Origin of the sequence: Ketobacter sp., assembly GCF_003671495.1 — a bacterium.
Classification (GTDB): domain Bacteria; phylum Pseudomonadota; class Gammaproteobacteria; order Pseudomonadales; family Ketobacteraceae; genus Ketobacter.
In genome coordinates, this window is the sequence record NZ_RCHN01000044.1 from 1 (window position 1) to 54077 (window position 54077).

50 protein-coding genes are annotated in these 54077 nt (G+C 55.0%); 24 read left to right on the forward strand and 26 right to left on the reverse strand.

Translation table 11 applies throughout. From position 1 onward, the window contains the following. Positions 1-58: 58 nt before the first annotated feature. Positions 59-1159, forward strand: a complete 1101-nt coding sequence (locus D9N14_RS20055) for a hypothetical protein (protein ID WP_290583121.1) — start codon at positions 59-61, stop codon at positions 1157-1159. Between the two features lie 161 nt (positions 1160-1320). Beyond that, positions 1321-2031, forward strand: coding sequence for a GIY-YIG nuclease family protein (locus D9N14_RS20060; protein ID WP_290583123.1), 711 nt, complete (start codon positions 1321-1323; stop codon positions 2029-2031). Positions 2032-2533: 502 nt separating this feature from the next. Here D9N14_RS20060 and D9N14_RS20065 read toward each other — a convergent pair. Both D9N14_RS20065 and D9N14_RS20070 read right to left on the reverse strand, forming a co-directional pair. Next, on the reverse strand, positions 2534-2830 hold the full coding sequence (locus tag D9N14_RS20065; RefSeq protein ID WP_290583125.1) for a type II toxin-antitoxin system RelE family toxin: 297 nt from the start codon (positions 2828-2830) through the stop codon (positions 2534-2536). Then, complete coding sequence (locus D9N14_RS20070) at positions 2820-3068, reverse strand: type II toxin-antitoxin system Phd/YefM family antitoxin (RefSeq protein ID WP_290583127.1); 249 nt, start codon at positions 3066-3068, stop codon at positions 2820-2822. Before D9N14_RS20070 ends, D9N14_RS20065 begins: the two co-directional genes overlap by 11 nt. Positions 3069-3241: 173 nt before the next feature. Between D9N14_RS20070 and D9N14_RS20075 the strand changes: the two genes are divergently transcribed. The 9 genes from D9N14_RS20075 (at position 3242) to D9N14_RS20115 (ending at position 10551) form a co-directional block, all read left to right on the forward strand. Next, positions 3242-3703: an ankyrin repeat domain-containing protein gene (locus D9N14_RS20075; RefSeq protein ID WP_290583129.1), complete on the forward strand. Its 462-nt coding sequence runs from the start codon at positions 3242-3244 to the stop codon at positions 3701-3703. Between the two features lie 23 nt (positions 3704-3726). Continuing rightward, the gene (locus D9N14_RS20080; protein WP_290583131.1) at positions 3727-4404 is read left to right on the forward strand and encodes a penicillin-insensitive murein endopeptidase; all 678 of its coding nucleotides are present in this window, start codon (positions 3727-3729) and stop codon (positions 4402-4404) included. A gap of 143 nt (positions 4405-4547) precedes the next feature. Beyond that, positions 4548-6740 (forward strand): PQQ-binding-like beta-propeller repeat protein, encoded by a 2193-nt coding sequence (locus D9N14_RS20085; protein ID WP_290583133.1) that lies wholly within the window; start codon positions 4548-4550, stop codon positions 6738-6740. A gap of 227 nt (positions 6741-6967) precedes the next feature. Next, on the forward strand, positions 6968-7276 hold the full coding sequence (locus D9N14_RS20090) for a DUF1272 domain-containing protein (RefSeq protein ID WP_290583135.1): 309 nt from the start codon (positions 6968-6970) through the stop codon (positions 7274-7276). Positions 7277-7673: 397 nt separating this feature from the next. Next, on the forward strand, positions 7674-8078 hold the full coding sequence (locus D9N14_RS20095) for a hypothetical protein (protein WP_290583137.1): 405 nt from the start codon (positions 7674-7676) through the stop codon (positions 8076-8078). A 107-nt stretch (positions 8079-8185) separates the two neighbouring features. Then, positions 8186-9265, forward strand: coding sequence for a saccharopine dehydrogenase family protein (locus tag D9N14_RS20100; protein WP_290583139.1), 1080 nt, complete (start codon positions 8186-8188; stop codon positions 9263-9265). A gap of 152 nt (positions 9266-9417) precedes the next feature. Then, positions 9418-9762, forward strand: a complete 345-nt coding sequence (locus D9N14_RS20105; RefSeq protein WP_290583140.1) for a hypothetical protein — start codon at positions 9418-9420, stop codon at positions 9760-9762. A 40-nt stretch (positions 9763-9802) separates the two neighbouring features. Then, positions 9803-10075 carry a PepSY domain-containing protein gene (locus D9N14_RS20110; RefSeq protein ID WP_290583142.1) on the forward strand — a complete coding sequence of 91 codons (273 nt, stop codon included), beginning with the start codon at positions 9803-9805 and terminating at the stop codon, positions 10073-10075. A 20-nt stretch (positions 10076-10095) separates the two neighbouring features. After that, positions 10096-10551, forward strand: coding sequence for a hypothetical protein (locus tag D9N14_RS20115; protein ID WP_290583144.1), 456 nt, complete (start codon positions 10096-10098; stop codon positions 10549-10551). Positions 10552-10596: 45 nt separating this feature from the next. Here D9N14_RS20115 and D9N14_RS20120 read toward each other — a convergent pair whose 3' ends face one another. The 9 genes from D9N14_RS20120 to D9N14_RS20160 all read right to left on the reverse strand — a co-directional run bounded on the left by D9N14_RS20120 (position 10597) and on the right by D9N14_RS20160 (position 20625). After that, positions 10597-11019 (reverse strand): chemotaxis protein CheW, encoded by a 423-nt coding sequence (locus D9N14_RS20120; RefSeq protein WP_290583146.1) that lies wholly within the window; start codon positions 11017-11019, stop codon positions 10597-10599. Between the two features lie 16 nt (positions 11020-11035). After that, positions 11036-11419, reverse strand: coding sequence for a hypothetical protein (locus D9N14_RS20125; protein ID WP_290583148.1), 384 nt, complete (start codon positions 11417-11419; stop codon positions 11036-11038). Further along, positions 11416-14766, reverse strand: coding sequence for a hybrid sensor histidine kinase/response regulator (locus D9N14_RS20130; RefSeq protein ID WP_290583150.1), 3351 nt, complete (start codon positions 14764-14766; stop codon positions 11416-11418). Before D9N14_RS20130 ends, D9N14_RS20125 begins: the two co-directional genes overlap by 4 nt. A gap of 22 nt (positions 14767-14788) precedes the next feature. After that, positions 14789-16630 (reverse strand): methyl-accepting chemotaxis protein, encoded by a 1842-nt coding sequence (locus D9N14_RS20135; protein WP_290583152.1) that lies wholly within the window; start codon positions 16628-16630, stop codon positions 14789-14791. Between the two features lie 15 nt (positions 16631-16645). Continuing rightward, positions 16646-17878, reverse strand: coding sequence for an ABC transporter substrate-binding protein (locus D9N14_RS20140; protein ID WP_290583154.1), 1233 nt, complete (start codon positions 17876-17878; stop codon positions 16646-16648). Positions 17879-17905: 27 nt separating this feature from the next. After that, a complete protein-coding gene (locus D9N14_RS20145) occupies positions 17906-18442 on the reverse strand; it encodes a chemotaxis protein CheW (RefSeq protein WP_290583156.1) in 537 nt (178 codons plus the stop codon). A gap of 38 nt (positions 18443-18480) precedes the next feature. After that, positions 18481-18840: a PleD family two-component system response regulator gene (locus D9N14_RS20150; RefSeq protein ID WP_290583158.1), complete on the reverse strand. Its 360-nt coding sequence runs from the start codon at positions 18838-18840 to the stop codon at positions 18481-18483. Between the two features lie 15 nt (positions 18841-18855). Further along, a complete protein-coding gene (locus tag D9N14_RS20155; protein ID WP_290583160.1) occupies positions 18856-19590 on the reverse strand; it encodes a response regulator transcription factor in 735 nt (244 codons plus the stop codon). Between the two features lie 237 nt (positions 19591-19827). Beyond that, a complete protein-coding gene (locus D9N14_RS20160; RefSeq protein WP_290583162.1) occupies positions 19828-20625 on the reverse strand; it encodes a hypothetical protein in 798 nt (265 codons plus the stop codon). Between the two features lie 129 nt (positions 20626-20754). Between D9N14_RS20160 and D9N14_RS20165 the strand changes: the two genes are divergently transcribed. Next, on the forward strand, positions 20755-23007 hold the full coding sequence (locus tag D9N14_RS20165) for a WD40 repeat domain-containing protein (RefSeq protein ID WP_290583164.1): 2253 nt from the start codon (positions 20755-20757) through the stop codon (positions 23005-23007). Positions 23008-23014: 7 nt separating this feature from the next. Here D9N14_RS20165 and D9N14_RS20170 read toward each other — a convergent pair whose 3' ends face one another. The 7 genes from D9N14_RS20170 to D9N14_RS20200 all read right to left on the reverse strand — a co-directional run bounded on the left by D9N14_RS20170 (position 23015) and on the right by D9N14_RS20200 (position 30096). Beyond that, a complete protein-coding gene (locus D9N14_RS20170) occupies positions 23015-25495 on the reverse strand; it encodes a hybrid sensor histidine kinase/response regulator (protein WP_290583166.1) in 2481 nt (826 codons plus the stop codon). Positions 25496-25631: 136 nt separating this feature from the next. Further along, complete coding sequence (locus D9N14_RS20175; protein WP_290583168.1) at positions 25632-26210, reverse strand: TetR/AcrR family transcriptional regulator; 579 nt, start codon at positions 26208-26210, stop codon at positions 25632-25634. Between the two features lie 51 nt (positions 26211-26261). Beyond that, entirely contained in the window at positions 26262-26681 is a 420-nt protein-coding gene (locus D9N14_RS20180) for a hypothetical protein (protein ID WP_290583170.1), read from the reverse strand. Between the two features lie 22 nt (positions 26682-26703). Continuing rightward, positions 26704-27402 (reverse strand): hypothetical protein, encoded by a 699-nt coding sequence (locus D9N14_RS20185; protein ID WP_290583172.1) that lies wholly within the window; start codon positions 27400-27402, stop codon positions 26704-26706. A 13-nt stretch (positions 27403-27415) separates the two neighbouring features. Continuing rightward, a complete protein-coding gene (locus D9N14_RS20190; protein ID WP_290583174.1) occupies positions 27416-27625 on the reverse strand; it encodes a hypothetical protein in 210 nt (69 codons plus the stop codon). A 31-nt stretch (positions 27626-27656) separates the two neighbouring features. Continuing rightward, on the reverse strand, positions 27657-28499 hold the full coding sequence (locus tag D9N14_RS20195) for an AAA family ATPase (RefSeq protein WP_290583176.1): 843 nt from the start codon (positions 28497-28499) through the stop codon (positions 27657-27659). Positions 28500-28521: 22 nt separating this feature from the next. Continuing rightward, positions 28522-30096 (reverse strand): nitric oxide reductase activation protein NorD, encoded by a 1575-nt coding sequence (locus D9N14_RS20200; RefSeq protein ID WP_290583178.1) that lies wholly within the window; start codon positions 30094-30096, stop codon positions 28522-28524. 486 nt (positions 30097-30582) lie between these two features. Between D9N14_RS20200 and D9N14_RS20205 the strand changes: the two genes are divergently transcribed. Continuing rightward, complete coding sequence (locus D9N14_RS20205; protein WP_290583180.1) at positions 30583-30912, forward strand: hypothetical protein; 330 nt, start codon at positions 30583-30585, stop codon at positions 30910-30912. Positions 30913-30975: 63 nt separating this feature from the next. On the opposite strand, the gene D9N14_RS20210 is transcribed toward D9N14_RS20205, so the two are convergent. Further along, on the reverse strand, positions 30976-31656 hold the full coding sequence (locus D9N14_RS20210; protein WP_290583182.1) for a hypothetical protein: 681 nt from the start codon (positions 31654-31656) through the stop codon (positions 30976-30978). Between the two features lie 96 nt (positions 31657-31752). Further along, positions 31753-32118, reverse strand: a complete 366-nt coding sequence (locus tag D9N14_RS20215; protein ID WP_317622653.1) for a YkgJ family cysteine cluster protein — start codon at positions 32116-32118, stop codon at positions 31753-31755. Positions 32119-32452: 334 nt separating this feature from the next. On the opposite strand from D9N14_RS20215, the gene D9N14_RS20220 reads away from it, so the two are divergent. Genes D9N14_RS20220 through D9N14_RS20230 form a run of 3 tightly spaced genes read left to right on the forward strand, consistent with a single transcriptional unit; the run spans position 32453 to position 38032 of the window. Next, a complete protein-coding gene (locus D9N14_RS20220) occupies positions 32453-37033 on the forward strand; it encodes a M4 family metallopeptidase (protein ID WP_290583186.1) in 4581 nt (1526 codons plus the stop codon). A gap of 22 nt (positions 37034-37055) precedes the next feature. Continuing rightward, the gene (locus tag D9N14_RS20225) at positions 37056-37499 is read left to right on the forward strand and encodes an acyl-CoA thioesterase (protein ID WP_290583188.1); all 444 of its coding nucleotides are present in this window, start codon (positions 37056-37058) and stop codon (positions 37497-37499) included. A gap of 2 nt (positions 37500-37501) precedes the next feature. Beyond that, positions 37502-38032, forward strand: coding sequence for an MgtC/SapB family protein (locus tag D9N14_RS20230; protein ID WP_290583190.1), 531 nt, complete (start codon positions 37502-37504; stop codon positions 38030-38032). A gap of 20 nt (positions 38033-38052) precedes the next feature. Here the strand turns inward: D9N14_RS20230 and D9N14_RS20235 are convergent, their stop codons facing one another. Next, a complete protein-coding gene (locus D9N14_RS20235; RefSeq protein WP_290583192.1) occupies positions 38053-40431 on the reverse strand; it encodes an aldehyde dehydrogenase family protein in 2379 nt (792 codons plus the stop codon). 275 nt (positions 40432-40706) lie between these two features. Here D9N14_RS20235 and D9N14_RS20240 point away from each other — a divergent pair, with 275 nt between their 5' ends. The 6 genes from D9N14_RS20240 to D9N14_RS20265 all read left to right on the forward strand — a co-directional run bounded on the left by D9N14_RS20240 (position 40707) and on the right by D9N14_RS20265 (position 47758). Beyond that, positions 40707-42092 carry a di-heme oxidoredictase family protein gene (locus D9N14_RS20240; protein WP_290583194.1) on the forward strand — a complete coding sequence of 462 codons (1386 nt, stop codon included), beginning with the start codon at positions 40707-40709 and terminating at the stop codon, positions 42090-42092. A gap of 122 nt (positions 42093-42214) precedes the next feature. Then, on the forward strand, positions 42215-43534 hold the full coding sequence (locus D9N14_RS20245; protein WP_290583196.1) for a VWA domain-containing protein: 1320 nt from the start codon (positions 42215-42217) through the stop codon (positions 43532-43534). A gap of 60 nt (positions 43535-43594) precedes the next feature. Then, complete coding sequence (locus D9N14_RS20250) at positions 43595-44179, forward strand: hypothetical protein (RefSeq protein ID WP_290583198.1); 585 nt, start codon at positions 43595-43597, stop codon at positions 44177-44179. A gap of 16 nt (positions 44180-44195) precedes the next feature. Next, positions 44196-44996: an SDR family NAD(P)-dependent oxidoreductase gene (locus D9N14_RS20255; protein WP_290583200.1), complete on the forward strand. Its 801-nt coding sequence runs from the start codon at positions 44196-44198 to the stop codon at positions 44994-44996. Positions 44997-45124: 128 nt separating this feature from the next. Further along, positions 45125-46642 (forward strand): adenylate/guanylate cyclase domain-containing protein, encoded by a 1518-nt coding sequence (locus tag D9N14_RS20260; protein WP_290583202.1) that lies wholly within the window; start codon positions 45125-45127, stop codon positions 46640-46642. Between the two features lie 33 nt (positions 46643-46675). Beyond that, on the forward strand, positions 46676-47758 hold the full coding sequence (locus D9N14_RS20265) for a hypothetical protein (RefSeq protein WP_290583204.1): 1083 nt from the start codon (positions 46676-46678) through the stop codon (positions 47756-47758). Positions 47759-47785: 27 nt separating this feature from the next. Here the strand turns inward: D9N14_RS20265 and D9N14_RS20270 are convergent, their stop codons facing one another. Genes D9N14_RS20270 through D9N14_RS20280 form a run of 3 tightly spaced genes read right to left on the reverse strand, consistent with a single transcriptional unit; the run spans position 47786 to position 52118 of the window. Further along, positions 47786-49018 (reverse strand): efflux RND transporter periplasmic adaptor subunit, encoded by a 1233-nt coding sequence (locus D9N14_RS20270; protein ID WP_290583206.1) that lies wholly within the window; start codon positions 49016-49018, stop codon positions 47786-47788. A gap of 8 nt (positions 49019-49026) precedes the next feature. Then, positions 49027-51393, reverse strand: a complete 2367-nt coding sequence (locus D9N14_RS20275) for an ABC transporter permease (RefSeq protein ID WP_290583208.1) — start codon at positions 51391-51393, stop codon at positions 49027-49029. Positions 51394-51398: 5 nt separating this feature from the next. Beyond that, positions 51399-52118, reverse strand: coding sequence for an ABC transporter ATP-binding protein (locus tag D9N14_RS20280; protein ID WP_290583210.1), 720 nt, complete (start codon positions 52116-52118; stop codon positions 51399-51401). Positions 52119-52440: 322 nt separating this feature from the next. Here D9N14_RS20280 and D9N14_RS20285 point away from each other — a divergent pair, with 322 nt between their 5' ends. Both D9N14_RS20285 and D9N14_RS22725 read left to right on the forward strand, forming a co-directional pair. Next, a complete protein-coding gene (locus D9N14_RS20285) occupies positions 52441-52629 on the forward strand; it encodes a hypothetical protein (RefSeq protein ID WP_290583212.1) in 189 nt (62 codons plus the stop codon). Then, the gene (locus D9N14_RS22725) at positions 52623-52772 is read left to right on the forward strand and encodes a type II toxin-antitoxin system RelE/ParE family toxin (RefSeq protein ID WP_411267963.1); all 150 of its coding nucleotides are present in this window, start codon (positions 52623-52625) and stop codon (positions 52770-52772) included. Before D9N14_RS20285 ends, D9N14_RS22725 begins: the two co-directional genes overlap by 7 nt. Positions 52773-52863: 91 nt before the next feature. Here the strand turns inward: D9N14_RS22725 and D9N14_RS20290 are convergent, their stop codons facing one another. Further along, positions 52864-53475: a hypothetical protein gene (locus tag D9N14_RS20290; RefSeq protein ID WP_290583214.1), complete on the reverse strand. Its 612-nt coding sequence runs from the start codon at positions 53473-53475 to the stop codon at positions 52864-52866. After that, positions 53462-53824, reverse strand: a complete 363-nt coding sequence (locus tag D9N14_RS20295) for an ArsR family transcriptional regulator (protein WP_290583216.1) — start codon at positions 53822-53824, stop codon at positions 53462-53464. The genes D9N14_RS20290 and D9N14_RS20295 overlap by 14 nt, the downstream gene beginning before the upstream one ends. Between the last annotated feature and the right edge of the window lie 253 nt (positions 53825-54077).

The following is a 54077-nucleotide window of genomic DNA, read 5'->3' on the forward strand; positions in this document are numbered from 1 at the left end:
GCGGGTCTTACGCTTCTTGTGATTGTATTCTGCCTCTGAGAAACTGAGTTGATCCATATTGTCCACCATTCATGTGATTCCTGGATTATGCCATACGGGTGGACTTAATCAGAGCATCCCTAAGCGAGATAGCATTATTGAACGCGCACCTGAAAAAGACGTGGTTTATTTAAAAGGCATTCTCAAAGAATTATTTCCACTTCTCGAAGATTCTAGTTATTCGATGTATGGTTCCGATTATGATCAGTGTGGTCGAGTTGCGTCAGAGAAAAGGCTTTATATCGCACTTCATTATCAGATCCCAACGGGATTCGCATCAGATACCGAGATAGTTTCTTTTTTATACGGATCAATCAATCGCGAGGAGTATTTGAGAAGAGCGATTTCCGAAGGTTTCGTAGAGCGGTTATTTGAACTTTTGCACCATAACATTGAGAAGGCTAACCAAGAGAATGCTGCTCTCTCATTAAAGGCTTTATATACAGTCTTCTTAGATTCGCCGTACTTAAAGAGCTTTGAAGATGCTGTTCACGGTTTCTTTGGGTTTGAGCCATATCGAAATATCATGTGGTTGACGTTTGCTTTTATTAAGGACTTGGATGAAAAGGAGCAATTTCTCTTTGATTTGCTCCAAAACCCCAGATTTCTACCAATTACAGCTGACATAAGTCGTCGACTATTAGTTCAGCTAGGAAGGATAGAGACCGATGATCCGAGATTAAAAGAAGAGCGGTGGCTATCCCAAGAAAAAGGAGAAGAGTACCTTGAAACTTGGTCCGACATGGTTGCGAGTGAGTTACTAGATGGTGGGCTCGCTGACTCTATTCACGCATCACACATTTATTTTGTATTCTATCGTGTGTCTAAGGAAAAAACGAAGCAAGTTTTCAGTAAGTGGATAAATGAGGAGCTAGGCATAGAAAAGATAGCTAAGGTTGTGGGTCGATGCGGAAGTGATTCTACTAACGGGCCATACGCAGAAATATCTGAGGATTCATTATCTGAACTATTGGATTATCAGCGTCTTAAGAAACTTGCTGACGAGGAATTAAACAATACTAACCAACCGCTTTCGAATTACTTGAAGGCCATTTACTTAAGCATTCTGACTGGTGAAAAATATTATCTTAATGATGCCACCAAAGGCGAAAAATTCTAAATTATTCTGCAAATATGGAGTCACAACAAGCGGCTCCAGCGGATACTATTACGCTTATGATCGTTTTTGAGTAGTCGCTGAGCTCCATTTTACACAAAAACGCTCTCCGTAGTATGTGCCGGTGAGCAAAGCGTTGAGCGCTAAGAGGGTTCAAGTTCTACATGCAAAATACGATCTACATAGCGGAACCTATTTTTTCGGAAAAGTTACAAAAATTTGACAATGAAGCTGCCTTCCCACCAATTAAGAAAATTGGAGTTACGACTGATCTACCAGATCGTAGAGAGAAGGAATTATTGGGCACCATAAGTCCGGTAAAAATATCAATTGTCAAAGCTTGGACAGATGTAGATGCTCGTAAAATCGAGTCTATGCTCCACACGATATTGGACAATTCCAGACTTGATGGCGAGTATTTCTGGGATGGTAATGAAACCTTAGTAGATGCAGTAACCGATTTTATTGAGGCTTATCACCCTGAAGCCAAAGAAGTGGGAGTATCTGATGAGGCTGATGTGGTGGCCGCTACAGATGCTGTGCAAAAGAAAAACTCTCAAAGGATCTATACAGAGGTTATCCCTAGACTTGATGAGCTGTCAATTAAGTACAATATTACTAAGAATGGAAATGGTGTGCGATTTAAGCTTGGTGAATATTCTTTGCATTTGGGCGGTAAAACGTCCGCTCGATATACACTAACCATCTGGTCAAAAACCAAAAATACAGAAAATGCATTGTCTGACTTTGAGCACTCTCAAGAGCTATCAGCAAATGGCTCTGAAGATAGTAATCGTAGGGCGAGAATTCCTATGAGCAATTTGCAAACAATATTAGAATCAATTTCAAAATATGTTCATCAACACGGCACTTAGAAAGTGCGCAGCAGTGGGACGTCTGGCTGCGCGCCTATGCTTAGTGTTATGAGCTGTCAGATTTAGTAGCACTATCTCGAGATTAAAAATGAAGTTGAGAGAGCATCTTAAGAAACTGTACAGGTGGGAACGTGGTCGCCAGGAGACCGGATACGATAAGATGCTACTTGGCGTGGCATTTTGGCCGTTACCGATGGATATATACCTATTGAGATTTAATGAAGGAAGTGAAATCCCTCCGCACAGAGACAGTGTCGAAAAAGGCGATCACTTCAGATTGAATCTGGTGCTCAAAGCAGCAAAGCTTGGTGGCGAGTTCAATTGCGTAGATCCAATATTTGAAACACAAAGGATAAAGTTCTTTCGCCCAGATGTGTCAGAGCATTCTGTTAGCAAGGTTGTGAAGGGTAATAGGTATCTGCTAAGTGTTGGCTGGGTCTTGGCTCATAACAAATTGCAGCAAGGGACCCGATAAATGCGCCACTGATTTATGCGTTATAGCTCATTCATCCTGCTGAATTCTCGATAGCGCGATGTCATAAACTTCATTTCGATTTCTTTTACCAACTGCTACCACTGTTACAGTAACTATTTCATCTTCGACTGAGTAAACCAGGCGATAGCCAAGCTGGCGAAGCTTAATTTTGTATAGGTTAGTTGCTCCAGATAATGCTGAAGCGGGAACGTGAGGATTTTCTAAGCGTTCTTCGAGTTTCTTCTTAAATTGATCTCGTACTGTGTGTCCAAGCTTTTTCCATTCTTTTAATGCTGTTCTCTTGAATTCAAGGCTATAGGTCATCAAGAGTTACCTTAACGGACTCCTCATCCATTCGCTCTTTAACTAATTTGAGCAATTCGGCATCATCAATGAGTTCCATAAGAGCTTCATAGGCTTGAGCCGGGACACAATAGAATGCGGGTTCATTCCGATTAAGCACAGCGATTGGCATTCCGTTGCCGCTAGCAACAACCTTCATTGGGTTAGCTTTGAGCTCAGATATGCTAGCTGCGATATCTGTAAGCACTTGATATGGCATGATATTTTCCTATTTAAGACCTTTTAATAGGTCTCATTATAGGTCTTCTAAATGGTTTGGTAAATATGCTATAACAAATCGTTGCACCGGACATGAGACCCCACCCAATTGTGGTTCGCTGGGCCCCTGTGCAAGGCAGTACACAAGCGCGTTACCCACAATCAGGAAATATCATGAGAACCAAGTGCTTTTTATTTCTGTTGTTGATGGTGTCAGGGAATCTCTTGGCGAGTGAAGCCAGCTTGAAGGCGGTCGGTCTCGAGTCCACGGATGAGAGTGGATGCTACTTAACAGATGGCAAGAGCATCTTTCCAACCATCCCTACTATGGTTGCGGCCTACGATGACGCCCGTGTCGATAAAAACATTGTACTTAAGGTGATTGATGTGGCTGTGTCTGCGGGTTGCGATATTAATGCACCGGACAATCAGGGGCTCTCCGCTCTGAATGCAGCCGTACTGTTCAATAATCCCAAACTGGTAGAATTGCTCCTGGAATACGGGGCTGATCCAAGTCTGAGAATAGCCAGCCAACATAAGAACTTAAATGGTCTTAATACCCAAGAGTTCATAGAATACCTAAATGCAAAAAATCAAAAGCGCGATGCAGTAGCAAGAATATTGAATCAGCCCTGATAAGGCATATCGCCCTGAGAATTATGAAATATCTACTGACTTTCCTTTTATGGCTTCCCGGCGTTGTCTTTGGTTCTGACAGTGTTTGCTACGGCACCACGTCCGACGGGCGGTTGGAAAACGGCGTGGAGCTACCCCGCTCAGGGCCAAACTTCGTCACATATAGTGATGTCGCAAGACTGGCTGGGCGCACCTATGTACATTCTGAAGTCCATGAAATTCTGATAGCCGCTTACTCAGCGCTTGAGAAAGAGCTGCCCGACAAAATCTATAAGTATGCAGAAACGGGATTTAAGGATGGCGGGCCATTCAGTCCACACAAGACGCACAGAAATGGGCTGTCAGTTGATTTCATGACACCTATGATGGACAAAAATGGTAAATCGGTGCATCTACCCACGAACCCATGGAATAAGTTCGGCTATAACATCGAGCTGGATGAGCAAGGCCATTACGAAGATTTGTCTATTGATTACGACGCTCTTGCGGCACATATAGTCGCATTAGATCGCGCAGCCAAACACCGTGGGCATACACTATGGCGAGTCATATTCGATCCAAAACTACAGCCTGGCCTTTTCGATACAGAGTATGGCGAATATATTAAGGCTAACATTCAGCTGTCACAAAAGAGGTCTTGGGTGAGGCATGACGAGCATTATCATGTGGACTTCGTTGTTCCTTGCAAGCAGTTGATTTAACTCACTAAAACACAGCATTCCACCGGGCTCAGGTTAAGCCAGCGCCTGACTTTGTGATTTTTTCACACCTCTCAATTGCAACTTTTTTAACCAATTCATCGTATTCCAATCAACCACATTAAGTTCCTTTGGAGTTGAAGACGATGAACCCGCAAATCACAAAACTGGCCAGCACACTTTCCCTAATCGGCTTTCTTACCGCTTGCGGCGGTGGTGGCGGCGGAGGCGGGGGTAACGCGGACAATGGCGGGGAAGCCCCCCTGCAACCTGCGGCACCGCTGGCGTCTATTCAATTTCCGACTCCACAATCGCTCACCAACCAAACATCGGTTATCGTACGGGGCACCGCACAAGACCCAGACGGCAGCACCATTACCGGTGTGTTTGTGAATGGAATCGAAGTACAAAGTGACGATGGCTTTGCCACCTGGCAAGTCACTGTGCCGGTTCGGCTGGGCACCAACACGCTGACCGTGGAAACGGAAGATGCCACCGGCAATATCGACCCTGCCGCTGCGTCGGTCGACATTCGCGGCCACACCTTACCCCTGATAAGCGGTGCCAACGAAAACACCATGTCGGTAGATACAGCGAATAACCGCGCTCTAATGGTAGACAACAATCACGACGCCATACTGGCATTCGACCTGGCTTCGGGCGAACGCACAGTGCTTGCCAGCCCAAGGGGCCTGGATAACTTCATTAACCTGGAACCGGTAGGCAGCGGTGAGGCTCTGGACTTTTCATCGCAGCTGAATTTTGATAGTGACGCGCAACGTGCTCTGGTGCTTGAGCCATTGAACAACACTTTCACACTAAGAGGCATTGTAGAAGTTGATCTTAACACCGGCGAACGCAGCGTTTTTTACAATCCAAACCAAGGCAGCGGACCGCAAATAGACCGTATCCGTTCTTTCGTATTTGATCGCGCAAATAATCGGTTGTTGGCTCTGGATGGCTTCAGCAGAAATTTACGATTGATGGAAGTGAATCTGGCCAATTTAGAACGCAGGGTGATTCGGGGTTTTGAAACCGTACCGTCTGACGCGCTGGCACTCAACACCGACAATCAATTATTGATGACCGGTGAAATCAATCAGAAAACCGTTTTGTATTCTGTCAATTTAAGTACTGGTGATCGTGAGCTGATCTCAGGCATGGATACCGACAATACATTAGTCGGCAACGGGCCGGAGTTTGAAAATCCCGCTTCGATCAAAGTGGACGATAACAACCGCGCACTGATGATGGATCAAGTTCTGAAAAAGATCGTGTTGGTTAACCTCGACAATGGCGATCGTACGATTCTGGAAGGAACTGGCGTTGACTTTATCGTACCGGTGGGCGCTGACTTTTTTGGTGCACAGCACGCCATTGTTATCGATCGGGATATTGAATCACTCATCGTTGTGGATCTAATCAGCGGTGATCGCTCACTGTTAACGAACAACGCCATTGGCACCGGAGTACGATTCAATCGACCCCATACCTTGGCCGATCTTGGAGATAATCGCGCGTTGGTGACCGATTCCACCAGCGGCAGATTGTTTGAAGTGGATTTAACCAACGGCGATCGCGAATTGGTGTTGGATAACCCCGGTGAACTCAATCTACAAGCGATGGCCTTAGACAAACCCAACAACCGCGGTTTCTTTATTAACAATACCGAAAACGATCCAAAACTGGTTGAGTTTAACTTATCCACCAAAGCGCTACGTGTTATCTCCAGCGCCGCCATTGGCAGTGGACCCACATTGATCGCCCCGGAAGACATCGCTTTTAGCCCGGTTTCCAATCGCGTTTTTGTGATCGATAGCGAAGCAAGGTCATTATTGGTAATCGACATTACGACGGGCAACCGTTCGATCATTTCAGATGACAGCAACAGCGGCCCGGCATTCGACTTCCCACTGTCGTTTGTCATTAACCGCTCAGAAACCACGGCGTTCGTCGGCGATGAAGGCGCGCTGATGGCCGTTGATCTGGCAACAGGCGATCGCACTCTGGTATCGGGCATTGATTTCACTACAGGTGATCAGATTGGGGCTTCCGGTTTATTCGATATTACTGCCATGATATTGGATGAAACCAATAACCGGATCTTTACTGGCAGTGAAGAAGCTGAATTCACTATCGTTGATTTAACTACTGGAGAGCAAACCGCAGTACCATCGGATTTCAGTGGCTTGGGCTTTTCTACAATAAAGGATTTGATCATAGACACAGAAAATCAGCGAGCATTCGTATTGGATTCAAGCAAACGGGCCATATTCGCCCTGGATCTTGTCACCGGCTCTAGGGTTTTGGTTTCATGGTCTGATTTCAACCGTTTCTAACCTAAGATGGGCTGTTCCAGGGTAGCCGAACAGCCCTTTTTTATTGTCTTGACGCTATACTATTTGGTAGATTCAATACGGATTGAATCATCGTGGCCTTTATGGTGTGGAAGGGGCGCAGGCAAGATACTGAAAGCAATCGGCGATCAATATGGGCGCTCAGACCTTTAAGCTCAGCCTGTTGATGCAAGCGAGCAAATCGTTAAGTACGTTCAGGAGATAACATCGTGCTGGAATTGAGGCCTACCTGTGAGCATTGCAATAAACCGTTGCCTCCCAACTCTTTAGAAGCAATGATTTGCAGTTACGAATGTACTTTCTGTAAACATTGTGTAGAAAATGTCATTGAAAATGTATGCCCCAATTGTGGTGGTGGGTTTTGTCAAAGACCTATTCGCCCCTCCGTTAATCATAGGGGCAACAATTATCTTGGAAACGATCCTGCCTCCACAACAGTAAAGCACCGTGCTGTTGATATAGAAAAGCACAGAGCGTTTGCAAAAAGCATTAAGAATATTAATCCTAAGGATCGATAAAGATCGAACGGATAGAACTGGATCGAGATCGGAAATAGAGGATATGACTCGCTTCAGAATTCAGAGAGTCTAGGGAAGGTTAACAATTGATTAAAATTAAAATCGTGGGATGGCTATGTCTAGCGAGCATTCTAGTCTGGAGCGCAGTTACGTTTTTTGGAGTCCCTGTTGACGCTCTACCAGAGGTCGGTGGGAAATCTGGTGCTTTTCTGATGGCAATCAGTGTACTTTCAATTCTCATTGAGCCACTATTCGTGAATTATTCCGTGTCAATGGTCTATATACTTATATCTATAATTCCATTAGTAATGGCTTTCATGAATTATAGAAAATTAAATCGTGAACGTAGCGGTGACTAAATGAGCGCTGCTTTGGATTTTGCACCAAGCATTATGCAGTGGTCAGTGAAGTGCCATTAGGATTGCAGTTTAGACACGAGCCTCATCGTCATATGCTATTAATCTTGTTAGTCATTATTCCATTCCAACCTGCTTACGCGGCGACAATTGGAAGTGACGGGGCACAATCCTTCTCCTTATTTGTCGGTGTTTTCCTTGCTGTTCCTTGTATCAGCATGCTGATGTTCTTGGGTTTGAAGTATCTATATGAACGCATCAGCAGTCAGATCAGAGCAATATTCAAGGTGCATCTTGTTCTCGTGTTACTGGGTATAGTGGTGATCGCATTTGGAGCAATTGTTGATTCTAAAGTCCTGATTGTCGTTGGACTGTTTGTGCCGGCTTTGTCTCCGTTATTCTCGACAGCCCAAATAATTGATAGAAGACATTCTGAGGGCACCTAGAGGTCTACGTTAAGACATTCACAAACACAACAAATTGCGGCAAGTGGAGTCAGCAACACCAATAATTAAACCCCTCTGCCTTAGTACGATTTTAATGGAGCTGAAATTTGAATAAGAAATGGATGATCTACGGGGCTAATGGATATACTGGCTCGCTGATCGCGCGCGAAGCAGCAAAGAGAGGGCAAAAACCCGTACTGGCTGGCAGGAACAAAAGTGAAATTGAAGCATTGGCCACTCAGTTAGGTTTCGAGTACACAATATTCGATTTAACGGATACTGCCATAGTTGAAGACAACTTATCGCGTGTTGATCTTGTTCTTAATTGTGCAGGCCCATTTACCAGAACCGTTCGAGCCCTGTTGGATGCTTGTTTTTCGGTTCACTGTCATTACCTGGATATTTCTGGCGAGCTTAACGTCTTTGAATATTGCTTTGGTGAAGGTAAAAGAGCAGCGTTAGCCAAGTGTATCGTTTGCCCAGGTGTGGCCTTCGATATTGTTCCCACAGAGTGCGTTGCTGCGAAGTTAAAGGAGTTGTTGCCGAACGCAGATTCAATCAAACTTGGCTTCGATGGGCAGATGGCCTTAAGTCAAGGATCGTCCATAACACTGCTTGAGGGTATTGGGGACCCAGATTTAACAGTTTACATGATCAGAGACAACGGACATATCCAGCATCTGGAAAAGCCCAGGATTGAGAGAATAGCATTTGAGCGTGGTGAACCCCCCCGAAAAGCGATGGCAATCACCTGGGCAGATTTAAATGGTGCTTTCTATTCGACTGACGTTCCAAATATTGCCGTCTATGTTCCAGCCACGCATATCAACAGAATGAGTTTTGCGTGTATGAAATGGATGAAGCCTTTCGTTAGCAAAAGTAGCGTACAATTACTCTTGTCAAAAGCGATCAAGGCATTGGTAAAAGGCCCGTCTGAACAAGATCTGGAAGAGGGCAGCATGTCAATTTTCGGCGAAGCTCATAGTCAGGATGGCAAGGCGGTACGAATATATATAAAGGTTGTACACGGCTATAGGTTTACGTGTTACTCAGCGCTTTCCGCTGTTGACTTTTGCCTTAATAATGATGATAAGCATGGATATTTTACTCCCTCTCAGCTTCTTGGTGCTGATTTTGTTGAGAGTGTCCAGGGGAGTTCTAAGTTTCAAATTGAGCGTATAGCTTGAAAGACAGGTTAACACAAATTATGCGACCAGAAACCTACGGACATCTTGGTCTGGTTTTGATTACTTTTATAGTATGTTTAGCATCTGCATATGCTCTATTGTATGCAGAGTGTCACGCAGATTACTTGTCCATTCGATCAGCAGCGCAAACCATGGCGAAGGAGCTGGCTTTTTCAACCGCTGATCATTGCACTTTTGATAAAGTCACAAACAATGTCAGCGGCCTAGCTTTCGTTTTTCTAATCCCCGCACTAGTCGTGATTGTGAGTGGGAGCTTTCCCGCAATCAGGGGGATATGGGTATTAATCTCGATAGTCGTTCTTCTTTGGTCTCTGTCATTTACTGGAAGTGGTGGTGACAGAAAGGGCTGTGTAGATTGTGAAATGATTATCTTTTATTTCATACTTGCACCTATTCTTGCTATGGGATCATTTGTGTACTGCATGTTCAATGAGGAGCTGAAAGATAACGAAAATGAGCATCACCCATTGGAATAGCGCCCTTCTTCTATATCTTAACTTTTGCGAGGAAAGAATCATGAGCATAAAAAAATCAGGCCTTTTATCAACCGCGGCCCTGTTATCAGCTCTTACGGCTTCCCAGATCTATGCCGGCGAGAGACCACCTGCAGGCTCCAAGCCCTTAGTTGACATCATTCAAGCTTTAGAGGCCCAGGGTTATTCACCAATAACCGAGATATCAATGGATAATGGTGTGTGGGAAGTGGAAGCATACAAGAATAATGAAGAGCGAGAGCTCAGAGTGAACCCGCTGACCGGCGAAGTTGTTTCGGATCGGCTAGACGATTGAGTATGACATAGACCTAGACAATGAATAAAAAATGGAAAGCCTTAGTATTATCGAATGTTGTTGTTAGTCTTCTTCTGGCAATGTTGTGTACCCATCTGTACTTTACCAAAGATGAACTCAGAACGGATCTTTATCTTGAACTGGCCAAGCAGGACATTCTCATCAAGAATCAGGAGGACATGATTTCTGATTTGAAGGTGAAAATCGATGATCTTATCTGGCGCATGAACAGGAATGAGGCTATCGGCAGCGCTGCTGTTCAGGACCGGCAGGAAAGACCAGAATCACAGATCAACGTGCATTATTATGAATCAGAGCAGAAGCCGGAGCAAAACAGCACACGTGAAAGATCCTACCATCTTACGTCTGATTCAGGGGATTGTAGGGGCTACGGGGACGGGATTGTGGGTTTATTTACCGATGTTTTTACCAAGTGCCCCGGCAATATATTTGGCTATTCAATCAAGGTTGAGTAGGTGGCAAGAGGCCCCATGCCATATTAAGTGGGCAATCGTAAGATTTTAAACCGTTGTGTGGGCAGTGATGGCGCCCAACCGCGCAAACCCGATCACCGGTACCGGTTGCTCACGATGCTGAAAGCACCCCAGAATTGCCTGTCGCCAATACTGCTCCTGTTCCGGCGAGGGCAGGCACTGGTCTTCATCCCGCACTTGCACCGGTTGAGGTGCCTCCTGCAGACTGAGCGCTAACAGCGCCGGGGCTTCATCCGCATAACTCACCACCAGGACATGGGCGTGTTGCGTTTGCGTTTCCTGTTGTTGAGTTTTCTGTTGCTCGCCGCCCCATAACGGCACCAGGCGACCCCGCCACTGGATCAATTGATTGCAATGGGGATTGCAGCCCGGCACGCTGTAGGCCGTAACCCGGGTCAGGTATTCCGCAACCTGCTGCCGGGCCACCGCCAGGTGGTGTCGATTACTCAAACTAAGATACCAGGCATCACGCTGCATAGGATTGTGCCCTCAACAACGCGCTCATGTTCACGATCAGCACCAATCGCTCCGGATGGGGAACGAACCCTTCAACCAGGGTGTCCGGCCCCTGCATGATGGGGGGTAGCGGCACGCTGTTGCTCACCGGAATACTGTCAACCCGGGCGCAGCGTAGGGCCAGCGTCGAGTTGCGAAAACACACTACGAACGGTGCTGCGTAATCAATCCCGGGGCGCCATTGCAAATCATCATCCAGATCCATCAACTCCCATTGCTGCCCGTTCAGGCGCACGTTACGTTGGCTGCGGCTGCAACGCTCAATGGCAAAGATGTGATGGTGTGGAATGGCCAGTGTGTGGTGCTGCAGTTCGATCAGTGCCAGGGTACTCATGGGGCCACCTGCCTAACGGCGGCAACGCAACGCTGGATGTGATCCAGCAGCTCAGTCTCCACGAAAGGCTTGGTAAAGTACTGACTGACCCCGGCCTTCTCTGCCGCTTGCCGGTGCTTCTGCATGGAACGGGAGGTGATCATCATAATCGGAATGTGGCGGGTCGCAGCATTGTCCCGCACCCGGCTGGCCAGCTCGATGCCGTTCATACGGGGCATTTCCATGTCCGCCAGAATCACGGCCGGCGGGTGTTGCTGGATTTTCTCCCAGGCTTCCAAGCCATCCCGCGCCACATCATATTGATAACCGGCGTCGTTCACCAGCTGGCTCAGGGATTTGCGCACGCTGAGGGAATCGTCCACGATCAGCACCCTATTGCCGACGTCAGTGGTGTGCTCTTCGGTACCTTCCGGCAGTTCCAGTGGACGCCAACCGGGGTTCGTCTGGATGCGCTCCAGCAGCGCCGGCAAATCCAGCACCGGCACAAGGCGACCGTCCCCGAGAATGGAAACACCGGCCACGCCGGGCACATTACGCACATAGTCGCCGGTGGATTTGATCACCAGTTCCTGATTGGCGATGAGGGCATCCACATACAGGGCCGTGGGTTCGGCGGCAATGGCGGTGAGCAACACCGGGCGCGGGCTGGTCTCCGCAGGCCGCCGCAAGCCCAACAGGTCCCCCAGATGATGGCTGGGATAGAGTGCGTCCTCATAAGCCAGGGCGGGCGTTTCCCCCAGGGTGGCGGGCTCGGCGCTGCCGGGAGCCAGGATCTGGTCCAACTGGCGGGTGGGAATGGCGAACCACTGCTGTTGTATCTGCACCAGCAGGGCGTTGGATGCCACCAGTTGCAGGGGCACCAGAATTTCAAAGCGGGTGCCACCGCTGGCCCGGGGCAGGATGTGCAGCTGGCCACCCAGTTCCCGAATGCGTTTATACACGGCGTCCATACCGATACCGCGGCCGGACACCTGATTGGCGCTGTCTTTGGTGGAAAACCCGGATTTCAGAATCAGCTGACGGATCTGCTGCGATCCCAACACGTCGCTGTCCTGGATTAATCCCAGCTGGAGCGCTTTGTGACGAATTTTTTCCTCGTCAATGCCTGCCCCATCGTCGTCACAATGAATGCGAATGTTCTGGCCGTCCTGCCCAAAGCTCAGTTGCACGGTGCCCGCGGCCGGCTTTTGCTGTTGCACCCGATGTTGACCATCTTCAATGCCGTGATCCACCGCGTTGCGCAGCAGGTGCATGATGGGATCAATCAGTTTATCCAGAATTTCTTCATTGATCTCCGTTTCCGCACCCTGCACGTCGAACTCAATCATTTTGCCGGTGACCCGGGCCGCATGGCGGATGCAGCGTTGCAAACGGGGCACCACTGAACGCACCGGAATCATGCGGGTGTTCTTCACCAATCGTTGCAATTCTTTGTTCAGCCGGGTCTGCTGCAACAGCAACGCATCCAGGGCTTTAATCTCTTCCCCGATGCCCAGATTCAGCTCCCGGGCATCCGCCACCGACTCAATCAGGGCATGGGCCACGTCATAGATCTCGTCGTATTGATCCATCTCCAGGCTGTCGAAGTCTGCGCCTTGTTGTTCGCCCAAGCGACGCTGTCGACGCGCCACGCTGCGTACATCCACCACGTTTTCCAACTCAAACCGCTGTTCCTGCACGCGCCAATCCTGTTGATTGACCGCGTCCAGCTGTTTCAGGATACGCTGGGTCTGTTCCTGGGAGCTGCCCAGGGCGATGGTGATTTCCTCCGCCAACTGGAAAAGGGAACTGATGACGCTCACCGGCACCCGCACGGTCTCCACCTGCTGGTGTTGCAGCGGTGCGTCCTCCCCTGGACTGGAATCCTCCGCCTCGGTAGCGTCCGCATCGTCAGGGGTTTCAGTGGTTGAGGCTGCAGGAATAACAGCCCGTGGTGCGTTTGCGGGGGCGTACTCCGGTGCAAACGCCACCTCCATGTGGGCGTCATTACTGGCTTTCGGCACCTGACTTTGATTCAGGTACGCCACCAACTGCTGGTACAGATGCAGGCGATCATTCGGCAAATCGTCTTTACCCTGCAGGTAATCCACCAAGGCCTCCAGACAATCCGCACTCGCCTGCAGCAACGCCAGCAGATCAGCGTCAGCAGCCTTATTCGGCTTGCACAGTTGCTCAAAGATGTCTTCCAGTACGTGCGCCATATTGGCCACGGCCACCAGACCGGTGACGTTGGCAGCGCCCTTGATGGTATGGGTGATACGTTGTGCCTGCTGCACCAGCGCCAGATCCTGCTCGCCGGCGTTCAGGCCATGAATGCAGGCGGACAGCTCCGCGGTCTGCCCCGGTGCATCCTGTAAAAACGCGTCAAACAGTTCCGGGATCAGTTCTGCCACCGGCGCCAGCTCCATATCCTCCGGCTTGGCGGTGAATGCGGTTTTATTGGGGCTGAAATAGTCTTCGATAAAGCCACTGGCCAACAGGGATTCCAACAACGCCCGGGCGCCGTCTTCATTGACGGGAATGGGCCAACCTTTCAATTCAAAATGATTGATCAGGGCCAGGCAGTTTTCATCATTGGCGGGATCGCTGAGATAGGTCAACACCAGTCCGGGCCATTGTTGAAACACCAGATATCCCGGGCCGCGGTTCTGCATAATCCAGGACATGCTGAGTTGCTGGGCGTTGCTGATGACCACTTCACACAGGGCCTCCAAACCCTGCAGGGATAATATTCGGGCGGTGTCCGCCAGGCAGACCACGGTGTCACAGTAACGCTGCTTCAACACGTCCAGAGCGTCTGCGCAGGCCGCCCCGAAAATCTGATCCACAATTTTTCCCAGCTTGTCCCGCAGCGGTGCCAGTTCGGCCAGTAGCAGATCCTGCTGCTGTGGTGGCTGTTCTGGCTGCGGTTTTGGCTGCGTTGCGGCGAGCGTCAATTGAGGCTGGGCTGGTTGCGGTTGAGTCGACCCGGCCAGCTCCGCTTGCGCAGACCGTGGCAACAGCGACTGCAGGCAGGTGTCACGCTGGCTTTCCGGCACAAACTGCACCAGATTGTCCGCCAATGCCGGATTGGCGGGATCGCGTATGAACGCCAGTACCTGGCTGCTCCAGTCCACCAATTTCAACAACTGTTGTTTGTCGGTGAAGTCAGTGATGGACTGGCTCATCTCGGCACACACCAGATCCAGGCCTTTGATCTCCGCGATTTCCACGGCAAAGGCCAGGTTTTCGATTTGCTCGGCACAGGATTCACTGTGATCGCCGTCGTCTTCATAGGCCAGGGTGAATTCCTCCCGGGCGCCACACAGGATTTCAGAGAAGGCTTCCTGTTGTTCCGCTGTCAGCATAGACCTGGCTTCCACTGTCTGGTTACGCTGCCGAGGCAGGCCGTTCCGGTTCGGTGTGACCGGGTAACTTGAACACCTGTACCGACGTCAGCAATTCCGAGGCAAACTGCACCAGGCTTTCGGTATCCGCCCACTGACGTTTGAGTTCTTCGTCGGTGGTGTGGGTGCTGCTTTCAATCTGCGAGGCAATCTGACGCAAGGCTTCGTTCAGTTTTACCTGCTTTAACGCGCGGTCAGAGATCTGCGCCACCGAGGCCACCAGCTCCGAGGTGGTGTCCTGGGTCACCCGCATCTGTTCACCGGCCTGCTCCGCCCGTTTGGAACCTTCCACCACTTCACTGATGGTACGGTTCATGGTGTTGATGGCGTCGCCGGTTTCCGATTGAATGGTTTTTACCAGCGAACTGATCTGGGAGGTGGCGTTACGGGAGCTTTCCGCCAGACGTTGCACTTCGTCGGCCACCACCGCAAAACCGCGTCCGGCTTCACCGGCTGCCGCAGCATGCATACTGGCGTTCAAGGCCAATACGTGGGTACGTTCGGCGATGCTGTTGATGATGTCCACGATACCGCTGATTTCCTGCGAACGCTCCCCCAGACGCTTGATACGTTTTTCCGATTCGCTGATGGATTCGCGGATTTCGTTCATGCCGGTGACGGTGAGCTGTACCGCACTGAACGCCTGTTCGGTGGTGGTGGAGGCCTGCTTGGCCACGTTGTCACTGGTCTGGCACAGCTTGGCGATCATCAACATGGTTTTACTGGCCATCTCCAGACGTTCAGAGGCTTTCTCAATGATCAAACGTTCATTGGCGGCCACTTCCGACACCCGCTCACTCTGTTGGCGCACGTTACGGGCACTGGATTCCACCCGGTTTGCCACCTGGCGAATCTCCATCAGTACCCGTGCCGTTTCAGTGGCCACCAGGTTCATGGAGTCGGCGATGGGGCCGGTCACATCCTCACTCACCGGCACGGTCACCGTCAGATCCCGTTCACCCAGTTGCGAGGTGGCTTCCAGCAGGCGGATGATGGAATCGTTGAGGCGGTCGTTCTCCTGCTCTTTTTCCACCAGTGCGGTTACCCGGGCGTCCAGCATGGAATCCAGAGCGGTGGACAGCTCCGCGATTTCATCGGTGCCGTGTAACTCGGTACGGGCGCTGTAGTCGCCGTCATTCACCTGTTTTACCGTATTCATTACCCGGTTGATGGGATCAACGATCGAGCGGCGGATGGTCCACCCCAGGAAGATGGCAAGGCCGATACCGGCAGCAAACAGCGTCAGAAGGCTGACGACGAAGATCACGTTACGATTGGAGAATACGGCAAAATAGTTTTCCGCCTGCTGCCGCTGATCTGAAATCTGGGTTTGCAGTTTCTGCAGGAACGGTGCCGTCAGGTAATCCAGGTCGTTGAGGATAAACAGTTCCAACTGCCCCCGGGACTGCTGCTCGCCCAAACTCAGCATGGCGTCGTAGGCGGCGTTCAGGTTTTCCAGCGCGCCCTGGTATTCCTGCAACACAGCAGCGCGCTCCTGTTCAGGCAGGTGCTGCAGATACGCTTGCCAATCCTGGTCGAACTGTTGTTTGGAACGCGCGATGGCGGTGTTGGCTTCGGTCCAGATCATGGTGCCGCGATACACGTTGTTGGCCACGTCGATAAAGCGGCTGCGCACATCGTGGGCGATGTTGGTGAGCATTACCCCGCGGTCCACCTGACCCTGCAAGGTGGAAACGGTGCCGGAGGCGGACTGGATGGCCACCAGGGCGGACACCCCGACGATGGCGATGGTGGCCGCCATGGCCAGGATCATCACCAGCAGGCGGCGCCCAATATTCAGTGCACGAAATCGTTGCGTAAACATAATGACTTCCTCAGATTATAACAATGACTTCCACAGAGCCGCGTCCATATCCACATAGGCGGCACCGTTAAAATACGTGGTGGACACCAACGTGGAACCTTGATTGTTGCGGCGGAAGCTGAGATCGAGCCCACCAATATTGAAACTGTTGCCTTTCGCCGCCTTCACAAAATTCTGCCGGTTCAGCTCACCTTCCACATTGTTGAGAATGGCGATGAACATCTTGCCGACGATGTACCCCTCCAGGCTGACATAACCAAAATCCGAGCCGAGGGCGGTTTTTGCTTCCTGAATAATGGGAAGCTTCTCATCCAGCGGCGGCACCACCTGAGTCATGATAAATCGATCCTGTACACCGAACTGGGTCAGCACGTTTTTGATGTTATCGGCACCGGTGAACGACACCGCACTCACCAGCCAGTCTTCGCCCTTGTAGCGGGAATATCCCACGAAGCGCCCCACCGCATTGTACGTGCCCACCGAAATCACCAGTCGACACTGCACATTATTCTGCTGCTCCCAATGCTTAAGGGATTCGTAACCGTCGCGGGAGGTGAGCGTATTACGCTGATAGACACCCACGGGGCCGATGTTGTTGCGGGCGGGGTTGTCTCCGTCCAACGCCAGGATCTGATCCAGTCGTTCAATGATCTGACGGGTTTTGGTGCGCTTCTTCAGCGCCATCTTGATGCCTTCCACCCCGGCCATGCCGTAGGCGTCGTTCTGCACATAGGCACAGATCTGGTCCACGTCCATGCCGTTGTCCAGGGCCTGGTCAATTACCGCTGCCGCTTCTTCGATGTAGGAGGCACGATAGTTGATGACATCACCCTCACCGGGTCGCAGCAAACCGGCACCGGTAAAAAAGCCCACTGCAGGAATTTCATTCTGAGCCAGGATCGGCAGCGCCACTTTGGCCGTAGGCGTGCCCACATTGCCCAGCATGGCAAAGATACCACTGTCGATTAACTGTTGGGTGCCGCGCACCGTCAATTCCGGTGTATAGGAATCGTTGACCGTAACGTATTTCAGGCTGCGACCGCGCACCTGCACACCACGGAACGCTGCCTCGATGCCATCGCGCATACCCTGACCCAAACCGCGGGACTGACCTTCCAGATCCAGCACGCCACCCACATAGATGGTTTTGTCATCCACCCCAGCACGGGGAGCTGCAACGCCGGGCAGTGACCAGCTTAGTGTGGCCAGGGAACCGATTGCCGCCAGTAACCATTTATTCCATTTCACTCTGCTATCCTCCAGGGTGATTCGTCCTTAATGAGTGACCACCAATTGCTTGGCCATTTGGCTGAACAAGCCATCAAAATCCAGCTCCAGCCATAATCCGTTGTCATAGAACAGATTGCGGCAATGGGGCAGTAACCTCGGTGGCACACCGGCCTGATTGTCCATCTGTTGCTGCGCGCTGAACTGCAGGCGCTTGGGCATGGCGGGCAACAACACCGCCAGACCTTTCTGCTGCGGTTCCAACACCAGAAAGCGGCGCAAACGCTGCGGTGCGGTGCCACTGCCCAGCGCCAACCGCTGCAGATCAAACACCGGCAGGATGTAACCCCGCAGTTGCGCCATCCCCAGAAACCAGTCGGCCGCGCCGGGCAAGGGGCACACCTGCAGGCTTTCCACCACTTCGCAACGCGCTTGGGGTGGAATCAGAATGCCAAGCTTGTCCAGGGCAAAACCGTGGCCCTGAAAGGCGTATTCCGTTCTTTGTTCTGGGCCATCGTCCAGCATCAGGCGCGCAGGGGCCTGGCTATCCAACGCCGCCACCGGCGATAGCAGGTGATCTGTCATAGTAAAACCTTTAGCGAATTGCGCTCAGCAAGCGGTTCTCAGCAGTAGCTGGCGACCTGATCGATGATTTGCTCTTCCGTGTACGGTTTGGTGATCAGGGCCTTACCGCCCTGCTTAAGGGCCCACATGGCATCGGCCTTTTGCCGTTTGGAACTGACAAACAACACCGGAATATCTTTGGTGTCCTCGGCCTGGGTGATTTCACGGCAGGTGCGATAGCCGTCGGTGCCTTCCATGACGATGTCCAGCAGGATCACGTTGGGTTTTTCAATGTGCGCCAACTGGATGGCTTTTTCGCCGGAGTTGGCAGTGACCACTTGATAGTTGGCCTTGGTGAGAATGCTTTTCAGATTTTCCAGATCCACGGAGGAATCATCCACAATCAGTACTTTTGCCATGACATCAATCTCCATTTACACGGCTTTGCGGGCACGGCTTACCATGCGTTCGAACACATCCGAGAGCTGGGCATCCGTGGGGGGTTTGGTAAGATAGGCATCGCAGCCGGCCATATTGCCGCGGATGCGATCAAAGGGTGAGGAATTGCTGGTGAGCATCACCACGAACACCGGGGCGATGGCTTTCAACTGGCGACACACCTGATAGCCATCCATACCGGGCAATACGATGTCCAGGAACACCATGTCAAAGCGACGCTCCGACATCAACGCCACTGCCTGCTCGCCGGTTTCGGCGAATGCCATATCCATCAGGCTTTCGCACAGATTGGGCAGGCGCAGGTTCAAGAATTTTCGGATGGGCAGGCTGTCGTCCACCACCAGTACCTGCAGATGCTCCTGCCATTGTTCCGGCAGTTTTTTTGCGGCCTGATCCAATGCCTGCACAAACTTTTTCAGTACCAGGGGCCGCGACAACAGGGGATTCACCGCGCGCTGCTCCGGCTCACTGCCAATGAAAATGCCCTGGGCGGTTTTGTTTTTGAACTTGAGGGATTGCCAGTGGGAGATGGACTGCTCATCGTCGGCATTTACCAGAACAATCTGGGCCTGCTCCAGGCTGCCTTCTTCTGCAAAGCGAAACTTGCTAAGCTGTTGAGCACTCAAACGAAAAATATTCTGGATGAACTTTTGATCCCGCCCGGTCAGCCCGATGTGACTGATCAGGATTTTATTGCACGCAATCGTCATGCTGCTACCCTGCCTTTACCGGAACAACATCCGTTGCTGACGCGATTCCGATAACAATTCCCTTCTGATTGGGGTAAATATAGCAGAGGCTTTATCGTTCAAAGTTTGAACAACCTTTATCTGTGATGACGATCACTCAAATTGCGCGAAACACCTGAAATACACTGGGCGTTGGCGCAAGAATGTGAATCAGCACACTGTGACCCTGGCGGCCCGGTCACAGCAACGGCGTAACCGCTACCAGCACACCGCAGCACCTTGATCATCAACACAGAATTGATGGCCGCTCCATTGTGGCGTCTCCACGTATTGCTTGCGAAGGTTTGTTGGATTCACCACCGCAGGCGTGCTGATTTCACCGGTAGTGCCCCAGCATTTGAGACCCTCCTGGTCAATCACACACACGCGGGCCGTCAGCATTTCCATCTCCATTGGCGGATACAGTAAGGGGGCATCCTTAGGAATCAGGTTGGGATGGCCCCAGCACTGCACCCCTTCGTCCACCTGGGCGCAAGCCGCGTTACCCGCCACGGCCACCTGCTGGGGATTGTTCAACGGCGGCACCTGGCCCACCTCATCATTGGCAGAGCGGGGCCAACATTGTACTTCACCACTGCTGAAGGCCGCACACACGGCGCTTTCACTCCAACCGGCATCCAGCAATATGGTGCCGTCCACAAACACCGGCTTAATGGTTTCCTCGAAGTACACCAATCCGGTGCTACAGATCAACTGATCAGCGCAGATTCCGGAAAATGCCAGATCACAGGTCTCCGCTGCCGTGCAGCTGCGATGATTCCAGCCGATGAATTCATAGCCCGGCGCCGCGGTGGCGGTGAGCTTGACAATTTTGTTACCGATAAAAGGCGGATTGAGTTTGACGGAGGCCGTACAGCTCGCCTCACAATCCACGCCAGCCGGTGACGTGATGCTGCCTTGCCCGGTCATGACCACATTCAAGTCCACATCCTGCGCACCACAGGCGCTGAGCAGCATGACCGCCAGAACCAATAATCCTTTTGTTATGCGATTCATCGTCCATTCCTTTTTGCTTTTCCATTCCAGAGAAGCGCTATTCTTCCATTCCTCCACGGCGAAAGCTTGTAGAATCAGGCCCATCTCTCTTACACTCGAACGCACACCCCGATACAAGCACGCAACACGATGGCCATCGAATTGTCCGGCGGACTGCGCCTGGTCTGGAACTGGGACAACCTGCTCAACCATGACCTGGTACCACGCATCATCAATATCCAGAGTGGGAAAACCCTGTGTCAGCTAAAGGGTCACACCGACATGATTCGCGGCGGACAACGGTTGCCGGGCGGGCGGGTCATCACTTGGTCCAACGATGCCAGCTTGCGGATCTGGGACATTCACAGCGGGGAGTGCCTGGCACTGCTCACCGGACACAGCCGCTACATTTGCAGTGTATATCCATTAGCGGACGGGAGCCTTGCCTCGTGGTCCGATGACCATACGCTGCGGGTCTGGGACCCAAACAGCGGTCGTTGCATCCTTTGCCTGGACACCACCCCCTGGCTCGACGAGATCATGGCACAACACACTGGCGATCCCAGTGCGCTGCCGGATGTTGAATGCCTGGTGAAAGTGGATGCCGACACTCTTGTTCTGTGGGAGAAGAAGACCAGCCGGATTGGCATCTGGAGCCTCGCCCAAGGCACCCGGACACATGCGCTGTATCATGCACCCAAGTACCCAGGTGCCTACGACTTTGGGCAGCTGTTTGATCTGCCGGGCGATTTCTTTGTCAGTCACAGCTGGTCCAATGGCGCTGCCATTATCTGGAGCGCCCGCAGCGGCCGACCTGGCGGCACCTTTGATGGACGTTGGGATGGAATGCTGGGATTCCCGCGCCGGTTGTTGTGCTGGCGTCATCACCTGCGCAGCAATGATTTTCAGATTTTGGACCTCAAGTCCTGCTCTCCCATCGTCCAGAGCACCGTTCATGGGGCCCGCCCCAGCCAGGTTCATCGTTATGGGGATGGATTCGCTGTCTGGCTGGAAGATTTTCGCTTGCTGCTGCTGAATGAACAACTGGAGGTGACTGCCACGCTGCCACAACCATTCCGGGTCCTGGCAGGCGTCAAGGTATTCGATCCTTACCAGCCGGTACCAGACCCAGCGTCACTGGCCGCGCATATCGAGCACACCGACCCGAATGCCGTCCGCTATTTTTCACCGGGCAACAGCGCTCCCTCAGCGTTGGAGATGCGGGCGCATTTTCACAGCAATCCGTTTTGCAGTGACATTCAGTACAGACTCACGCCGGACACACCCTCACTCAACAGGAATCCGTCCAACAGCACTCCCGACACAACACGCCCATTGGTCGCACAGTTCACCAGCTGGCCCAGCCAGCGTAGCGACATGCTGCTGGAATTTGCCCGCGATAACCTGGGTTCTTTGCTCTGCCAGGACATCCACTCAGTAATACACCACATGGATTTTCATCAGCAAAGCAACACCGCTCCGTTCACTCTCAGTCCTCCCTGTGGCGCGATCGGTGGTGCCGAATTCTGGTGCCATGTGTATCGCACGCCCCGGTTGGTGATCACCCCGGGCGGTTACAGTCCCGATCCATCCCTGTCGCGGTGGGTCTCCATTGCCGACCCGGCAGACCCGCCCTGGCACCTGCTCTCCGCCCGTAAACAACGGCTGCGTCTGACGGCAGATGGCGATCTTCTGTTCTGGAACATCGAGCATCGCAGCTCGCTCTGCCTGCTGCAGCGACAGGATGACAGACTGGTGAACGTGGCACTGGTAGCAAAGGATGATGAGCTGGATCGTGTTCAGGGCCCGATGGTGATCGCCCCGGATGGCGCCATTCACTTTTTAACGGAGCACGGGCTGACTCCGCTGCTGAATCCACACACTGACGCTTCAGTGCGTGTCGATCCGGATACCCGTCGCTACTGCTCATCCCATTACTGGGCCGACAACCAGCAACTGGCCATTCTGCGGGAGCGGGATATCCTGATTCTTGACGCCACCAACGGCGACACCATTGCGACGTTGGTAACCCCGTTTGACGGCCGCGCCCACGGCGTCGCCTTGTTGCAGCAACAACGCTGGGTGGCCTGGACCCGTTCGGAACTGGCCAGCTGGTGCGGCCAGACCTTTCAACCCTTGTTTCGAATCCAGGAGCCCGGGGAGTGGGGCCCCGGGTATGAAAATGTGGTACCACTGGCCAGTGGCGAACTCGCCTATTGCAGCGGCAGCTACAGCGGGGACAATCGCATAGTAGTCTGGGATGGCGCCGCCAGAATGGACATCGTGCACGCCCACGATCAGGAAGTGGTACACCTCTGCGAAGCCGGAGACGGCTACCTGATCTCTCACTCCGAATCCGACCGCTACTGCAGATGGTTTCTGCCATCGCGCACAGTGGGGTGACGGCGGTTCAGTCCATTGCCCGTCGAGATGATGAATTTTCCAGAAAGCCCTGCAGACGCTCCGTGAACACTTTTACTTCAATGGGCTTGGCGATATAGGCATCCATTCCCGACGACTTAATTTTGGCTTGATGCTCCTGTACCACATGTGCGGTCAAGGCAATCACCGGCACCCGTGTCAGGCTATGCTCCATTTCATATTGGCGAATCATCCGGGTTGCTGTGTAGCCATCCATTACCGGCATTTCGCAATCCATCAGGATCAGCGCGCAGTTTCGATGATGTCGGCGGTAATACAGCAACGCCTGCTCACCATCCGCAACCGTGTGAAAACGCAAGCCCAGGCGTCGCAGCAGACCTTCCACCACCATCTGATTCACTGCATTGTCTTCCACTACCAGTATGCTCTGATCGGTCAGCTGCGGCAGTCGCTGGATTCCCGATTCCGGCTCACCGCGGGGCATCCCATCGTCTGCATCCACTGAATCACAACGAATGGTAAACCAGAACGTGGACCCTTCACCCGCCACACTGTTGACCCCGATCTTGCCACCCATCAGTTCCACCAATCGTTGTGAAATACTGAGCCCAAGCCCGGTGCCACCGAATTGGCGGGTAATGGAGGTGTCCGCCTGGCTGAACGCGGAAAACAGCTTCGCCAACTGGTCTTCACTGATGCCGATGCCGGTATCACTGATTTCAAATCGTATCAGATGTTCACCACCTGACACAGCGTTCGGCTCCGACGGCCGCTGGGTCAGCGGATGTACCCGCAGGGTTACACAACCTTCCGTAGTGAATTTGAGGGCGTTGTTCAACAGGTTCAGCAACACCTGGCGCAGACGGGTGGGATCGGATTTCACTCGCGCCGGCGTGGTTGGGTCCCATTGATAAGACAGCTTGATGGCGTTTTTGCGGGCCGTCACTTCACAAACGCTGATACAGTCCCGGATCAGTTGATCCAATTCGAACCCGGTACTTTCGATCTGCATTTTGCCGGCTTCAATTTTTGAGTAATCCAGAATATCGTTAATGATGCTGAGCAGCGCCCTGCCGGAGTTGGTGATCACCTCCACATAGCGTTTTTGTTCCGGCTTAAGATCTGTGCTCTGCAACAACTCGGTCATGCCCAACACGCCATTCATGGGGGTCCGGATCTCGTGACTCATCACCGCCAGGAATTCACTCTTGGCCTTGCTCTCGGCTTCCGCCTGGATGATTTTTTGCGTCGCCAGCATTTGTTCCTGCTGAGCACGCTTCTCGTTCTGGTGGGCCTGTTCCAGCATCGTCAGGCGCTCTTCGCGATCCAGATTAATACGATCCGCCATGGCGAAAGACAGCAGCAGCACCTGGAACACACTGCCGAATTCCGGCGCGTACTCGGTGAACACATTGGGCTGGACCACACCGGTTTTGGTAAGCGCCTGGGTGACGATGAGTGACAGTACCGAGGCATACCCCAAAACAAAAAAGCGCGCCAGCCTATGACCTTGCAACAACATCAGAATACCAATCAGGAATACCGTGGTACCCGCCAGGATGCTGGCCCCCACCGAGGCCCGTACGGTAAAATGATAAGGTGCTAATCCTGAAAGGGTTAACAGGAACAACACCAGGAACACACTGCCAAATCCGGTACAGATCCAATAATAAACACGATGCTGCTGCTTCAGGCGCAAAAAACTCACTGCAAAAAAGCAACCGGCAAAGCCATACAGCGCCATGCCATAAATGACTGCTTTCTGATTAAACTGGGGCGACCCTGGCCACAAATATTGAAATGCCAGGCCATGAATGCTGCTTTGGTAAATGGCATAGGCCCCGATGCCCAGCACAAAGAGTAAATACGTGGAATCCCTGACGCTGGCGAACAACACCAGGTTGTACAACACCATGATCAGCACCACACCGTAGTAGACGCCCTGCGCCATTAAAAAATGCTGCTCATGCTCGTTGTAGTTTTCCAGAGAACGCAGCACCACTGGCAGCTGTACAATGCCCTCGGTTTGCACCCGCATATAAATCTGCAGGGTTTCGCCCGGGGGGAATTCAACCGGTAGAATAAAGTTCCGGTTGTAGATGCGGCGGGTGTCGAATGCCAGCAGATCTCCGGTTTCGTAACGGTCAATCCTGTGCCCGTCGCGATAAACGTAAAAGATCATGCGGTCGATGGAGGTATAGCTGGAAGTCAACAACATGGCCAGCGGAACGGCGGCCGGATTGAAGGCACTGAAGCGGAACCAGTGAGTGTCAGCAGAGAAGCCCATACTGGGCACATCCTGCTCCGTGGCAGTCCACCACTCAGCGGGCAATGCAAGCACCTGCTCAATATCCGAATCACCGTCGCCATCCACCCAGTATTCCATGTGTGCACCCACAGAGACGCGGCTCACGGGCGCGGCAAGCTCAATGGGTGGGGTGGCGGCATGAACGGTGGGCACTGCGCAGAAAAAAAGCAACACCGCCAGATAATAAATCGACTGATTCAAACCACTGTGGGCTCCCAAAGCGTCAGCGGCTGCGCTAGCAACAGCAGCTGCTTTCCATGGTTCACTATAGACCAGTCTCTAGCGTACCGGAGTCAGTGAAAGCAGGAAAGGCAGCGGGAATGATTAACGGAAACGATCAGCGACTGCGTTTGCCTGCTTCGATGATGGGACCGGCAACAGCGCAGTCGAGAATCTCGGCCACTTGCTCCACCGGCAGCGGATCAGATTGTCGCAGCCACCAGGTGATCAGCTCCAATGCGCTGCTGACGATCAGGACCGTACCCAGATCCGGTGGCATCAGGCGATCCGGTTGGCCGCGCACATCCGCCACCGCCCGGGCCTGACGCAGAAACTCATCGCGAATAAACCCGGCCGCGCCACCGGTGAGTAAGGTCTTCCATAACGAGCGCTGATCGCTGACGTAGGTGAGCAACGCGATGGCGGCGGAACGCAGGTCTCTGGCATCCAGCACCGGCATGGACAACTGGAACAGGGTACTGATTTGTTTTGCAGCGATGGCAGCCAGCAGTTCCTCTTTGCTGGCATGGTGACGAAAAAACGTGGTGTAGCCGATGCCGGCCACCGCCACAATATCCCGCACCGTGATCTGTTCCAGACTCTTCTCTTCCAGTAACTTCAGCATCGCACTGTGCAATGCCTCCTGGGTGCGGAGCGCCCGCGGGTCCAGATAATCCGGTGAGTCTTCCTGCTTCATAGTTCACCCAAGAATAGAATTCGCTGCTGTTGAACAAGAAGCGCAAGTCTATCACGGAACCCCGGTCGACTCAGCCGCCTGGCGCGCTGCCACGCGCTGGATCAGCTCCCGATAACCGATGGCTTTATACTGCGGCCTGGGTTGAATCCCCCACTGATCCTGGGCCGTGGTCTGGCCGGCGCCTTCCGCCGGACCGAACAGCGGATAAGGATAGATGCAGACCCTGGATTCGTCGGCAAAGCGGATCTTTTCGAATTCCGTGCAAATCTCCTGCAGCGATAACGTGGGCCAACCATACCACATGGCCAACAGGGGAAAGGTAAATGCTCCTTCCAACACCAGTGCGGTCAGGCACACCACCAACCCCCGCTGCAACCATTTGTGCATGCCGGCAAAGGCCGGCGTGGTACCCAGTGGTAACGGCTGTTGGTGTGACTTGGTTTCATTCAACGAGGCTGGTTCCGAATTCATAGTGTTCACCCGTGTTTACACATCAGTGGGAAAAGATTTCCCGGTTAACGGAATGCAGATAAGGCAATGCCAAAAACGGGGTGATGTAAAAGATGTCATACAACCACCAGCCGATCACTGGAAACACCACTCCGGTATAACGAACATCGGCGAAGATGGTCATATTGGCGATGTAACCGGTCCAGGCCACCACCCCAAACCAGCAGGTGATCACCAACCACTGGTGACCCCAGCGTTTCATCTGCAGAAAACCGATGGCGGCGGCGATGCGCATGCTGAACACCAGGGGCAGCAGGGCGATCTCCCAGGCTTTTTCACCGGGGGCGCTGGCACCACCGATCCACAGTTCGTTGTAATGCCAGAAGTAACCGGCGTCGAACATGTTGCCCCAGGCCATCAGAAATACCCGTGCCAATAACGTGTGGTGCGCCACCATATCCAGGGCCCAGCCGATGGAGTTCAGGGCCGCATCCACCGCCACCAGATAACCGATCAACGTCACCATCATCGGTCGCACCGTCAAGCCCGCCCTCTGGGCTTTCAGTTGCAAGGCCAGGCCGCGCAGAAACAACGGCAGCCCGATAATGCCGAATACCGCCGAGCCCAAAAACAACGCCCCGCTCATCATCCATTTATCGGCCTGCCATTGCGCCTGACGACTGCGTTCATCGTGTGTGCCCAGAGCGTTCATACCACTCATGGACGTTGTCAGTTCACTCATAACGATCCCTCTATTACCAGTCGCGGGTGGAATACATGTACATTTGAATCAGGAACATGCTCAGCAGGTAGCCGTAACAGACAATCTGAAACGCAATCAAACCCCGCCGCCGGCGCCTGTCCTGTTCGCTGATCGCCTGTTCACTGATAGCCGGTGCACCGACGGGTTGCTTATTGAGGGTTTGCCTGCTAAAGGTTTGCTTACTAAGGGTTTGCTCATTCATGGCCAAGTCCTCTTTCGAAATCGTTAGGGTGTTACTGCGCGGGCATTAAGGTGGCCGCCGCCAGTTCCCGCATGCCGGAGGGCACCACGCCATCCTGACTGAGTGGCGCCAGAATGCAGATCTCCGCCGCTTCCACCTCCCCCGCCCCTTCCGCCACCAACGCGGCCGCCGCCACCAATACCCGGGTGGATGGCGGCTCGATGTGCAAGGCCGCGTCAGCACCCCGCAAACCCACGGCCAACTGCACCAGGCGACGGGCCGACTCAGCGTCGACCCCGGTTTCCTGCATCAGTACCTTCGCTTCCTGCTCCGGGGCCAGATAGTCCATGGCCAGGGTAATAAAGCGCTGCCGGAACGAAGGTTTCAACTCTTTGATGGAACTGCGATAGGCGGGGTTGTAAGAGCACACCAGCATGAAACTGTCCGGTGCCACAATCACCTCACCGGTGCGATCCAGGTACAAAGTACGGCGATGATCGGTGAGGGAGTGCAGCACGGCCAGGGAATCGTGACGGGCCTCCACCACTTCATCCAGGTAACACAAGGCACCCTGTTTGACGGCACGGGTAAGCGGGCCGTCGTTCCACTCCACATCACCGCCACGCACCATGAAGCGCCCCACCAGATCAGAGCTGGTGAGATCGTCGTGGCAACTGATGGTCACCACCGGCCGCCCCAGGCGCGCACCCATGTGTTCGATGAAACGGGTTTTGCCGCACCCGGTGGGGCCAGTGAGCATCACTGGGATACGACGCTGGTAGGCCAGTTCAAACTGCCGCTCTTCATTCTGGTTCAGCTGATAGCCTGGGTTGGGCTCGTGACCTTGGCTTGCCTGTTCGTTATGAACCGACTGATCGTGCATTGTGTTCTGCATAATGAGTGTCACTCTGTTGGGATCAGGCCGCCACCAGTTGCTGGTGTACCCTAGCCAGCACCCGGGGCAGCTCGTCCAATGTGTTGATGCGGATTGAGCGCCGCACACCGAATACATCCGGCAACGGGTCCACCCGGGCCGGCCCCACACCGATGTAGTATGGAAACACACCGGCGTCCTCCGCCTCTTCCACCGCATGAGCCACATCGGCCCAGGCGTAATAACCTTCGTAACCTTCATCCGACATCTGGCCATCCCCCATCATGATCAACAGACGCCGTCCGCTACGCTGCCCCAGCAAACGCTGGGTGAGATGCCGGATGGGTGCACCCAGGCGGGTGTAACCGCCAGCACTCAGCCCCAACTGCCCCGGCAACACGGCACGCCGCTCATCAAAATCCTTCAGGCACACGACGTCCACCCGATGGCGGGTGTGACCGCTGAACACAAACAATCCGTGTCGCTCCCGTGCCCGCACCATGGCCCGGGACAAGGCATCCGCACAAGCCAACTCCAGTGTGAACACCCGCCCCTGCTGCACCCCCAATGACGCGCTGCCATCCAGCAACAGGGCCGTCGCCACATCCCGCTGGGCCGGCACCAGATCCCGAAATATCCGGCCATCACTGGCGCCACCGCCGGCCTGATCCAGAACGTGATTCAGGTACTGGTCCACATCCAGATCACAGCCGTCTTCCAAACGGTTGCGCAGAGTGCGATGGGTGGGGGCCTCAAACCAACGCTGCAGGCTGGCGCTGACGGGCGCGGCCAGGGTGACCGCAGCCGTCACCGGACGCTCCAGCACCGCCACATAGTGCGGCAGGAACTGGCGCGTCCACACATTCCATTCCGGATAGGGAATGCCGGCACGCTCGCCGATGTTAACCGGCGGGGTATCGTCCTGCGGGCGACTGGGGGGCGGCAGGTTGGGGTTCTGTACATTGCCATCCCCCCCGGCGGGAATGCTGAACTGGCCCGGCGCGAACCGGCCCCGGGTGGACCAGGGCATGCGACCGTAGAGCCGCCGCAGTGCATTGACGAAACCCGGCTGGGCCGCCGTCGCCAATGGCAATCGCCCCAGCAGGGCATGCTGTTCCCGTTGCTGAACACCGTTGGTGATGTTTACAGAGGGCTCGTATGTCCACTCCGATGCCATGTTCAACGCCAGCTGCAACATGGTGTCCGCATCCAGATCGGGGTCCTGGGCCTTCAGGTCCGGCAATCGCTGTTGCAGTTCCTGCCCGAGGCCCGGGCAGCGGGCCAACACCCACGCCATCGCCACGCCGCCCTCCACCCGGGATAACGCCTGTTGCTGGCGCCGGGACAACTCTGCAATCGGCAGACGGGCAACGCGCTCCTTGGAGGGCGAGCACTGCAGGGCAATACCGCAGGTGAGCGTGCGCTGGGTCCAGTCAGCCAGCAGGGGCGGGAAGGGCACATACACCCTGGCGGTGTTGCCGCTGACACTGAACCCCCGCTCCGGCCCCGACATAATCCGCACCCCCCGCCGCCGCCCGGCAGACAGTACCGACGCCAGCAGAGTGCAGTCCTGCTCGAACTGGGCGGGATTGCTGGGAATGTGGGCCGGTGTGCTCATGCTGATTACGTGTCCGCTAAAAAGTGCCGATGGAATCCATCAGCCAGTACCAGAAAGCGATGATCAGAATCACACCACCAAATGCCACGAACAGTCGCAACAGATCCACCCACATGGTTCACCTCCTGGCGATTCGAATTCAAACTATGGAATACTGTGTATCACAGATCGTGACTATGATACACAGTATTCCATAGCGGTCAACGGCCTTCAGGTCACCCAGCGCCCGGTGATTGGGAATATGAATTTTTCCAGAAGGGTTATAAAAGTGTGAACCAGTCGATAGAAAGCAGAAAAATAGTGTCGGGTTTTTTTCCACTGATGCGTGCAGGGGTTTATAAGATCATGATTATCAAGGGTTAAAAAGTTGGCAATGGAATTGCTTGCTACACCCTGCTGGCGTTGGTTTCACTCGCTGTAGCGGACGTCAAAGTAGCGCACTGCCCAGCATCATCCGTTCACCATTCGATACAAGGGCAACTTGATATGAACATGGTAAAAGCATTTCTGTTAACACTGGTTATCACTCTGGTGCCTACTTACGCCTTCAGCGGAAGCTCGCATCCAGACAAGTACAACTCCAAGGACAAGTACTCTTCCTACAAGGATAAGCACGATTCCAAAGGTCGTGGTCACGATAAAAAGGAATGTCACAACGGCAAACGTTGCGACAAAGACCCGAAAGGCCCGAAAGACCCCGGTGGTGAAGTGACTGCTGTTCCTGAAATCAATGCCGGCGGAACCGCCATTGCATTGGCATTGCTGGGTGGTCTGGTGCTGGTTGCCAGAGAGCGTAAGCACTCCTCACAAAGCTGATTTTTCGTATTACGGTTTGGTCCTGGACACGGGTGTCACAGCCCGTGTCCAGGGCGGATCGAGTCAGAGCGCCTTGGTGCTGACGAAACTGCTGGCATCGTAGCGATATTGCTGGGCATAGAACTGCCACTTGCCACCCGAACGCACCCCCAACACCGTCGCCATACCACCATCGTAATAACTTCTCACGCCCTGGTTTGGCAGCTTCATGTATTTTGGATTTTTGGAATATTGACCGATGGAATAGCGCCGGCGGGATGCCGCGTTCGCCACATTTTCCAAAGACGCCGCTTCCACGGTTTCCCTGGCTTGGGCACCTTTCAGGTTCTGTCCGTAATTACCCGCCAGATGCAGCACCGTAACCTTGGACCCATCCCCGGATTGATCCTGGATGGTGAAGCGGCAACCGTTCAATTGCGAAGTCAAAAACAGTCCCGGTCCGCGGTTATCCAACACCGCTTTGGACACGCCAGACATCTCGTTCTGACCATCCCAATGCTTCCAGGGCAGGTACCAGATGCGCAGCGAATTGCGGGTAGTGTCACTGTCGTTGGCCCCGCGCAGGATATAGGTACCGGTGTTGGCATCGTGCTCCAGCGCCACATCCATTTGCTGGAACTCCGCCCGCACATTCTGACCCTTGACGTAATCAAGGCTCACTTCGTCCACTAAAAACTTATACTCGGTTAACGCACTCAGTGCATCGGAATCGAGTTTGGTCAGGAAATCCTCCAAGCCCGGCATAATGACCTCCTTGCCTTTTCTTGCGGCGCTCAGTTGTGGTGTCCCGTGACAGGACCGCCATGGAGCTTGAAGTATAGTGCAAGGCTCGTCAGGTGATCAGCCCACCGGGTCCAGCGTTTCCCAGGCCTGGTCGGGCAGGGCCGGCAAACCATGGGCAGCCCGGGCCCGATTGCAGTCCGGATTACCCACCGGAGTTTCACTGTGGCAGGAAAACTCCCGGCAGGTGGATGGCCGGTTCTGATAAATGCTGCAACGCACCTGGCTGCCCACCTCACCCAACAGGGCCACGCAACGGCCCGGCCGTTGCTCCGTGCCTTTCATGCAGCTGTAGACGTGATTCACTTTGGAGGTAAGGATGTCCGGCACCTGACCGCCAGCACTGTCGGCCTCACCCCAATAAAAAGACACCCGGAAAAAACTGCAACAGGCCCCGCAACTCAGGCAGGGAGAAGGACTGGCCAATGGGATATTCGACACACACAAATCCAACAGCAAAATGGGGTCGAAATTGTATAGCTGCCCCAACACCGGCAACATGAAATTTTCTTCACCGGGACGTCAAGGTTTTTTGCATCAGCTCGGCACGGCAACGTAGCCAGACCTGCCCTGGATATTTCTTGATCTTACCCACCGCTTTCGCTAGGCTGGCCGTTCGCGGAGATCTGTTTACTGATCCCGCCTTTTGTATTTTTTGCTGCCAGCCCGGCGGTTTGGATATGGGCGTTGCACAAGCCAATGCAACCCAATACCAATAAAGGGTGGGCAAAAAAGCGTTGATCTGTTTTGGGGATAACACATGAACACAGGGACATCCGTGTCGCGCATCGCCGTCGTGGTGATGATGTGCGTCATTCCGAGCGCCATTTACTCTGCCACCTGGGAAAAGGTTCAATCCGGCAACTTCGACCAGCCGCTGCGTAACGTCACCACCGGCATTGCAAGCACCCCGTCCGACATCGAAAGCGTGGCTACTGCCCTGGATCTGCCCCCTGGGGAAACCGTAGTGGCGCTGGATGAGGGCAAAGACAGGAACGGTAACCTTCACCGCCGCTATCAACAAACCTATCAGGGCCTGCCCATCTGGGGCCAGCACATCACCGTGCATGAACAGGGCGGCGCCGTTTACTCCGCCCAGGGCCAGGTTGCCCGCGACATTGATCAGGACATCGCGCCGGCTTTGATTGCCGCCACCTTCAATCCGGCCCTGTTCATTCCCAGCGGCCAGGATCCTTTTGCCCAGCAGGCGATGCTCTGGCTTGACCAAAATACCGAGCTGCCGGCAGCCCAATGGCGCCTGCAGAATTACAGCAGCACCCGCCAGGTTTACCTGCACAACCAGACCGCCAAACTGGTGCGGGTGATTACCTTTTTGGGCCACGCCCCTGCGGTGGAGCCGGTGCGCCCCACCCTGATCATTGATGAAATCACATCGCAGGTGCTGGCGGCCTGGAATGGTCTGGCCCACGTGGAGGCAACCGGACCCGGCGGCAACGAAAAAACCGGGCGCTACCATTACGGCACGGACCATGACTTTCTGGATGTACGTGAAACCGCCGACGGCTGCGTGCTGGAAAACGATAACGTTTACACCGTGGATCTGGCCAACGGCACCAACGACAACCTTTCAACGCCCTTTGTGTTTGAGTGCTACGAAAATACCGCCCGCCCGGCCAACGGCGCCTATTCCCCGCTGAACGACGCGCACTTTTTTGGCAATACCGTATTCGACATGTACCAGGACTGGTTTGGGCTGTCGCCCCTCCGCTTCAAGCTGGCGCTGAAAGTGCACTACGGACAAAACTATGAAAACGCCTATTGGGATGGGGCGTCCATGGTGTTTGGCGACGGCAACACGGTTTTCTATCCGTTGGTGGACATCAACGTGGTTTCCCACGAAGTCAGTCATGGCTTCACCGAACAGAATTCCGGACTGATCTATAACGGCCAATCCGGGGGCCTCAATGAATCCTTCTCCGACATCGCCGGTGAGGCCGCCGAATATTATCTGCGGGGCGAGGTGGATTGGCTGGTGGGCGCCGACACCACCAAGCGCCGCACCGCCATGCGCTATTTTGAAGACCCCACCCTGGATGGACGCTCCATCGGACACGCCGACGACTACACCACCAACATGAGCGTGCACTTATCCAGCGGCGTCTACAACCGCGCCTATTTTCTGCTGGCGAATACTCCGGGCTGGAACCCGCGCCTGGCCTTCGACCTGTTTGTCCATGCCAACCGGTTTTACTGGGGCCCTGCGACGGATTTTGCTGCGGGCGCCTGTGGCTTGATTCTGGCGGCACAGGATCTTGGCCGGCCCGCGGTGGAAGTAGCCGCTGCATTGCGCAGTACCGGCGTATTCTGCCGAGACAACATTCTGGATACGGATGAGGATGGCATGCCGGATAACTGGGAGTTTCAATGGGATCTGGATTTCCTTGATCCTGCTGATGCCAACCTGGACGCGGACAACGACGGTTTGAAAAACCGCGATGAGTATCGGTTTGGTACCAGCCCCAGGTCTGAAGACACCGATAACGATACGCTGACCGATTACGATGAGCTGTTCGTGCATGGCACCTCCCCCAGTCGTGCGGATACCGATTTCGACAAAATGCCCGACCAATATGAACTGGCCCAGCAATTCAATCCGAAAGATCCCCAGGACGCATTGCTGGACGCTGATGGTGATGGCTTCAGTAACGTGGAGGAATACGAGTTCGGCTCCGATCCCCATGATCCCGCCTCCCACGTGGCCGTCATTGAGTTTATGTTTGAATCCTTCGAAAGCATGCCGCAGGAGCGCTGGACCTTCACACCCGACAACAGCACCTGGGGCTGGCAGACGGACAATTTCTGGAGCACCCATGGGCACTGGAGCCTGGCCGCCATGGACGTGCCCGACGCCAGTGAAGCCAGGGCGATGCTGAGTGGCTTTTTTGATGAAGGCACGCTGAGCTTTGACTTTCGGGTTTCCACCGAGCGCGTCAACGACCGCTTACTGGTGTATGTGGATGGCGCGGCAAAGCTGGATGCCTCCGGCACGCAGGAAGACCGGCTGTCGATACCCCTCAGCCGCGGCTATCACCGCATTGAATTTGTCTACTATAAATTCCAGGTGTACACCGAAGGCCTGGATCGGGTGTGGATTGATTCACTCCTGTTCATGAACGCCAACCCGGATGTGGATGGCGACGGCATGGACTCCCTGTGGGAAATCGACAACGGCCTCGACCCCCACGATCCGGCGGACGCCATTCTGGACGACGACGCAGACGGCTTGAATAACCTGGAGGAATTCCAGGCTGGCACCAGCATCTTCCTGGAAGACTCCGACGGCGACACCCTCTCCGACGGAGATGAAGTCAAACTGCATCGCACCTCCCCGATTCTGACGGATACCGATGGCGATGAGATCCCCGACCAGCACGAGCTGGGCTTTGGCTTTGACCCCACCGATCCCGCCGATGGTTTGCTGGATTCGGATGGCGATGGCATCAGCAACACCCACGAGTACCTGGCCGGTTCCGATCCGCTGAACAGCAATTCGGTGCCCCCGCTGGTACAGTTCTTCGAAGAGGATTTTGAACAAACCCGATCCGCGCTGTGGACAACACACACGCCATTCGAAGGCGAGGAATGGTGGTACACCCCTTACTGGTCCACCCAGGGCGACTATGCTTTCATCACCAGCAAGAAGCAAAACAGCGGGCAATCTGAGCTGCGCTTGCTGCAGTATTTTGATGACGGGGTGATGACCTTCGATTACTCCGTCAAGACCTTCGGTGACAATCGCTTTGAGGTGTATGTGGATGATGTGCTTACCGCCGTGGAAAGCGGTCAACATCGAGGCGAGCTCAGTCTCCAGCTCACCCGCGGCATGCACCAGATTCGATTTGTACTGGCGAAAGGCAACAGCAGTCACGAAGAAACCGAATGGCTTGCCATCGACCGGGTGCGCTTCATCACCTCAATCGCCGATGTGGATGGGGATGGCCTGCCTAACCTGTGGGAGTATGAACACGGCTACGACCTGCTGAATGGCGCCGACGGTGCCTTTGACCTGGATAACGACGGCTTGACCACCCTGCAGGAATTCCAGGCCGGCTCCGACCCGGCCAACGGTGACACCGACGGCGATACCCTTTCCGACGGGGATGAGGTCAAGCTGCACCAGACCTCGCCGATCAATGAAGACAGCGACACCGACGGCATGTTGGACCCCTACGAACTGGAGTACGGCTTCGACCCCAACAACGGCGCCGATGGCGCGCTGGATTCCGACCACGACGGACTCTCCAACCTTGAGGAATCCCGAATCGGTACGCACCCCCATTATGCGGTGTCCTCTGCCAATCCGTTGACCACCTATTTCGAATCCTTTGAACGATCGTTCCCGGAATGGACACTGAATCAGTCGGCCAAAGGCGGCCAATGGGCCACCAACACCATCTATTGGCAAACCGATGGCAAGTTGAGCCTGCTGGCCAACTCCTACTATATGGACGCCGGTGAAACCCTTTCCGCGGAAATCACCCTGTATGTGGTAGCCGGTAACTTTACCCTGGACTACTTCACCTATCTCACCACCCCCGGCAGCGAATTCTACATCCAGGTCGACAACGAGAAGGTGTTCAGCAGCGAGAGCGAGGCCCATGGCAGCCTGTCCATCCCCTTGTCCGCGGGCGTTCATACTCTCAAGTTCAAACTCTACTACGGCGGCTCTCCCATCGTTCGGGCCTACATCGACAATCTGCGCTTCACGCCCGTGGACAGCGGCGTCGATGCGGACACAGATGGCATGGCGGACGCCTGGGAAACCCGTTACCTGTTGAACCCCGCCAACAACCTGGATGCATCTGAAGACGCGGATGACGACGGCTTTACCAATCTCGATGAGTACCTGCGCAACCTGAACCCGTTGGAAGGTAACGTAGACCTGCGCCTAACCTTGACCGATGTTTACGACAACAACTCATCCGAGATTAATTACCAGGTACGGGTGTACAACCAGAGCCGGGTCAACGCCACTGATCTGGTGATCAACAACGCCGTGAACCAGCCCAACTTTGACGTACTGCTGGAGGAGGGCAGTGGCCTGCAGTGCGACCCGGCCAACGGAACTCTGCTGCGTTGCACGCTGGCGGAACTGGGAGCCACCGCCTACGCCGATTTCCGGATCAAGGTGTATACCACCGAGAAGACCACCTTCTCGTCTTCTGTGGAGGCCTCCGAGGTGGATCACAACCCCCTCAACAATGAGGATACCCAGCAGTTTGCAGCCGGCCCGATGCAATGGCTGACATTACTGGCCCTGAGCCTGTTGTACTCTGGCCGACGCCGACTCAGAATAGACGCATCGAGTGCAAAGACTTAGCCCAGTGCTGGCAGGAGAGGCCATGGCTCGCGAACACAAAACGGATATGACCGTTCTGGTCACCCCGGACATGAGTAATTTCGGCGGCAAGATGCACGGCGGCGAGCTGCTGAAACTGCTGGACAAGGTGGCCTACACCTGTGCCATGCGTTATTGCGGCACCTATGTGGTCACCCTGTCGGTGGACAAGGTGCTGTTCAAAGAGCCGGTGGCCATCGGTGAGTTGGTGTCGCTCAAGGCCGCGGTCAATTACACCGGGCGCACCTCCATGGAAGTGGGCATCCGGGTGGTGGCAGAGAACCTGGAAACCGGCTGTGTACGTCACACCAACTCCTGCTATTTCACCATGGTGGCGGTGGACAAGGACGGCAATCCCACCGCCGTTCCCGCCTACACCCCGACCACAGACGTTGAAAAACAACGCTGGGAAGAAGCCGTGCAACGGCGCAAGAACAGCCGGGGATGACCATGGACCTGAGCGAATTGATCTCCATCCAGCCCTACGACTGGCTGTCCATCGGTACCGCGTTGTTATGTGGTTTCATCATCGGGCTGGAGCGGCAGCTGCGTGGCAAACCGGTGGGTATCCGCACCTCCTCGCTGATCACCCTGGGCACTTACATTTTTATCGTGTCGGCGGTGTACGTCAGCAACGAATCCTCTGATCCCTCCCGCGTCATCGGCCAGGTGATCACCGGCATCGGCTTTCTGGGGGCGGGGGTTATGCTGGCCCGGGATGGCATGGTGATCGGTGTCACCTCCGCCGCCACCATCTGGGCACTGGCGGCCGTCGGGGTGTGCATTGCGGTGGCCAGTCATGGCACGGCCATCAAGTTATCGGTGATCGTGGTGTTTGTGCTGGTGGGTGTGGATCTGCTGGAGGATTACTCCCAGGCACTGACCCGGGGTGTACACGCCCGTTACCGTAACTGGCGGCAACGTAATGGAAACACGACTGGAATCGAACGTCGCGGTGGACAGGATCGGCGCCAGCCCTGATTCGAGCCGGCGCCGCTGGTTTACTGCTTGGGAATGGGCCAGGCCACGGACTTGGTTTCCAGATACTGATTGAAACCGGCCTCGCCGTTCTGGCGACCAATACCACTGAACTTGTAGCCACCGAACGGAATGTCCGCACCGTGGGCATAGGCGCCGTTCACCGACAACACACCGGCCCGAATCCGGCGCGCCACCGACAGCGCCCGCTCGATGTTGGTGGAGTTGACGCTGCCCACCAGACCGTACTTGCTTTCATTGGCGATGCGCACGGCATCGTCGTCGTCTTCAAACGGAATCAGCACCAGTACCGGCCCGAAGATTTCTTCCTGGGCGATGGTCATGCTGTTGTCCACGTGGGTGAACAAGGTGGGCTCGACATAATAGCCGGTCTGGAACGCTGCCGGGCGATTGCCACCCAGTGCCAGGGTCGCACCTTCGGCAATGCCAACGTCGATCAGGTTCAGTACCCGGTCGCGCTGTTTGGCGGACACCAGCGGCCCCATCATCACATCGGCGCGCTGAGGGTCACCGTAAGGCGCCATCTGCATGATGCCTTTCACCTTGGCGCAGATCTCTTCGTAGCGGGCCTTGGGCACCAACATGCGGGTGGGAATACCACAGCCCTGGCCGGCGTGGAAACACACCGCCAACGCCCCCATCAATGCGGAATCCATATTGGCGTCATCCAGCACAATGTTGGCCGACTTGCCGCCCAGCTCCAGGAACACCCGCTTCATGGTGGCCGCGCCTTTTTCCATAATGCGCTGACCCACGGCAGTGGAACCGGTGAAGGAAATCACATCCACGGCAGGGGACATGGTCAGCGCCTCACCGATCATGTGATCGGAAGAGGTCACGATGTTCAGCACACCAGGTGGAATGTCGGTTTTCTCGGCCACCATGCGACCGATGAAGGTGGCGCTCCAGGGGGTATCCGGCGCCGGTTTCAACACCATGGTGTTACCGGTGGCCAGGGCCTGGGCAATCTTGTTGATGGCCACTTCAAAGGGGAAGTTCCAGGGAATGATGGCACCCACCACACCCATGGCTTCTTTCCAGATGCGGCGTGCGTTGGGTTCGCCCTGACTGCCTTTGCCGTCCGGCAGTTCCACTTCCCACTCAAACCGATCCATCAGTTCAATGGGGTAATCCAGCGCTTCCGGGAAGCAGGCATCCAATTGCTGGCGCACGGTGGACATGCGCGGGCAGCCGGCTTCCTGAATCAACTGCTCGCGCAGCTCTTCGCGCTCGGACTGGATAGCGTCGCGCAGCTGGATCAGGCATTGCTTGCGGAATTCACGGTTGGTGGACCAATCGGTTTCATCAAAGGCGCAGCGGGCGGCGGCGATGGCCCGTTGCATATCCGCACGGGTGGCATCGGCACACACACCGATCACTTCTTCGGTGGCCGGATTGATGTTGTTGAACGTGGCGCCGTTCTCCGCTGCCACCAACTCACCGTTAATCAGCATGCGGGTTTCCGGGTTGATCTCCGGCAATTTGGGTTTGTCTTCCTCGGTGGTGGCGGCACGCTGCAGCTGGGGCGCCGCACCGGAACCACCGGCAGCACCACCGCCCACGCCACGCAGGAAGTTCACAATCATCTTGGCACTGGGGAACACATCCGACACGGCGGAACTGGTGAAGCCCACGTCAGTGATCAGGGTGATTCCGCTCACCACCGCGGCCGCATCGCTGCACAGGTACACCAGCGGTCCGGCCTGCTCGGCGGGGGTGGACACTTCCACACCGGCTTCAGCGCGGTAGTCCTTACCAAAGGTCAGCCAGGAATCGGCGTTGTCACGGGCCAGGGGGGTGTCGGTGGGGCCCGGCAGGATGGCGTTGATGCGCACGCCTTTTTTCAGGAACGGCATGGCCATGCGCGCCACATAAGCACACACGGCCTGCTTGGTGAACATGTAATTGCATTTACCGTTGTCCACCGCCCATTGGGTGGCTTTGTCGAAATCGTCAATGGCGAGGAAGCCGATCAATTCCGGCAGGTTGGGCTCCCAACCCATGCCGGCAGCGGAAGAGATCATGCCGATGGCAGCGCCGTCGTTGAACATGTCGGCGGCAAACAGCTGGTCGATCATGTAACGGTGGCCGATAAAGTTGATGCGTTCGATGCCAGGTGTGCCGTCAGCCACACCCGCGCAACTGAAGAGGGCGTCAATCTTGCCGCCGCATTCCACCAACGCCTGGTCAATGGATTGCTTCTCCGACAGGTCGACGAACAGTGTGCGCACGCCCTGCAGTTTGATTTCACCGCGGTCCATGACCACCACTTCTGCACCCGCATCACGCACCAGCTCTGCTGCGGCTGCACCCATTCCAGTTGCCCCGCCTACGACCAGGACTCGCTTGTTGCGGTAGCTAAACTTGTCGAACAACGACATTGGACACTCTCCTATCACGCTTTATCATTGTTTTTCTCAAATATACACCATTGTTGATTATAAAGGAATTTGCATATATTGAATAAAGGGTGACGAACCGCACAGAGTTTTGACTGTGCAGGAGCCCGTTCAACGATGGCTATTTCCACAAAAAATATAGGGTGAGGCTACCCAGCCAACGTGACCAATGATACATTTATGGTTTATTGTCTCAGTGTGGAAGTGGAGAATCGGTGCAAACAACGGCTGTGTTAGTGAGCTGGAAGACGAGGGGCGTGCGACACCTGCTGCTGGCCGCGCTGTTGATGATGGGCCCGGTGCCTGGGAGTTGGGGTTTTGGCATCCAGTCCGGCGGCCAGTCCAGCATCGATCGCGCCGACCAGAACGCGTTCTCCCTGGCCTCCCCGGCGCTCTCCCTGCAACAGCGCCACGACTTCTATTCCGGCAGCGACCTGTTCCGCAGCCCCTGGGTGATCGCCCCCGCCAGTAACCGCTCGCGGGATGGCCTGGGGCCCCTGTCCAATGCCAACGGCTGCCGCGACTGCCATACCCTGGATGGCCGCGGCCACCTTCCCACTCACCCGGACGACAATAATGTGTCCCTGCTGTTGCGGGTCAGCCTGCGCCCGGAAACCGACGTCCAATGGCAACAGGTGCGGGAGCAGGGCGTGATTCCCCATCCCCAATACGGCGCGCAGATTCAGGATTTTGCCAACCCCGGGCTGGTGCCGGAGGCTCACTACCGCCTGCGTTATGAGACCACCCACGTCACCCTGGCCGATGGCGAGGTGGTGACCCTGAGCCGGCCGCTGCCGGAGTGGGTGGAAACGGCCTATGGCGAGCCCGCGGCCAATGTGAACTGGTCGTTGCGCCTGGCGCCGGCCATCGTCGGCCTGGGCCTGTTGGATATCCTGGACGATGAACAGATCGCCGCCTTCGCTGACCCGGACGACCGCGACGGGGACGGCATTTCCGGCCGGCCCAATCGGGTGCGACAGGCCGGCAGCGATGGACTGGTGAACGGGCGTTACGGTTGGAAGGCGGAACAGCCGAGCCTGCGCCAGCAGAACGCGGCGGCCTTCCTCGGCGACCTGGGCATCACCAGCCCCCTGTTCCCGGAGGAAAACTGCACCCCGGCGGCCACCCAGTGCCGCCAGGCCCCCACCGGTGGCAGCCCGGAATTAAGTGACACGCAGCTGAATCAAATCACCTTTTACACGGCCAATCTGGCGGTTCCCCAACGGCGCAATGTGCGCGATCCCCAGGTCAAACAGGGGGAAGCCCTGTTCACTGAAGCCGGTTGCGCCGGCTGTCACCGGGTGGCGTTCGTGACGCCGAAGGTGGTGCGGCAACCGCAGCTGTCCGGCCAGACCATCCACCCTTATACCGACCTGCTGCTGCACGACATGGGTGAGGGCCTGGCGGATCATCGGCCGGTGTTTTCCGCCTCTGGAAGCGAATGGCGCACACCCCCCCTGTGGGGCATCGGACTCACCGCCACTGTGACCGGGCAGGAGCATTACCTGCACGATGGCCGCGCCCGCAACCTGCTGGAAGCGATCCTGTGGCACGATGGCGAGGCACGGGCCAGCAAAGCCTTCGTGGTGAGCGCCAGTCGCGAACAGCGGGCGGCCCTGGTGGCATTTCTGCAATCCCTGTGACGGTGGTGGTAGAGCCTTTACTTAACTGCCTTTACCTGAGTCACCGCGAGTGCTAAGTTGCTGGTCACACCATGATTGTGAACTGACGCGCGCGTGCTGAGAAACAGGGGGATTGTTCTGGCATGAAACGGATTGCCCGGCTCAGTGCTGACCGGTTTAAGGCAGACGACGCCTTGGTGGGGCACAGCGAACTCACCCGGATTCTGCAACACCACCTGCCACACACCACCGCCGCCATGTTTGCCCATCCCAAACCCCGGGACGGCAACATCGTTGAATGGTATTCCGACCTGGATGGCCAGCCGGTTCCGTTTGCGGAGCTGGGCAAAGCCGAAGCGGAGGCATTGCTCCGGCTGCTGAACGAACGCCTGCATTCCATACAACAACTGGCGCAGACCCTGAAAAGCCGCGGTGCAGAAGGCGAACATCAGGCCGCATTACTACAGCAGGCCGCGCGCTACCCCGACGACAGCACACTCTTCTCCCTGAACGGCCAACCCGTCATCACCTTTTGGGGCTACGGCATCCGACCGGCACCTCCGCCGCCACCCCCGGCTCCGAAACCCGCGCCGGCAATCACGGCAACGCCCGCACCGGCTGCCGCAGCGGTGGCGCCGGAGAGGAAAGGCAAACGCTGGCTGCTGTTACTGTTGCTGCTGTTGTTATTGGCCTTGCTGTTGGGCCTGTACTGGTCCTGTGAGCTCAGGGAGAACCACAATGCGCCAGCCCCCAGTGCCGAGCTGATCCTAGGGGCGAAAAACCTGTGCCCGGGTGAACGCCCCGCGGAGCGGGCGCCCGAGCTGGTGTTGGTGTTCGACGCCTCCGGCTCCATGGAATACAGCCTGGAGGCCACCAAGCAGGAAATCACCAGGGCGCAACGGGTCTTCAGATCACAGCGCCGCAACACGCCACCGGAAGCCTGGGTGCGGGCAACGCGTCCACCCCAGCGCATCACCTCCGCCAAGCAATCCGCCATCGAAGCAATCAAGAAAATTCCTGAAGACGTCAATGTTGGTCTGGTGCTGGTCCAGCAATGCCCCGCCGGCACGGTACTGCGCAAGCCCCAGGCGGGCGGTCGCGAACAGCTGCTCCATCAGATTCAGGCGATCCAGGCACAGGGTGGTACGCCGCTGGCCCACGCGGTGGCCCAGGCCGGCAAACTGGTGGATGGTGTGAACCGGGAGGCGGTCATTCTGGTGGTGTCTGACGGCGCAGAAAGTTGCCACGGCAACCCCTGTAAAGTGGCCGCCCACCTGGCAGAAACCAAACCCTATCTGAAGATCAACGTGGTGGACATCCTCGGCACCGGGGCCGGCAATTGTCTGGCCGCCCAAACCGGTGGCAAAGTGTTTACCGCCAACAATGTGGACGAACTCACCCAGACCATGGGCCAGGCGGTCCAGGATATTCTGGGGGCCGACAATTGCACCCGGGATGAGTAAATGGATTTCGTTGTCTATAGTGACATAACCGCATCATTCAATCACAAGGCAAACCCGACCATGACTAAGCGCTATTCCCTTATGCTTTTCCTGATGTTGATGACCAGCAGTGGCATCAGCCAGGCACAATGCTTTCAACCCTCACCCAATTTGCTGGCCATGGGAGACCGCTACTATCATCAACTGCAGCCACACCAGTGGAGCAGCAAAGACGAAAAAATCAAAGACGCGTTGCTGGATGCCGCTGAGGACGACTGGAAAGGCGATTATTCAGAATCCGAATGCTTCGGTTCAGACAAGAACCCACGGGAAGTACAACGTACTGCCAGCGTAAAAGCCGACATTACAAATGTCATGAAAGGCACGCTCAAACTCTCAGCCTGGAAGAAATTTGCCGCCGAAGGCAAAACCGAATCGGATGTGGTGCAACTGTTTGATGAGCGCCATGTGTTTTCCGGCGACGTTTCAAAAACCAATCTGCGCACCGCTGAGGTTCACGCCGCCAGACTGGCCGGTGGCGGCCGTCGTATGGATGAAATCCTCTCCACCCTCGAGATCAACGGTGATCGCCTCACGCTCACCCGCAAGATTTATTACAATGGTTACCTGGGCCGAGTAGAGCGTTATAGTCTGCAGCGGGATTAACAGCAGAAAGGCATTCATGGATCTACAACTCACCCACAAAACCGCCCTGGTGAGCGGCGCCAACCGGGGCACCGGCAAAGTGATCGCCACCACGCTGGCGGCAGAAGGCGCGACCGTGGCCCTGCATGCGTTTAGCGAAGAGGACGCGGATGAGGCCATGGCGGCACTGGCCGACACAGCATTGAACATTGTTCCCGTGGTGGGGGACATTCTCACTGACGAAGGCGCCCGACAGGTGATGGAACAGCTGGCACAGCATGGCTTGAGCGTCGACATTCTGGTGAACAATTACGGTTCCGCAATGGCGGGGCGGTGGGATTCCCTCACCACCGAGCAATGGATTGAAGCCAGCAACGTCAACCTGCTCAGTGCCGTGCGCCTGATCCAGCATTGCACTCCCCAGATGAAAGCAAAGCAGTGGGGGCGCATCATCAACCTGAGCACCATGGGGGATCATCAGCCCAATGCCATCATGCCCCATTACTACAGTGCCAAAGCCGCGCTCTCCAATGCCTCGGTGAGCCTGGCCAAGGAACTGAGCAATACCGGTATTACCGTGAACACCGTTTCACCGGGCCTGATTCACACCCGGGAAGTGGAGCGCGCCTATCAAATACGGGCCCAAAAGAAAGGCTGGCCCACGGAATGGGCTTCGCTGCAGGAGCACATTGTGCAGCAGGACTTTCCCAATCCCTGCGGCCGCCTGGCCACGCGGCAGGAGGTGGCGGATCTGGTGGTGTTCCTGGCCAGCCCCCGCGCCGGATTCATCAACGGCCAGAATATCCGGGTGGATGGCGGCGCCGTTCGGTACGTCTAACAACCACTACCTTTATCGCCTTTTTGTTAACTGGTTAAAATTTTACCAGCCAGGCCACAAGGTAAAGCGGCGCATTCGGGGCTATATTTGCATTAAGACTTTGATTTTTGACAAGCTCAGTGCAGGGTATGGCCAGCCTCCCCAAACCTCAATTCAACGTATCCATCGCCGTGAAATATGCGGTGAGCATCACCTTGCTGATTGTGATGGGCATGGGTATTGTGGCGTTGGTCACCTTTCGCGATCAATCCGAGGTGCATGAAAAACTGCAACTGGAATTCGGTCGCATCATCTCACAACAAATTGCCAGCAGCGCCGTTGAACCCTTCTTCACTGAGGACGAATTCAAACTCGGCGTATTACTCAATAACCTCAGCAGCAACAGCCGGGTGGCCGGTGTGGTGATCCTCAATCACGATTTTCACGTTGTGGCTCAAACCGGGTTGGCCATTCCGCAGGCCGCCATCGTTGAATCAATCAAGACCAACAAACATATTGAACCCTTTGCCGATCAGGATCACCACCCCCACCAGAACATTGTGATCTACGTCAGCCCCATCGTATTCAAAGGCGTGACCGGTGGCTATGCGGCGTTGGCGGTCAATAATCAGAATGTGGCTACGTTACTGTCCAAATCCCTTAAGACGTTTATCACCGTCAGCGTAATCCTGTGCATCAGCGTCAGCCTGATGGGAATCGCCATGGCCCAGAAGTTTTCGCAACCCATTACCTCCCTGGCGGCGGCAACGCGGGATTTGCAGCAAGGCAAGCTCAAGCACATTCCCGAACGGCGCACAGACGAACTGGGCATGCTGATCGACGCCATCAACAACATGAGCCACGGTTTGATCCAGAAAGACCAGGTGGAAGTCATGCTCAACAAACTGGTGGACCGGGACATTGCCGAGAAGGTTCTGGGGGGTATTCAAGAGGTGGAAGTCGGTGGCGAGCATGTGGAAGCCACGGTGCTGTTCGCCGACATCGTGGGGTTTACCAATATCTCCGAAACCCTGTCACCCCAGGAAGTGAGCAACCTGCTCAACGAATACTATGGTTACTTTGATCAGTGCGCCAAATTCTACTTTGGTACCGTGGACAAATTCATCGGCGATGCGGTGATGTTGGTATTTGGTGCCCCCAAGGCGGACAAGGATCACCAGTTCCATGCACTGGCCTGCGCCGTGCTGATGAACCGACTGGTGCGCCGCCTGAACAAGGTGCGCAAGGAAAAGGGCCTGTTCGAGGTGAACCTGCGCATCGGCATCAACTCCGGCAGCATGTTGGCGGGGCTCATCGGTGGTGCCAACCGGATGCAATACACCGTGGTGGGTGATGCGGTAAACCTGGCCTCCCGTCTGTGCAGCGAGGCCGGTTCCTCGCAAATCATTATCGAAGAGTCCATGTACAACAACATCACGCAGACTCACACCATCCGCGCCGAATCGCGCAAACATATCAAAGTGCGCGGCAAGAGCGAACCAGTGGCCATCTATCACGTGCACGATATCGAGCAACCCAATACGCAGATCGTCGACAACCTCATCGACGACATCATCAGCCAGCCCTATAAACGCAGTCAGCCGAACCCGATCACCCTGGACACCACCCTCATGGGCGAGCCCCCCGCCCATGGCAAAGTCCATTGAAGGTTTCTGACCAACAAACAGGCCAATGCCACCATGCCAACCACGATTGAACTGGCAACACTGACAAGGATTCTGACCCTGGCCTATTGTTTGGGGCTCACCGCCTGTGCCTCATTATCCATCCCCAAACAGCCGTCCACGGACTACATCGCCGAGCTGTTGCAACAGCATCAGTTCGACTCTGCCCTGCAGGCCATCGACCAATGGCAGGCCAACGATCCAGCCAATCTGGATCTGCCCCAGCAACGTAAACACATCACCCAGGCCATCAGCCAATTTGAAAGCGATGCGCTGCACAAGGTGCAACAACTGGAAGCCAGTGGTCAGTGGCAAGACGCAAAGCAGGAATATGAGCTGGCCCTCGATACCTTGCCCGCCAGTCAGTCCCTGCAGAATGCCTACAGCGAGTTCAGCGTAAGGTGGGTCAAGTACGTCAATGGGCTCAAGGAGGATCTGGATGTGGCCCAAGCCAAACACTGGTTGAATATCAGTGGAGAGATCAAAGCGCTGTACCACGCCGCTCCCAATGACCAGGATGCCCGGCGCTGGCAACTAAGCAGCGATTCTGAGCGGGAAAAGCTCGCTCAACGCCTGATCGACTATGGCCTGGCACACGAAGACAACCAACACTTTGGCACCGCGGCCCTGCGCTACGACCTGGCCTATCGACTGGCACCCGGTGAGCTTACCAAACCCTATCACGACCGCGCCGCCAACACCTTAGCCCAACGCAAAGCCAAGCAGAAAAAAATCGCCAAGCAGGATCAACAGCGTCAACAATCCAAACTGAGTGAACTTCTCGCCGAGTTTGACCAGTACCTGGCGGAAGCCGAATTCCAACTGGCCAAGCAAACCCTCAGCGCCATGGAAGTGATTGATGCGAACGCACCGGAGGTCTCCGCACGCAAAGCGCAATGGCAACAACAGCGCAACATCGCGCTGGAGCAGGCCATTCTGGAGGGCAAGAAATTCTATACCCAGGGTGAGTTTGAAAGTGCCATCAGCGTTTGGACCGGCGCCCTGCAGCTGGACCCGGAGAACAAAGAACTGAAGGAAAACATTCAGCGGGCAGAAAAGTTTCGCGAGAATCTGAAGCGCTTGAAGCAGGGGTCATAGGCAGGGGTCATAGGCACGGCTCTGGCCCTACCGGGCCTTCACCCTCACTCCCTCCTCAATCCTGTCGTCCGGATGGGTGATCACCGCTTCCCCCGCGGCCAGCCCCTCCAGGATTTGCGCCGACAGGCCATTGCGCTGGCCCACTTTTACCAGACGCCGTTCGGCTTTGTTATTGTTGACCACAAAGAGCGCCCACTGGTCACCGGAGCGGAACAAGGCGCTGAGGGGAATTTGCAGCACGTCGGGCTGTTGCCACAGGATGAAACGTGATTCCACCCGGTAACCGTCCCCCAGGTTTTGCCAGCGCTCAGGGTCAGAGGTGATGCCGGAAATCACCAGCACCCGCTGTTCCTCAACCCCCAGCGCCGACACCTTGGTGAATCCCACCGGCTCCACCCGCAGCACCTGGCCCTCCAGAGGCAACTCACCACCCCAGCGTTCATACAATACCTTCATGCCCGGTTTGATCTTCACCGCGTCGGCGGAGAGCACGTCCGTGGCGATTTCCAGGGAACGGGTGTCACCGATCTCCAGCAACGGCGTGCCCGGTGCCACCACCCCTTCGCATTCCTGTTGCAGCTTGAGAACCCGGCCGTCTATGGGCGCGCGCACGGGAATGATATCGGCACTATTGGAAGATTGATCCCCTGTGTATTGCAACGCGGTTTGCGCGGCGGCCAGTTCGTACTTGGCCACATCCACAGCAAACACCGCAGAACGCAGCGCCGCAACACTGCTGCGCTTCACTGCCTCCGCCTGATCCAGTTGACCAATGGACACATGGCCCTTCTCCGCCAGGGGCTGCAGTCGCTGCACTTCTTTAGTGGCCAGGTCGGCATCAGCCTGCGCCGCACCCACATTCTGCTGCGCCGCGTTCAGGGCGGCTTTAGCTGCGGCCACTTTCGCCTGTGCCTGCGCATGGGCGCGGGGGTCCAGTGCCTGGGACGGCAGCGGATTGATGTTGACCAGCACCTGATGCTTGGTAACGGTGTCGCCCACGTTCAGATCCATACGGCAGGTGGTGCCGGCCACCTGTGCCGTGATGACGTAGCGGTCTATGACACGGGTTTTACCTTCCTCCTCAATGGTGACCTGCAGAGGCGCCCGCGTGGCGGTGGCGATGTCCACCTGCCGTGGCTGCGGCCTGAAGCCGTAACCCAACGCCACCACCATCAGCACCAACACCACAATCCAGGTGAAATGCCTTTTCCATTGCACTGACTTTTTCGCGTTCGCGGGCGTGTTCGAGGTCATGTTCATGGCCATCATTATTCCTTCGTCTTCAAGACTTCAATCAGATCCAGTTTGTCCAGCCGTTGCCGAACCAGCAGGCCCGAGGCCCCGGCCGCCAGTAACACGCAGAGCGCAGCAAAAGCGTACGTGGAAGGCTCAACGATCAGGGGCACACGATACATGTCATTATTCACCGTCCAGGCGATATAACCACACAAGCCACGGCCGAACGCGAGCCCGACGGGCAGGGCCACCAGGGTCAACAACGCCAGCTCACCCAGCAGGATATAAGAGATCTCACCCCGGGTGTAACCCAGCACCCGCAGACTGGCCAATTCGCGACTGCGCTCAGTCAGGATAATCCGCGCGCTGTTATACACCACGCCCACCGCAATGATGACGGCAAAAATGGTCGCCACCGACGTCCAGAACAGCATGGTCTGGTCCATGGTGCGGTGAAAGTTTTTGATCTCCTGTTTGCGGATAAGGGAGCCGGCAATGGCGGGGCGCTCTTTGATCTTCTGGTAAATTTCATTTGCGTAATCGTCATCGATGTAGAGGCTGGCCCCCGAGATCAATTCGCCTTCCTGCATCAGACGATTGAGTGCGCCCAGGCTCATATAGGCCGTCATGCCAAAATCCTGCTGGATTAAACCCACCACCGGCAACGACGCCTTGCGCATACGTCCGTCCAGGGTTTCCACCTCCACCTTGTCGCCGGCTTTCACCTGGAGGATATGATTCGCCAGATACTCATTGAGGAGGATGCCCTGCGCCGGAGGTTCAACCACCCGCAGATCGTTATCCACCAGGCGGCGAATGGTGGAGCCGGGCTCCATGGCCCAGATCATGGTGCGGTAGTGACGGTGTTCGAAGCGCAGCCGCACCGGTACCATGCGGAATGGTTCACCGGATTCCACCCCCGGCAGGCTCACCAGCTCGGTAAGGGCACGCCGTGACTTGGGTTCGTTGAACACCACCGTAAGATCATCCCGTTGTGACAAGTCATAGCGTATGTGCATCATGTAATAGACGCTGTCCTGCTGAAACTGCCCCGTCATCATAATGCCGATGGCCAGCGCAATGCCCAGTATCGACAACAGGGATTTCACCGGCTTATGACCGAGGTTACGCAGAATCATACGGGTTGGCGTTGACAGCAAGCGCTGCAGTCCGAGCGTCTCCACCAGCGATGCACGATACACCGCCGGGGCTTCCGGGCGCATGGCTTCGGCGGGTTTCAGGCGCACTGCAGCCCGCACCGCCGCCAGCGTGCCCAACAGGCCCGCCACGATGGAAATCAGGGATACCTGGATGACCCGCAGCGGCTCCAGGGTGAAATCCAGAAACGGCAGGCGGAAATATTCCACGTAGATTTCACTCAACATATGGCCGAGGGTGGCGCCTACCGGCACGCCAATGGCGATGCCCCCGAGCACGATCAACATGATCAGCTGCAGATAGTGCCCGGCAATGCTCAGGTTTGAATAGCCGAAGGCTTTCAGGGCCGCCACCTGTTCGCGCTGGGTGCCCACCAAACGGGTCACCACCACATTCAAAAGAAACGCCGCCACCCCCAGAAAAATCATCGGAAAAATGCCGGACAGGCTTTCCAGTTGGGCCAGTTCCTGTTCCAGAATGTAGTTCGAGGACTGATCCTTGCGCGCAATCGCACCGACACCACCATAGGGTTTGAACATGGCTTCGATCTGATCCATCACCGCTTGCTCGTCGGCATCGCGGGTCAGCGTCAACACCACATTGTTGAACGCACCATTCATGTCATACGCCCGGGACAGGGGCGTGCGGCCCATCCACAGGATGGCGTAGCGTTCATAGTCGGGAAACGCCCCACCGGGCGGCACCTGGTGCACGTATTCCGGTGAGCCGCCGCTGCCGACAATGCGCAGTTGCTCGCGCTTGCCGTTGATGATGACGTGCAACGAATCACCGGGATTCAATTGATGGGCTTCGGCAAACGCCTCACTGATCACCACTTCGTTGTTGCGGCCGGGTTCAATCAAGCGGCCCGCACGCAGGTACAGCCGGTTGAGTTTGGGCTCGCCGCTGTCAGGTATGGACGTGATGGTGCCGATGATCGGTTCATGAAACCCCTCCATGTCCACCATCACCGGCGCCACCACCCGCGTATCCACCTTGCTCACCCCATTGATCCCGGCCAGCCGTTGGGCGACCGCTTCGGGGGCGCGCTTGATGGGCACAAAAATCTCTGCGAACCGGTGTTCACTGTAATAGCGATCCCGGCTTTGCAACAGGGAATCCAGGGTGCTCATGAACATGATGAAACAGGCAACGCCGCTGGCCATGACCGCCATGATCGCCAGGGACTGCCCCCGCAGGTGCCACAGGTCTCGCCACAGTTTACGATCCAGGGCTCTCATGGCGGCTACCAGCTGAGCTCAGCGGGTGATTTCTTGTGAGTGTTTTCCGTCACGTTGGCGATCCTGCCGTCACTCAGGCTGAACACGCGATCGGCCATGTCGGCAATGGCCACATTGTGGGTGATCACCACGGTGGTGGTGCCCAGCTCCCGATTCACCTTGGCCAGCGCCTCCAGCACCACAATGCCCGTTTTGATGTCCAATGCCCCGGTGGGCTCGTCGCACAACAACACATTGGGGCGCTTGGCGATGGCACGGGCAATGGCCACCCGCTGCTGTTCGCCACCGGATAACTGGGCCGGAAAGTGATCCATGCGCTCACCCAACTGCACCAGCTGCAATGCCTCTTCCGGCGGTAACGGATGCGCCGATATCTCGGTCACCAACGCCACGTTTTCCCGCGCCGTCAGACTGGGAATCAGATTATAAAATTGAAAGACAAACCCCACATGCTCACGTCGATAGCGGGTCAGTACGGATTCGTTAAAGGTACTGAGATCCTGATCGCCATAGCGCACGGTGCCGCTGGTGGGCACATCCAGCCCCCCCAGAATGTTCAGCAACGTCGACTTGCCACTGCCCGATGGCCCCAGCATGACCACAAACTCACCCTGATACAGCTCCAGATCCACACCGCGCAAGGCGTGCACCTGAACCTCACCCATTTGGTAGGTTTTGGTGATGTTGATGGTCTGAAATACGATTGTTGGGGAAGAGTGTGTCATGGTGTCTACTTTGCTTCGCGTGCGGTTGCAGTGACAATCGCTGCTATTGGATTTCTCTCATGTTTAGTAAAGGTACTAATTTATGGCCCTGTTAAAAAGCAGGAACTTGATGGATACCGGATACAGATCAAAGGAATGAGCAAACCAAATCGACAAGATGGTTGATCGAATCACAGGTGGACACTAAACTATTAAGGTTGAGTTACTGGACATCAAACGAGCATCAACTCTGTGTTTATTGCTTTAACTAGCGAGCAGCACGCTTCATAATTGATAGTCTTGCAACCACTTAAAACCCTTATCACTGACGCGGAGGCCTTTTATGCAACCGCTACAATCCGCCAAACAGGAAGCCATCGAAGCCATTCAGAAACTACCTGATAACGTAGACCTGGATGAAATCGTATACCGCCTTTATGTGATTAATAAAATCCAGCAGGGAATGCAGGATGTGGAAGCGGGCCGCGCTATTTCCCACGAAGAACTCACCCGTGAGATTGAGCAATGGTAGTATGGACGCCCCGCGCCCGAAATGATTTAAAAGCCATTCACGATTACATTGCGCAGGATGCGCCCATCAATGCCCAAAAAGTAACAAGGGATATTCTTTCTAAAGCCGCCGCCCTAACAGACTTACCGCCACTCGCCAGCTAAGTGGTTCGTGAAGTCAACGACGAAAGCCTACGCGAAATCAGCATTCATTCCTGGCGCATCATTTACCATCTACGAGACCTTGGATGAGGTTTCACAGTCTACGGATCAGCAATTCGGTAAGCACCGATTCCAATTCCATCATGGTACTAAGCCGATTTTTACTTGCTTGTTCGCACAATTTCTCCAAAAGTGAGTAATCATCCGGACTCCCTTCCACCTCACAAAACTGCCGAAACATTTTTGGCTTCAATTTGTGTTTTAAAATAATCGCTGCCGCTTGGATCAATGACTGCTTATCACTCCAATGGATATAGGCAGCGATACGATCCTTCACCACGTCCTCAACCTTTAGAATTGGAATACTTCGATTAGCAATGGTTAGTTTGGTAGTACTCTTTATCAACTCATCGCCCACGGACAGAGGTGGTGACGGAAACTCTACGCTGATGTCGGTACTCTCGTTAACGTACACCCGGCCTTTTTTATGGAAACCTAATTCCAACATGGCTGCGTGGATTTTTGCCGGGGCTTGGTAGTTGATATTCACCATATCAATGTCTTTGGTGAGGTAGAGGTTCTCGGTATAAATTTCAACGGCTAAGCCACCCACCAACACAACCTCAATTCCGTGACTATGTAGGTGCTCAGCCACAAGGGTAGCCAACTCAACAATGGATGTCGTGCTGAAATCAGTCATTGCCACGGGCTTTCACCAACTCCAATGCCTTTCCGGCTTTCCTGGGGCGTGTTCTCTGAATCAACAACTGATTCTTAATGCTCGCTGGATACGCTTCCAACGCAGACTTCAGTAGTTGCTTGAGCGGTTCCATGAAGGGATAACGTGGGTTAAGTTCATAGTTGCGTACAGAGCCAACAGTCTGGCACACAACAACACCATCGGATTCAAGACGCGCCAGCTGCTTCTGTATGGGGTTTGTCGGCACGGCGTAGAACTCCGCAATACCCTTACCGTACCCTTTGCCCCTAACCAACAGATATATCAGTATTTTTTCCTGAGACTCAGCCCTGAGAATACCTTTTAGAACAAACATGATTGCACCGACAGCATAACCAACTATTGGTAATCTTATACCAACTATTGGTATCCGCAAACCAATACATTGGTCTTAGCCGCTATCGCCCAGCGCGATCCCTCTCCTATACTGTAAAGAAATCACCCTATATTACTCACTACAATTAGCCATTGGCTTACAGGATATACTCCGTACCTGAAGCCAATTCACTAGCTCATGAGCAAACACCATGGCCATATTCTTTCCGGCGCTGCCCACAGCCCGTAAAAAA

What these genes read in the sequence shown, in the direction of transcription:
- D9N14_RS20155 (WP_290583160.1), bottom strand. Translation starts at nt 19,590, where the DNA reads ATGACGATTGCGTGCAATAAAATCCTGATCAGTCACATCGGGCTGACC.
- D9N14_RS20235 (WP_290583192.1), bottom strand. Translation starts at nt 40,431, where the DNA reads ATGTCGTTGTTCGACAAGTTTAGCTACCGCAACAAGCGAGTCCTGGTC.
- D9N14_RS20245 (WP_290583196.1), top strand. Translation starts at nt 42,215, where the DNA reads ATGAAACGGATTGCCCGGCTCAGTGCTGACCGGTTTAAGGCAGACGAC.
- D9N14_RS20060 (WP_290583123.1), top strand. Translation starts at nt 1,321, where the DNA reads ATGCAAAATACGATCTACATAGCGGAACCTATTTTTTCGGAAAAGTTA.
- D9N14_RS20250 (WP_290583198.1), top strand. Translation starts at nt 43,595, where the DNA reads ATGACTAAGCGCTATTCCCTTATGCTTTTCCTGATGTTGATGACCAGC.
- D9N14_RS20160 (WP_290583162.1), bottom strand. Translation starts at nt 20,625, where the DNA reads ATGAATCGCATAACAAAAGGATTATTGGTTCTGGCGGTCATGCTGCTC.
- D9N14_RS20270 (WP_290583206.1), bottom strand. Translation starts at nt 49,018, where the DNA reads ATGAACATGACCTCGAACACGCCCGCGAACGCGAAAAAGTCAGTGCAA.
- D9N14_RS20205 (WP_290583180.1), top strand. Translation starts at nt 30,583, where the DNA reads ATGAACATGGTAAAAGCATTTCTGTTAACACTGGTTATCACTCTGGTG.
- D9N14_RS20080 (WP_290583131.1), top strand. Translation starts at nt 3,727, where the DNA reads ATGAAATATCTACTGACTTTCCTTTTATGGCTTCCCGGCGTTGTCTTT.
- D9N14_RS20285 (WP_290583212.1), top strand. Translation starts at nt 52,441, where the DNA reads ATGCAACCGCTACAATCCGCCAAACAGGAAGCCATCGAAGCCATTCAG.
- D9N14_RS20230 (WP_290583190.1), top strand. Translation starts at nt 37,502, where the DNA reads ATGGACCTGAGCGAATTGATCTCCATCCAGCCCTACGACTGGCTGTCC.
- D9N14_RS20280 (WP_290583210.1), bottom strand. Translation starts at nt 52,118, where the DNA reads ATGACACACTCTTCCCCAACAATCGTATTTCAGACCATCAACATCACC.
- D9N14_RS20065 (WP_290583125.1), bottom strand. Translation starts at nt 2,830, where the DNA reads ATGACCTATAGCCTTGAATTCAAGAGAACAGCATTAAAAGAATGGAAA.
- D9N14_RS20175 (WP_290583168.1), bottom strand. Translation starts at nt 26,210, where the DNA reads ATGAAGCAGGAAGACTCACCGGATTATCTGGACCCGCGGGCGCTCCGC.
- D9N14_RS20070 (WP_290583127.1), bottom strand. Translation starts at nt 3,068, where the DNA reads ATGCCATATCAAGTGCTTACAGATATCGCAGCTAGCATATCTGAGCTC.
- D9N14_RS20135 (WP_290583152.1), bottom strand. Translation starts at nt 16,630, where the DNA reads ATGTTTACGCAACGATTTCGTGCACTGAATATTGGGCGCCGCCTGCTG.
- D9N14_RS20200 (WP_290583178.1), bottom strand. Translation starts at nt 30,096, where the DNA reads ATGAGCACACCGGCCCACATTCCCAGCAATCCCGCCCAGTTCGAGCAG.
- D9N14_RS20180 (WP_290583170.1), bottom strand. Translation starts at nt 26,681, where the DNA reads ATGAATTCGGAACCAGCCTCGTTGAATGAAACCAAGTCACACCAACAG.
- D9N14_RS20125 (WP_290583148.1), bottom strand. Translation starts at nt 11,419, where the DNA reads ATGAGTACCCTGGCACTGATCGAACTGCAGCACCACACACTGGCCATT.
- D9N14_RS20110 (WP_290583142.1), top strand. Translation starts at nt 9,803, where the DNA reads ATGAGCATAAAAAAATCAGGCCTTTTATCAACCGCGGCCCTGTTATCA.
- D9N14_RS20185 (WP_290583172.1), bottom strand. Translation starts at nt 27,402, where the DNA reads ATGAGTGAACTGACAACGTCCATGAGTGGTATGAACGCTCTGGGCACA.
- D9N14_RS20255 (WP_290583200.1), top strand. Translation starts at nt 44,196, where the DNA reads ATGGATCTACAACTCACCCACAAAACCGCCCTGGTGAGCGGCGCCAAC.
- D9N14_RS20210 (WP_290583182.1), bottom strand. Translation starts at nt 31,656, where the DNA reads ATGCCGGGCTTGGAGGATTTCCTGACCAAACTCGATTCCGATGCACTG.
- D9N14_RS20260 (WP_290583202.1), top strand. Translation starts at nt 45,125, where the DNA reads ATGGCCAGCCTCCCCAAACCTCAATTCAACGTATCCATCGCCGTGAAA.
- D9N14_RS20225 (WP_290583188.1), top strand. Translation starts at nt 37,056, where the DNA reads ATGGCTCGCGAACACAAAACGGATATGACCGTTCTGGTCACCCCGGAC.
- D9N14_RS20165 (WP_290583164.1), top strand. Translation starts at nt 20,755, where the DNA reads ATGGCCATCGAATTGTCCGGCGGACTGCGCCTGGTCTGGAACTGGGAC.
- D9N14_RS20145 (WP_290583156.1), bottom strand. Translation starts at nt 18,442, where the DNA reads ATGACAGATCACCTGCTATCGCCGGTGGCGGCGTTGGATAGCCAGGCC.
- D9N14_RS20275 (WP_290583208.1), bottom strand. Translation starts at nt 51,393, where the DNA reads ATGAGAGCCCTGGATCGTAAACTGTGGCGAGACCTGTGGCACCTGCGG.
- D9N14_RS20220 (WP_290583186.1), top strand. Translation starts at nt 32,453, where the DNA reads ATGAACACAGGGACATCCGTGTCGCGCATCGCCGTCGTGGTGATGATG.
- D9N14_RS20195 (WP_290583176.1), bottom strand. Translation starts at nt 28,499, where the DNA reads ATGCAGAACACAATGCACGATCAGTCGGTTCATAACGAACAGGCAAGC.
- D9N14_RS20130 (WP_290583150.1), bottom strand. Translation starts at nt 14,766, where the DNA reads ATGCTGACAGCGGAACAACAGGAAGCCTTCTCTGAAATCCTGTGTGGC.
- D9N14_RS20105 (WP_290583140.1), top strand. Translation starts at nt 9,418, where the DNA reads ATGGCGAAGGAGCTGGCTTTTTCAACCGCTGATCATTGCACTTTTGAT.
- D9N14_RS20150 (WP_290583158.1), bottom strand. Translation starts at nt 18,840, where the DNA reads ATGGCAAAAGTACTGATTGTGGATGATTCCTCCGTGGATCTGGAAAAT.
- D9N14_RS20115 (WP_290583144.1), top strand. Translation starts at nt 10,096, where the DNA reads ATGAATAAAAAATGGAAAGCCTTAGTATTATCGAATGTTGTTGTTAGT.
- D9N14_RS20085 (WP_290583133.1), top strand. Translation starts at nt 4,548, where the DNA reads ATGAACCCGCAAATCACAAAACTGGCCAGCACACTTTCCCTAATCGGC.
- D9N14_RS22725 (WP_411267963.1), top strand. Translation starts at nt 52,623, where the DNA reads ATGGTAGTATGGACGCCCCGCGCCCGAAATGATTTAAAAGCCATTCAC.
- D9N14_RS20265 (WP_290583204.1), top strand. Translation starts at nt 46,676, where the DNA reads ATGCCAACCACGATTGAACTGGCAACACTGACAAGGATTCTGACCCTG.
- D9N14_RS20190 (WP_290583174.1), bottom strand. Translation starts at nt 27,625, where the DNA reads ATGAATGAGCAAACCCTTAGTAAGCAAACCTTTAGCAGGCAAACCCTC.
- D9N14_RS20295 (WP_290583216.1), bottom strand. Translation starts at nt 53,824, where the DNA reads ATGTTTGTTCTAAAAGGTATTCTCAGGGCTGAGTCTCAGGAAAAAATA.
- D9N14_RS20075 (WP_290583129.1), top strand. Translation starts at nt 3,242, where the DNA reads ATGAGAACCAAGTGCTTTTTATTTCTGTTGTTGATGGTGTCAGGGAAT.